The organism is Qipengyuania sp. NPDC077563, from assembly GCF_044901345.1.
In the GTDB taxonomy this organism is placed as follows: domain Bacteria; phylum Pseudomonadota; class Alphaproteobacteria; order Sphingomonadales; family Sphingomonadaceae; genus Qipengyuania; species Qipengyuania aestuarii.
The window spans coordinates 902317-959447 of the sequence record NZ_JBJDPC010000001.1 but is presented as its reverse complement, the minus strand read 5'-3'; the positions used below and the strand labels follow the sequence as shown (position 1 = coordinate 959447).

Below are 57131 nucleotides of genomic sequence, written 5' to 3'. Positions count from 1 at the left end.
GGAACACCATCGCGTGGTCGCGGCTGGTGTGGATGAGGCCGTATTTCGCCCGGCGCGAGAGCTGCGTCACGCTTGCCCCGGTCAGTGCCTGCACCAGATCGGGCGGGAAGGGGCGGCGCATGTCGGGGCGGTTGACCGTCACCTGCGTGATGGTCTCACCCTGCAGGAACCGCGCAAGGCCGCGCACCGTTGTTTCGACTTCGGGAAGCTCTGGCATGAAAACCCCTCTAACACCCTTTGCGCCCCGCTCAATTCCCCCTAAGGCTCCCTCCCATGAGTGACACTGTTTCCTTCGGCTACGAAGACATCGACGCAAGCGAGAAGACCGGCCGCGTGGGCGAGGTGTTTTCCAATGTCGCCGCCAAATACGACGTGATGAACGATGCGATGTCCATGGGCATGCACCGCCTGTGGAAGGATCGCTTCGTGGCTCGCGTGAAACCGCAGCCGGGCGAACAGATCCTCGACATGGCGGGCGGCACGGGCGACATCGCTTTCCGCCTGGCGGACAAGGGCGCAAGCGTCACCGTGTCGGACATCAATCAGGACATGCTCGACGTCGGTATCGAGCGCGCAATGGACCGCGGGATCGACGGGCTGGTGTGGAGCCGCCAGAACGCCGAGGAACTGGCCTTTTCGAGCCGGACCTTCGATGCCTACACCATCGCTTTCGGCATTCGCAACGTGACGCACACGCTCATGGCGCTGAAGGAAGCGCACCGGGTGCTGAAATTCGGCGGGCGGTTTTACTGCCTCGAATTCTCGACCGTCGAATGGCCGGGCTTCAAGGAAGCCTACGACCTGTATTCGCACAAGCTGGTGCCCCAGATCGGCAAGGCAGTTGCCGGGGACGAGGACAGCTATCGCTATCTCATCGAATCGATCCGCCGCTTCCCCGACATGCCCGCCTTCGAGGCGATGATCCGCGAGGCGGGCTTCTCGAACACCCGGGTCGAGCCGATAATGGGCGGGCTCGTGGCGATCCATTCGGGCTGGAAAGTCTAGGGTGGCCAAACCCGCAACGCACATCTGGCGGCTGCTGAAATGGGGCCGCACGCTCGCGCGCCACGGGGCGCTGCGCGGGATCGAGAACGATCCCAACACGCCTGCGCCGGTCAAGCGCCTCGCGCGGATCGCCCGGTTCGGCACGGTCCAGCCGAAGGAGCCCGACTACGCCGGCGCATTCCGCGAAATCGGCCCCGCCGCGATCAAGCTCGGCCAGACGCTGGCGACGCGGCCCGATCTCGTGGGCGAGGATGCGGCGAAGAACCTGCTCAGCCTGCAGGATAATCTGCCGCCCGTGCCGTTCGAGCAGATTCGCCAGAGCATCGAGGGAAGTTTCGAGCAGCCGCTGGAAAATCTCTGGGCTGAATTCGATCCCGAACCGGTGGGCGCAGCCTCCATCGCGCAGGTTCACCGCGCGGTGACGACCGATGGCCGGCAGGTCGCCGTCAAGGTGCTGCGCCCCGGCGTGCGCGAACGGTTCGCCAAGGACATCTCGACTTACGAATGGGCCGCCGCGCATCTGGAAAGCTTCGGCGGCGAAGCGGCGCGGCTGCGGCCCCGGCTGACCATCGCCAATTTCAAGCGCTGGACCTTGCGCGAACTGGACCTGCGGCGCGAAGCCGCCAGCGCGTCGGAGCTGGCCGAGCACATGGTCGGCACCGAGAAATACGAGATCCCCGGCATCGACTGGGACCGAACCAATGGCCGGGTGATGACGGTCGATTGGGTCGACGGGATCAAGATCAGCAATACCGAGGCGCTGATTGCCGCAGGCCACGACATGGACGAACTGGCCAGCCGCCTCGTCCTCGCCTTCCTCAAGCAGGCGATTTCGGCCGGGTTCTTCCACGCCGACATGCATCAGGGCAATCTGTTCGTGAAACCCGACGGCACGATTGCGGCGATCGATTTCGGCATCATGGGCCGGATCGACCGGCAGGCGCGCATGTGGCTGGCGGAAATCCTCTATGGCCTGACCACGGGCAATTACCGCCGCGTCGCCGAAATCCATTTCGAGGCGCAATATGTGCCGAGCTATCACAATGTCGACGAGTTCGCGACCGCGCTACGCGCCGTGGGCGAACCGATGCGCGGCAAGCCGGTGAGCGAGCTGTCGGTGGGCCAGATGCTCGACGGGCTGTTCGCGATCACCCGCGATTTCGACATGCAGACCCAGCCGCATCTGCTGCTGCTGCAGAAAACCATGGTGATGGTCGAAGGCATCGCCACCCAGCTCAATCCCAAGATCAACATGTGGGACGTTTCCGCACCCTTCGTGCGCAGCTGGATTCGCGACGAACTGGGTCCCGAGGCCGCGATTGCCGAACGCATTCGCGAAGATACCGAAACTTTGCTGCGGATCCCTGCGCTCGTGCGCCGGATCGAGGACCGCTTCCCGCCCAAGGGGGGCGCGCCCGAAGCGCCGCCGCTGCCCGAGGTGGAGCTGATCTGGGAACGCCGCGAACGCATGCAGAAGGGCCGCGGCTGGTTTGGCTATCTCGTCGCTGCCGGCGCCGGCGGGATCGGTGTCTGGGCCGCGCTTACGCAGGGCCTGCTGGGCTGACCCGGCCATAGGGCAGCAGCCTGATGGCCAGCACCATCACGACGACATGCAGCGCCTCCACCGCCATCGGCTGCCACCAGCCGTCATAGGTGCCGACCGCGATCAGATTGACCAGCCTGCCGGTGAAGGCGATGGTGAACAGGGCCAGCGCAGGCCACAGCATGTCCGCGCGCCGTTTCCACGCTGTCCAGCCCATGCATAACGCGGCCAGCCAGAAAAAGGCGGTAAAGTCCCCGCGCATCGCCGAAAGCCCTTCCGGCGTGGCGGATTGCAGCCCGAAATCCGCGCCTGCCGTGGCCGGGTCGAGAAAGAAGCTGATCCCCAGCATCAGGTCGAGCAGGGCGCCCAGAGCCAGCAGGATGACGAGAATGAATTGCATGGAAGGTCCTCAGCATTACCGTTTTCTAAACCATACGCTGGCAAGGGTGCGCAGGAATGTCACGCTTTTGCGTGCTGGCAATGACGGACGGGGGGCGCTAGCAAGCGCATCAATGACGCAATGGGATTACACCAGCCGGTTCGCGCCGCTGACGCTGCGCGCCACGAAAACCGCGGATTTGGGCGCATGAGCGGCCCGAAGATTCTGCTCGTGATTGGTGGCGGCATCGCCGCCTACAAGAGCTGCGAACTCGTGCGACTCATCCGCAAGGCGGGCGGCGACGTCACCTGCGTGCTGACCGAAGGCGGGCAGCAGTTCGTCACGCCCATGGCGCTGGCCGCCCTGTCCGAAAACAAGGTCTATACCTCGCTCTTCGATCTGAAGGACGAAGTGGAGATGGGCCACATCCAGCTTTCGCGTCAGGCGGATCTGGTTGTCGTTTGCCCGGCAACTGCTGACCTGCTGGCCAAGATGACCGCCGGCATCGCCGATGATCTTGCCACCACGCTGATTCTCGCGACCGACAAGCCGGTGATCGCCGTGCCCGCGATGAACGTGCGCATGTGGGAACATTCGGCCACCCAGCGCAACGCCAGCTGGCTTCGCCAGGCAGGCGTCACGGTGATGAACCCCGATGAAGGCGCAATGGCCTGCGGCGAATTCGGCCCCGGCCGCTTGCCCGAACCGCCAACCATCCTCAAGGCCATCGCTGACGCCCTCGATCTCGACATCGACCTGCCCGAACTTAACGGGCCCGCCCCGCAGCTCGCGCCGCCTTCGCCCGCCGCCTTTGCCGATGAAGGCGAGGACGAATATGACGAGGAAGAAAGCTCCAGCAGCGGTTCGGGCCTCGGCAGCCTCCTGAACGCGATCATTCCGCGCAGCACCGAAACCCGCGACGCCGATGATGAAGAGCAGGATTTCGACGACGGCGACTTCGACGAAACCGATTTCGACGAGGCGGAGTTCCAGGAAACCGAATTCAAGCCCGACTTCAGCGGTCCGCTGCTGGCCAAGAAGGGCGGCGCCGCTGCCGCTCCGCCGACCGACCGGGAAGCGATCAACCACACCGTGGCCCGGCAGGACGAACGCGCCATGCCGCAGCCCATGCCCGAAGACATCGCCTATGCCGATCACGGTGCGGCGCTGGCGGCCGATCCGCTTTACGGCCAGGCGATCTTCGACGAAAATCCGGAGCATCGCCCGCTCTATGGCAAGCATGTGCTGGTAACCGCCGGACCGACCCGTGAGCCGATCGATCCGGTGCGCTACATCGCAAACCGTTCGAGCGGGAAGCAGGGCTTCGCGATTGCGGCCATGGCCGCGGCTGCCGGGGCCAGGGTCACGTTGATCGCGGGTCCCGTGCATCTGCCGACGCCGGTCGGGGTCGACCGGATCGACGTCGAAACTGCGGAAGACATGGCGGAAGAAGTGCGCAATGCGCTGCCCGCCGATGCGGCCTTCATGGTCGCGGCAGTGGCCGACTGGAAGAGCCGCCATGTCGCGTCCGAAAAAATGAAGAAGCGCGGCAGCGCGCCGCCTGCCCTGATCCTTGCCGAAAACCCCGACATCCTCGCCGCCGTGGCGGCCGGGCGCAAACGTCCGCAGCTGCTGATCGGCTTTGCCGCCGAAACCGAAAACGTAGTCGAAAACGCCAAGTCCAAGCGCAAGCGCAAGGGCGCAGACTGGATCATCGCGAACAATGTTTCGGCGGCGGAAGGCGAAAGCGTGATGGGCGGCGATCTGAACCAGGTGCATATCGTCACCCCCGGCGGGGTCGAGAGCCTGGCGGAAATGCCCAAGGAAGAAGTGGCCCGCGAACTCGTTCGCCGCGCTGCCGAAGCGCTTGTGGGCACGGGTGACGCGGCTGCCGGTTAAGGCGGCCGCTTAAGCTTCTATCAGTTCGTCAACGGGGGCCGGGCGCAATAGCCCGGAGCCTGAATGCTACCGCGTCCGAATAGATGAGCCGGCCCCCTGCCGATCAGAGGGGGCTGGATCTCACCCCGCATCGCGAACCCGCAGCATGGCGAAGGCGGCGATGGTCCAGACCGCGGCACCGAACAGCATCGTCCAGATGGGGTCGCCGGGAAACAGCGCCTTCATGATCGAGCCCATGACCGTGGCCACCAGCAACTGGGGCAACACCACGAAGATGTTGAACAGGCCCATGTAGATGCCGAGCTTCGCCTGCGGGAGGCTGCTGGCAAGAATCGCGTAGGGCATGGCGAGGATCGACGCCCAGGCCACGCCGCGCAAGATTTCGCACAGGATCAGCAGGTTCGGATCGCGCAGGAAGAAATACCCCAAGAACCCGAGCGCGCCCGCCAGCAGGCAGACCATATGCGTCCGCGCCTTGCCCAGCCGTTTGCTCAGCCGGGGCAGCAGCAGCAGGGCGGCCACGGCGGCGACCCCGTTCTGCACGGTATAGATCAGATTCCACCAATTCGCGCCCTCGTTATAGGCGGCAGTGGTGGGATCGGCGCTGCCGTAGAAATATTGCGATACGATCGGGCCGGAATAAATCCACATCACGAACAGTGCGGACCAGCTGAAGAACTGCACCAGCGCCAGCCGCTTCATGGTGGCGGGCATGCCGGCGAAATCGCCCACGATGGTGGACAGCATGTTGGCGGAGCGGCCCCGTTTCGCGAGCGATATCGCAATTGCCGAAAGCACGCCGTAAGTGGCCAGCAGAGCGCCGAGCAGGTAGATTTCCTTTTCCAGGCCGAGCGGGTCGACAATCAGCGCGATGCCGGCGCCCAGCACCAGCCAGACCAGCGCCGAACCATAACTTTTCTCCGCGAGCGCGGAAACGGGCTGGGCGGTGGCGGTTGCGCGTTCCGCTTCGAAAGCCGCCATTTCCTCTGGCGAATATTCGCGCGTGGTCAGCACGGTCCAGCCGATCGCCGCGAACAGGGCGATGCCGCCGGCCCAGAAGCTCCACCGGACCGTATCGGGGATTTCGCCCGCCGGGGCCACATTGCTGACGCCGAGATGGCCGAGCAACCATGGGAATATCGCGGCGAAGACTGCACCGGCACCGATAAAGGCGGTCTGCACGGCATAGCCGGTGGCGTGCTGCGAGCGGTCGAGCATGTCGCCCACGAATGCGCGGAAAGGCTCCATCGCGATGTTGAGGCTGGCGTCGAGCAGCCACAGCAATCCGGCGGCAAAGACCAGCGGCGCGGCGAAAGCGGGCGCGAAGGGCATGAGGAACAGCGCGAGCGCGGCCAGCAGCGCGCCGGTCATGAAATAGGGACGGCGGCGGCCGAACCGGTTCCACGTCCTGTCCGACAGATGGCCCACGATCGGCTGCACGATCAGCCCCGTCAGCGGCGCGGCGACCCAGAGCGCGGGAAGATCGTCGAGCGAGGCGCCCACGGTCTGGAAGATGCGGCTCATATTCGAATTCTGCAGCACGAAGCCGATCTGGATGCCGAAGAAGCCGAAGCTCATGTTCCACAGCCCGCGGAAGCTCTGGCGCGGTTTTTCGGTCAGCGCATGTGTCATGAAATATGTCCTCGTCCGCATCCGGCCCAGGTCTTTACGCCCGCTCGGATGAATTGGGCTCGGCTCGCATGAAGCGGCAGGTGCGGCAAGGCCGCATACGAATGTGGTCTATTCTCCGGCTGCCCCGCTGGAGGCCCGCACCACCAGTTTTCCGGGCAGTTTGCGCGGTGCGGTTTCGCGCCCTTCGATCTGCGCGATCAGGGTTTCCACCAGCGCCGCGCCCGCGCCGGTGATGTCCTGCATCACCGTGGTCAGCGGCGGGGTGGTCAGGCTGGCGGCGGGAATGTCGTCGAAGCCGACCACGGCGATGTCGCCGGGCACGCTGCGGCCCGCTTCGGCCAGTGCGCGCATCGCCCCGATCGCGATCAGGTCGCTGCCCGCGAAGATCGCGTCGAAGTCGCGCCCGCTCTCCATCAGGGCGATGGCGGCGTCATGGCCTGCCTCTTCGGTGGTGATGGCATCGAACTGGAGGCCAGCGTCCGGGGCGATGCTCGCTTCCTCCAGGGCCGCGGTAAGGCCGAGGTAACGGCCATGGAATTCGGGATAATGTTCGTCCGCATGGCCGAGGAAGGCGATCCGGCGGCGCCCGTTTGCGATCAGGTGCCGTCCCGCCAGACGCCCCGCCGCGTGATTGTCCGTGCCCACCGTCACCCCGCTCGCATCGTTCGAGACCGAGCCCCAGCGCGCGAAGCACGTGCCTTGCCGCACCAGCTGTTCGAGCCGCTTGCGGTAGAGCGTGTAATCGCCATAGCCGAGCAGGATCAGCCCGTCGGCGCGGTGGCTGTCCTGATAGCGGACATGCCAGTCGTCTTCCATTTTCTGGAAGGATATCAGGAGGTCGAGCCCACGATCGGCGCAGGCGCGGGTGATCGATCCCAGCATGGCGAGGAAGAAGGGATTGATCATGCTGCGGTCGGGCGTCGGGTCCTCGAAGAACAGCAGCGCGATCGTGTTGGACCGCTGGGACCGCAGCGAGCTGGCGTTCTTGTCGACCGTATAGTTCAGCTCCGCCGCAATCGCCTCGATCTTGGCGCGGGTCTCGGCGCTGACGGACTTTTCGCCGCGCAGCGCCCGGCTCACGGTGGGCTGCGATACCCCCGCGCGATAGGCGATGTCGAAGCTGGTCGGCCGTCCGGTCGGTGCGCGTCCCAAAACCAATCCTCCTGGCCATTTGCAGGCCCTTGTGCGCCCCGTGCGAGGCCGTCTCGCGCTAGGCCGTCGGCGCGCTCTTGGCAATGCGTCCGGCCCCGTCCACGCGGACGTTTCGCCCTCGGTGAGCGGGTCCTGTGCATAGCATAACATACGTATGCTCTCTTCCGAAGTGGCGGAGTTCGGGCCTATCCGGGCGCCAACGGAAGCGGGCCGCCATGCCGGATGTCCCTTCCAAGAACACGTATGGCCGACCCCTTCGGATCGGCAGTGGAGAGGGTATACCGATGGCATTTCGCGACACGCTTCGCAGCGGAAGCAGCATTTCCGCATTCACCGTAACCCTGGCGCTGGCGGGCGGGATGATCCCGGCCCACGCCCTGGCGCAGGGTACCCAGCCCGAAACGCCCGAGCAGGTCGATGCCGGCCAGCCGGTCAGCGATCCCGATGCGGCCGACGATGTCATCGTCGTCACCGGTTTCCGCGCCAGCCTCGAAAGCGCGGTCGCGGAAAAGAAGCTGTCCGAACAGATCGTCGAGTCGATCACGGCCGAAGACATCGGCAAGCTGCCCGACGCATCGATCGGCGAATCGATCGCCCGTCTCCCCGGCCTCACCGCGCAGCGCCTCAACGGCCGCGCCAATGTGGTCGCCATCCGCGGCTTCGGCCCGGACTTCTCGCAAACCCTTCTCAACGGCCGCGAGCAGACGACCACGAGCGACAACCGCTCGGTCGAGCTCGACCAGTATCCGTCCGAGATCGTCAACCAGGTCGTGGTCTATAAATCTCCCACCGCCTCCCTTGTGGGCCAGGGCCTGGTTGGCACCATCGATATCCGCACCATTCGCCCGCTCGAAACCGGCGAGCGTATCCTCGCGGTCGGTGCGCGCGGGTCATGGGCGGATATCGGTGCCCTCAACGCCGGTTCGAACGAGTTCGGCTACCGTGTGAACGGCACCTATGTCGACCAGTTCGCCGACGATACGCTGGGCATCTCGCTCGCCGCATCCTATGTCGACGAGCCGTATCAGCTGCAGGAATTCAACGCCTGGGGCTATGACACGGCAAATGTCGGCGGGCAGGACGCCGCGCTGATCGGCGGATCGAAATCCTACGTCACCTCCACCCAGCTCAAGCGCCTCGGCCTCAACGGCACGATCCAGTACCAGCCGATGCCGCAGCTGACCTTCACGGTCGACGGCTTCTATTCGAATTTCGACGACGACCAGTCCAAGCGCGGCCTCGAGCTGCCGCTGGCCTATGGCGGCGATCTGAACTCCGACTTCGATCCTGCGAGCGCGACGGTCGAGGACGGCCTTGTCACCGCGGGCCGGTTCGACAATGTCCGCGGCGTCATCCGCAACGACATCTTCCAGCGCAAGGCCGATCTCTATTCGGGCGGCTTCAACGCCAATTGGGAAGGCGATGACGGCTGGAGCGCGTTCTTCGACTTCGGCTATTCGCGCACCGACCGCAACGAGCTGAGCCTCGAAAGCTATTCGGGCACCGGCTTCAACGGCCCGGTGACCGGTGACGGCGCAGCAGCTACCATCGACTTCACCTCGGGCGACAAGGGCACGGTCTTCGATTCCTCGCTCGATTACAGCGATCCCTCGCAGATCTTCCTGACCGATCCGCTCGGCTGGGGCGGCGGTACGGTGCCGCAGGCCGGTTATTCGAACAACCGCATCGTCGAAGACGAGCTGTTCCAGTACCGCGTCGAAGTGGAGAAGGAACTCCAGAGCGACAGCTTCCTGCGCAGCGTGCAGTTCGGCATGAACTACACCACCCGCGAAAAGAGCCTGACGCCGGATGAAGCCTTCGTCCGCCTGCCGGGCGGTGCAACCGAAGTGGCGATCCCCTCGCAATATCTGCAGCGTTCGACCGATCTCACCTATCTCGGCCTTGGCCCGATCGTCAGCTACGATGCGCGCGATCTTATTGCCGACGGCATCCTCGTCCTCGAACCGCGCGTTGCGACCGGCCCCGATGCGGCCAACGATGTGCTGAGCAAGAGCTACACCGTCGCCGAAGATCTGATGACCATGTATCTCCAGACCAATCTGGAGCAGCAAGTGGGTGCAGGTGTGATCACCGGCAATGTCGGCGTTCAGGCGATCAACACGGTCCAGAAATCGACCGGTTTCATCTTCCCGGAAACCGGCCCCGAGCGCCGCACGCTGGGCGATGATTACTGGGACGTGCTGCCCAGCGCCAACCTTTCGCTGCGCCTTGACAGCGACTGGGTCTTCCGTGTCGCCGCAGCGCGCGAAATTATGCGCGCCCGGCTCGACGATACGCGCCTGTCGATCGATTACGGTATCGATGCGACCGTGCCCGGCGGCCTCATCCGTGGCAGCGGCGGCAATCCGGCGCTGCGGCCCTACCGGGCCAATGCCGTCGACTTCAACATCGAGAAGTACTTCGGCACCGGCGGCGTCGTGGCGCTCCAGCTGTTCTATAAGGACATCAAGAGCTACGTCTTCAACGACCGCTTCGCCTTCGATTATTCTGCTTTCCCAACGCCCACTGGCGCGGAAGCCTATCCCAATCTGCCGGTCATCGGCACGTTGGAAGCACCGACCAACACCGGCGGCGGCGATCTCTATGGCGCGGAACTGGCTGTGACCCTGCCGTTCTCCACCTTCACCCCGGCGCTGGACGGCTTCGGCATCACCGGCGGCGCCAGCTATACCAAGACCAAGATCGAAGATCCGGACGGCAATGAAACCGAAATTCCCGGCTATTCGAAATGGGTGGTCAACGGCACGGCCTATTTTGAAAAGGCCGGTTTCAACAGCCGCGTCAGCGCACGCTACCGTTCCAGCTTCCTTGGGGATTTCACCGGCTTCGGTGGCTCGCCCACGCGGCGTACTGCGTTGGCGGAAACGATCATCGACGCGCAGATCGGCTATGATTTCCAGTCGGGCAGCGCGCTCGAAGGTCTCTCGCTCTATATCCAGGGCCAGAACCTGACCGACCAGCCCTTCGTCTCGACCGGCGAAAACCGCAATCAGGTGATCGACTACCAGAGCTACGGGCGCCGCTTCCTCGCAGGCTTCACCTACAAGTTCTGATGCATGGGGCGGGGATGGCGGATCATGCACCAGCAACCGCCGTTCCCGCCGCCTGGCTTTCCGATACCGTTGCCCTTGCTGACGCTTGCGCCGGACAAGGGCGCGGGGACCGGATAAGATCATGGCCGTGACGCACACCTCTTCTCCCACCTCAGACGGCAGGCCCGCGCCGCTGCGCGTCGCCATTGCCGGGGGCGGGACCGCCGGATGGATGGCGGCTGCAGCGCTGGCCCGGCTGACCGGCTGCGAAGTGGCGCTTGTCGAATCCGATGGCATCGGCACGGTCGGCGTGGGCGAAGCCACCATCCCGCAGATCCGGCTGTTCAATCGCGGGTTGGGGATCGACGAGGCGGAATTCCTGCGCGAGACCAAGGGCACCTTCAAACTCGGCATTGAATTCTACGGCTGGCGCAAGGCTGGCACCGGCTACATGCACGCCTTCGGCACTGTCGGGCGCGGGGCGGGGCTGCTGCCCTTCCACCAGCTATGGCTGCGCGGGCGCGAACTGGGCATGGCGAAGGATCTGGGCGCCTATTCGCTCAACGAACAGGCCGCGCGTGCCGGCAGAATGCAGATGTGGCCTGCGGGGCAGGGGTCACAGCCCGACATGCCCTGGGCCTATCATTTCGATGCCGCGCTCTACGCCGCCTATTTGCGCCGCTTCGCCGAAGCGCGCGGCGTGGCCCGGATCGAAGGGCGGATCGAGAGTGCCGAGAAAGACGGCGAAAGCGGCGACATCGCTGCGCTCGTCCTCGATGGCGGCCGCCGGATCGAAGCGGATTTCTTCATCGACTGCACCGGCTTTCGCGCGCTGCTGGCGGGCGACATGCCGGGCCAGAGCTTCGCAGACTGGAGCCATTGGCTGCCGTGCGACCGCGCCGTGGCCGTGCCGTGCGAAACCGGAGGCGGTTTCACGCCCTACACGCGCGCGGCGGCCCATGCGGCGGGTTGGCAATGGCGCATCCCGCTGCAACACCAAATCGGCAACGGTATGGTCTATTGCAGCGAATTCCTGTCCGACGACGAGGCCGAGGCCCAGCTGCTGGCCAATCTCGACGGCGCGCCGCTCGGAACCCCCAATCGCCTGCGCTTCACCACCGGCATGCGGGCCGCACCGTGGCGCGGCAATTGCCTTGCGCTGGGGCTGGCCGCCGGGTTTCTCGAACCGCTGGAATCGACCAGCATCCACCTGATCCAGTCGGGCATTGCGCGGTTTCTTTCCATGCTGCCGCGCCCCGGCAGCCCTGCTGGCGAGACCGCGGCCATGGCGGGTGAATTTAACCGACAGTCCGCGTTCGAATGGGCGGCCATCCGCGATTTTCTCATCCTGCACTATGCCGCCAACGATCGCCGCGGCGAACCCTTCTGGGACCGCGCGCGGGCGATGGAGTTGCCGGCGGGATTGGCCGACCGGATCGAACTGTTCCGCAGCACCGGCTATCTCAGCCGCGAGCATGACGAGCTGTTTACCGAGGCCGGGTGGACGCAGGTGTTGCTGGGGCAGGGCGTCATGCCGCGCGCCGCCCATCCCAATGCCGATGCGCTCGATCCCGCCGCCCTCCAACGGCTGCTGGCGGGGATCGAAAGCGACATCGCCGCTACGGTCGGCACCATGCCCGGCCATGCCAACTTCCTGCGCGCCTTCTGCATGCCGCAGCCCGCCAAAAGACCCGCCGCCACCAAGGAGACGGCCCGATGAAATATTGCACCCTATCCCTTGCCGCCATGCTGCTCGCCAGCACGCCCGGCCTCGCCAGAGAGGCGCAGGCGCAGGCAGATACTGCGGCGGAACAGCAGCAGGCGGGCGATTTCCGTCAGCGCGGCGTGGAAGACGAGGTGATCTATTTCGTCCTGCCCGACCGCTTCGCCAATGGCGACACCAGCAATGATCTCGGCGGCTATGCGGACGATCGGCTCATCAGCGGCTTCGATCCTGCGCACAAGGGCTTCTATCACGGCGGCGATCTCAAGGGGCTGACCGAAAAGCTCGATTACATCCAGGGGATGGGCGTCACCGCGATCTGGTTCGCGCCGATCCTCAAGAACAAGCCGGTGCAGGGCGATCCCGGCAATCCGGGCAGCTTCAGTTCGGGCTATCACGGCTATTGGGTGACCGATTTCACCCAGGTCGATCCGCATTTCGGCACCAATGAAGAATTCGCCGCCTTCGTGGCCGCCGCCCATGCGCGCGGGATGAAGGTCTATATGGACATCATCGCCAATCACACTGCCGATGTGATCCGCTTCGCCGAAGACACCTATGACTATCGCAGCAAGGGCGAATATCCTTATTCCACCCGCGGCGGCCCCGATGGACCGCGCATCAACAAGGGCTTCGACCCTTCCGATCCCAGCCCCGAAAACTGGGCCCGGCTGACCGATCCGGCCTATGCCTATACCCCCGTGGTGCCCGAGGCGGAGCGCGATGTGAAAGTGCCCGCCTGGCTCAACGATCCGATCTATTATCACAATCGCGGCGATACCTTCTGGATCGGCGAAAGCGGCGTGGATGGAGACTTCGTCGGGCTGGACGATCTGTTCACCGAGCACCCGCGCGTGGTGGCGGGCATGATCGACATCTTCGGCAACTGGATCGACCAGTACGGGATCGACGGTTTCCGCATCGATACCGCCAAGCATGTGAACCCGGAATTCTGGCGGGCCTTCGTGCCCGCCATGCTCGAACGCGCCGAAGCGCGCGGCATTCCGAATTTCCACATCTTCGGCGAAATCGCTTACGATACGCCCGATGCGATAACCGCCGCGCGGGTAATGACGGAGGCGGAGCTTCCCTATGCGCTCGACATGGGGTTTGCGAAAGCGGCACAGCTGGTCGCCAGCGGCAAGGAAAGCCCCGCCGTGATGGCCGAATTCCTCAGCCAGGATGTGATCTATCCGGGCGGCGCGAAAACCGCGACCGGTCTGCCGACCTTCCTCGGCAATCACGATTTCGGGCGCTTTTCGATGTTCCTGCGCGATTATGCGGAGACGGACGATACCGACGAACTGCTGGCGCGCACCAAGCTCGGCCATGCGATGATGTTTGCGCTGCGCGGGGTGCCGACGGTCTATTACGGTGACGAACAGGGTTTCATCTCCGACGGCAACGACCAGCTGGCGCGCGAGGACATGTTCGAAAGCCGGGTGGCGGAATATAACGACAATGTCCTGCTCGGCAGCGATGCCACCACGGCCGGCGACAATTTCGACACCGCCCATCCGCTCTATCGCCTGATCGGCGAACTGGCCGCGATGCGCACGGCCTCGCCGGCGCTGCGGCGGGGGCTGACCACGATCCGCGCCTTCGATCACGAAGGGCCGGGCGTGCTCGCGGTGGAGCGTTTCGATGATGCAAGCGGTCAGCGTGTTCTGGCCGTATTCAACACCTCGAACACCCCGATCAAGAGGGTGATCGGGACCGAATCCGGAACAAAAAGCCTCGTTTCGCTGGCCGGGAATTGCCCCTCAAAGCCCGCCGCGCCGGGTAGCGTCAGGATTTCCCTGCCGCCGCTCGGATGGGCCATCTGCGAGCTGGTGAACGACTGATGACGGCGCTTGAAATGCCTTCCGAGAACGCAGGAAAAATGCAGGAAAACAACGTTTTGTGGTGGCGCGGTGCGGCGATCTACCAGATCTATCCGCGCAGCTTCATGGACGCCAATGGCGATGGCATCGGGGATCTGCCGGGCATCACCAGCCGCCTCGACCACGTGGCCTCGCTCGGCGTCGATGCCATCTGGATTTCCCCCTTCTTCACCAGCCCGATGAAGGATTTCGGCTACGATGTCGCCGATTATCGCGATGTCGATCCGATCTTCGGGACGCTTGCAGATTTCGATGCGCTGATCGTCCGTGCGCATGATCTCGGCCTCAAGGTGTTGATAGATCAGGTTTATTCGCACACCTCCGACGAGCATGAGTGGTTCGTGGAAAGCCGCGCCAGCCGCGACAATCCCAAAAGCGACTGGTATGTCTGGGCCGACGCCAAACCCGACGGCACGCCGCCTTCGAACTGGCAATCGGTCTTCGGCGGCCCCGCCTGGACCTGGGATGCGCGCCGCGGGCAATATTACCTGCACAATTTCCTGAACTGCCAACCGCAGCTCAACGGCCACAATCCCGATGTGCAGCACGCGTTGCTCGATGTCGCGCGCTTCTGGCTCGATCGCGGCGTCGACGGTTTCCGCATCGATGCGCTGAATTTCGCGATGCACGACCCGCAGCTGCGCGACAATCCGCCCGCCCCGGCCACCGATCGCCAGCGCACCCGGCCGTTCGATTTCCAGCGCAAGATCCATAATATGTCGCACCCGGACATTCCTGGATTTATCGAACGAATCCGAGCGGTTACCGATCAATACGGCGCGATCTTTACGGTCGCGGAAGTCGGCGGTGACGATGCCGAAGCGGAGATGAAAGCGTTCACCCAGGGCGATACGCGGCTCAATTCCGCCTATGGGTTCAACTTCCTCTACGCCGACCGCCTGACGCCGGGCCTCGTGTGCGCGGCACTGGCAGAATGGCCGGACGAGGAGGGGCTGGGCTGGCCGAGCTGGGCCTTTGAAAACCACGATGCGCCGCGCGCCGTCTCGCGCTGGTGTGCGCCCGAAGACCGCGATCTCTTCGCGAGAATGAAGATGCTGCTGCTCGCGAGTCTGCGCGGCAACATCATCCTCTATCAGGGCGAAGAGCTGGGACTGACGCAGGTCGATATCCCGTTCGATCAATTGCAGGATCCCGAAGCCATCGCCAACTGGCCGCTCACCCTGTCACGTGATGGCGCGCGCACGCCGATGCCGTGGGAAAATTCCCCGCAAGGCGGTTTCGGTTCGGATGCGCCATGGCTTCCGTTGGGCGAGGAAAACCTTGCGCGTTCGGTGGCCGATCAGCACGCCGATCCGGCTTCGCTGCTTGCCCTGACCCGCACTGTCATCGCGCTCCGCAAGGCCTCTCCCGCCCTTCGCTGCGGCAGCGTGTCGGCCTGTGTTGCGGATGGGCCGCTGCTGCGCGTGGAACGCGCCTACGAAGGCGGCGGCGTCAGCGAAACCGTCGTCTGCCTGTTCAATCTTTCACCCGAACCCATCGACGACGTCGAAATTCCTCAAGGAGAAACCCTATGCACCGTCAATTCGGTCCTGTCCGCCGGTCTCGGACCCTACGCGGCGCTGTTGGTGCGGGTATGATGCGCCGCGCCTTTGGCTGCTCGCTCGCAGCCCTTCTCGGCACTACCGCCCTCCCGGCCTTGGCCGCTGATGTCGCCTCGCCCGATGGCCGCACCGTCGTCACTCTCGACGTCGATGGAGACGGTGTGCCGTTCTACCGTGTGACTCGCGATGGCGAGGCCTTGATCGCTGAAAGCGATCTGGGTTTCATCTTCACCGATGCAGAACCCATGCGCCGCAATTTCCAGGTCGAAACGGAAACCCGCGCCAGTCATGACGATACGTGGGAGCAGCCCTGGGGCGAACGCCGTTTCGTGCGCGACCACCATAACGAGCTTGCGATAACCTTCCGTGAAGCCCGCGAGACGAGCAAGCGCGCGCTGACTGTCCGCATGCGCGTGTTCGACGACGGAATCGGCTTTCGCTACGAATTCCCTGAAAGCGCCGAAATGCCGGTCGCCAGGATTGCCGAAGAGCTGACCGAATTCGCCATCGCACCCGAAGCTGCGGAAGGTGGAAAGGCCTGGTGGATCCCAGGCGGGGACTTCAACCGCTACGAATATCTCTATAATGAAACGCCCATCACCGGCGTTTCAACTGCGCATACGCCGATGACGGTGCGCCTTCAGGACGGCACCCATCTTGCGTTTCACGAGGCAGCGCTTGTCGATTACTCGGGCATGTGGCTGCGGCGCATGGAAGGCTCGCGCTTCAGGGCCTCGCTCGCCCCGTCGAGTCGCGGGGCCAAGGTCGTTCGCGAAGGTGCCTTCACCACCCCTTGGCGCACGATCCGCATCAGCGATGGACCGGCCGGCCTCGTCGAGAGCGATATCGATCTCAACCTCAACGAACCCAACAAGCTCGGTGATGTGAGCTGGGTGGAGCCGGGCAAATATATCGGCATCTGGTGGGGCATGATCTCCAACAAATGGACCTGGGCGTCGGGCGATCGCCATGGCGCGACGACCAAACGCGCCAAGCAGTATATCGACTTTGCTGCCGAGCACGGCTTTCGCGGCGTGCTGGTGGAAGGCTGGAATATCGGCTGGGATGGAAACTGGTTCGGCAACGGGCGCGATTACAGCTTCACCCAGGCATATCCCGATTTCGACCTCAAGGAAGTCACCGACTATGCCCGCAAGAAAGGCGTCCGCCTGATCGGGCACCATGAAACCGGCGGCAATATCAAGGTTTACGAGGATCAGCTCGCCGATGCCATGAAGCTCTATGGCGAACTCGGGGTCGACTGGGTCAAGACCGGCTATGTGGCTGATGCGGGCGGGGTCATTTCCTGCAATGCAGATATCGCCGATCCCTGCGAAGGCGATACGGAAATCTTCGAATGGCACGATGGCCAGCGGCAGGTGCAGCATCACCTGCGCGTGGTCGAGGAAGCGGCGAAGAACCACGTCGCGGTCAATCCGCACGAACCGGTGAAAGACACGGGTCTGCGCCGTACCTATCCCAACTGGGTTGCCCGCGAGGGTGCGCGGGGACAGGAATACAATGCCTGGGGCGCGTTTTCGAACGGTCCGGACCATGAACCGACCCTGGTCTACACCCGCCTCCTGTCGGGGCCGATGGATTACACTCCCGGCGTGCTCGGTCTGGTGGGTGATCAGAATTATCCGATCGCCAGCACTCTGGCCAAGCAGCTTGGTCTCTACCTCGCGATCTATTCGCCGATCCAGATGGCGGCAGATTTCGTCGAGAGCCTTGCTGCGCATCCCAAGGAGCTCGAATTTATCAAGGCAGTGCCCGCCGACTGGTCCGAAAGTCATCTGATCGACGGCGCGGTGGGTGATTATGCCATCTTTGCCCGCAAGGATCGCAACAGCCAGGACTGGTATGTCGGCGGCGTCAACGATGCGACCGAGCGTACGCTGGAGCTGCATTTCGACTTCCTCGAAGAGGGTCAGGCTTACACGGCCAAGGTTTGGAAAGATGGCCCGGAGGCGACCTATCTGACTGAAAAGCGTCACGATATCGCTTACGATACCGTGACGGTGCGCAAGGGTGACAATTACACCGTCAGGCTCGCACCGGGTGGCGGACTCGCGATCCAGCTTCAGCCCAATTGAACCTCAGGCCGCCCCTGCCTTCGCCGGCGGGGGCGGCACTTGAGAGTGCATCTGCGCTTGCTCCCGACCGGCAGGATGGGGCACAGGGCTCCCTTGAAAATCAGGGGGGCCAGCAGTCTTATCTTATGAAAAAACTAGAGCTGAAAATTCTCGACGAGCGGCTGCACGAATGGGGCCTCCCGCAATATCAGACCGACATGTCTGCTGGGATCGACATGTATGCGTGTATTCCCGAACCGCTCGAGATCCAACCGCAGGCACAGCCGATCCTGATACCCTCGGGCATCGCCATCCTCATGAACGACCCGCATATGGTGGCTTTCCTGCTGGCGCGGTCCGGTCTGGGGCACAAGAAGGGGCTGGTGCTGGGGCAGTCAGTGGGGACGATCGATGCGGACTATGCCAATGAGATCTTCATCAGCGCCTGGCTGCGCAATCCGCCGGGGAGCGACAGCCTGGTCATCAACCCCGGGGACCGCATCGCGCAGCTGGTTTTCCTGCCGATCCTGAGGCCGGAGCTGGAGGTCGTCGAGGAGTTTTCGGCGACGACGGAGCGCGGCATGGGCGGGTTCGGGTCGACCGGCGTTTGAGCCGTAAATCGCTGATCTGAAAAGCTATTCCCGGCCAGCGGACAGGCGGAAGAGTGCCGCGGGGGGCAGCCAAAGGCCGGCCGCGAAAAGGACCGGGAGCCAGTCCGCCTGGCCGGTCACTTGCGCCGCGAGGCCGGTGGCAAGCTCCGCCGAGATCACCCCGCAGCAGAGCCAGAACGTGGCCCCGGGGCGGAAGCGGGCGAGCGCTGCGAGCACCAGAAATGTTCCGATTATTGCCCCGAACACCATGTTGATCGGGCCGTCACCGACGAAACCTACGGCTGCGTTGGCCCAGAGCGTCACAAATGCGGCCAAAGCGGTCAGAACGAGGGCGAAAGTGTGCGCACCGTTCCGCCCGACCTTCACGGCAAGCTCGATTCCCGCCCCCAGCGCGCCGAGCAATATGGCGGCGAAGACGAAGTCGCTCGCGGTCCAGTCGACTTCGCCGGTCAGCTGCATGGCGATGGCTGGCAGCGCGAGCAGCGCCAGCAGCGTGCCCCATCCGGCCACGCGCCAGCCATTGAGGTCGGGCTTCTTTTCATGGGCAGAGGGCGTTTCGTAAATGCGGGTCATGGGCGTGTCCTTCCTTGGAGTGCTGAACGATCCCGGACCTGCCCGATCGCGGGCGCCGCGCCATGAGCAATTCGTGAGCAATCGCTGAAACCCTTTCTCAGGCCGGGATCATCGCTTACGCCGGGGGGCAATGGATCAGGGGCCAGGCCTTCTTGCGTTCGGCGCGTTCACGCTCGACACTGCGAACCGCCAGCTGCGGCGCGGCGGAGAGGCGATCGAGCTGGGCAGCCGCTATTTCGATGCGCTGGTCCTGCTCGCCCGCCATCCGGGGGAGCTGGTTTCCAAGGACCGCTTCATGGAGGAGGTCTGGGCCGGTATCCCGGTCACCGACGAAGCGCTGACCCAGTGTATCCGCAGCCTGCGCCGCACGCTGGGCGATGCCGCGCAGTCGCCCCGCTTCATCGAGACGGTGCCCAAGCACGGCTACCGCTTCGTGGCGCAGGTCGAGGAGGTGGCCGCGCCGCCCCGCGCCTCTGCCACGAAGGCAGGACCGGCATCGCCTGCCGCGCAGATCGCGGGAGCGACGACACTGGGCGGGCTGGGCGCCGGGCTGATCGGGGGCGTGTTCTACGGTTTGGCGGCGACCGGCGGCGATGTGGCCGCGGTGCTGACCGTGATCCTGCTGACGACGGCGCTGGCTGTGCTGGGGGCCGCCGGGATCGGCACCGGCATGGCGCTGGCGAGCCTGTGGCGCGGGGAAGGGCACTGGTCGCTGATCTTCGGCGGGGCGGCGGGCGGGCTGGTGGTCGGCGCGCTCGGTTCGGCGCTGGCGAGCCATGGGCTGCAATCGCTGACCGGCGTCTTTCCCGGCCGGGTGATGGGGCTTTACGAAGGCATGGCTCTGGGCGCGGCCACGGGGCTGGCTGTCATGCTGGGCGTAAGGGCGGGGGGTGGACGGTTTTCCGCCGCCCTGCTCGCCATGGTGTCGGGCGGCGCTTTCGCCGCCGTCGCGGCGCTGGCGGGCGGCACCTTCTATGCCGCCACGCTGGCGCTGCTGGCGCGGCAGTTTCCCGCCTCCAGCCTGAACCTTTCACCTCTGGCGCGCCTCTTCGGCGAAAGCGGCATGGGCGCATTTACCCTTCTCGGCACCGCCATCCTCGAAGGCGCGGTGTTTACCGCCTGCCTTGCTCTCTCCAATGGGCTGGCAAAGAGCCGGGCCGCAAGGAGAGGCAGAGGGCGGGCAGAAGCCCGGCGAAGCGTCTAGCCACTCCCGCCAGCAGGTTCCTGTCGCGCCCCCTTGGCATAGGGCAGGTCGAGCACCGTCGTCGCATCCGATCCGCGATCCTCGATCGTCAGGCGTAGTTGATCGGCCTGCGTCTCGAACCGGATCCGCGCGGTCCGCGTGATGACGAGCCCGCGATCGGCGGTCCCGGCATCGACGCAGAACGCGCCCGCGACATCCGCGCAAGCAGGCGCAGCGGTGGAGGGGGCAACTGCGGCGGGTTCGGGCGCAGGCGGCGCTGCCCCGATCAGCAGCGCCGCGCCAGCGATGAGGAGCCTATTTCTCATCGCGCGTTTCCCCGCCGTTCTGCACGATAGAATAGCCGCCGCCGCCTTCGCTCGGCCCCGAATAGGAGATGCGGAAGGAGTTGTTATTGCCCTTCTGCTCCACGCTGATGTCATAGCCGCTGCCGGTCTGGGTGATGTCCATCACATTGCTGTCCCCGTCCTGCGCCAGCACGGCGCTGATCGCGCTGCCTTTTTGCTCCAGGGTCATTTCGTTCTCGTCACCCCCCTGCTGAAGCTCTGCCGAGACCGCGCCGCCGCTTTGCGCATTCTGGATCAGCCGCACGCTGTTGCGCTTGCCGCCGGTCTGGACGGTGGCGGTGATCTCGTTGCCGGGGCCCGACTGGTCGATCCGCCCTTCGTTCTCGCGCCCCGATTGGGACAGCGTGGCGCTGCGCACGGTGCCTGCCCCCGATTGCCGGATGATGGCGTTGTTCTGCACATCCGACCCCTGATCGATATCGGCCTCTACCGTGCCTTGCGACGGGGAAGGGTTGGTCTGTTCGATCGTCGCGCCATTGTTGGGCGAGGTCTGGTCGATCGAGGCGATCACCCCGCCGGTGTTCTGCTTGATCTCGGCGGCGTTATTGTCGGTCCCGCTGCCGGTCTTGATCGAAGCTTCGGCCGCGCCGCCCGATCCGCGCTGGCGGATGGTGCTTTCATTGGCATTGCCGTTCTGGCCGATCTGGCCCTTGAGCGACGGGCCATCCTGTTCCACCGTGGCCACGCCGCGCACGCCGCGCACGCCGCGCACGCCGGGCTGGGTGATGCTGACATTGCTCCCCGTCCCGCCATCGCTGCGGCGCTGGGTGGCCTTGGCGCGATTAGCGCTGCCCCCCTGATCGATATCGACCGTGTCGGTGCCCGATTGCGCATCCACGGTCTGTTCGATGGTCGCTTCGTTTTCATCGGTGCCGTCGGTCGACTGGTCGATGCCGGCAACGCTGCCGCCGCCGCTGCCGCTCTGGCGGATGATCGCGCTATGGGTCTTGCCGGTCTGGTCGATATCGGCTTCGTTCTGCCCGCCCGAACCGGTCTGCCGGATGGAGCCTTCGAGACTGCGGGAGCCTGCGCCTTCCTGGTCGATCTGCGCCTTGTTGGCAGGCGATTGCTGCTGCAGGATCGTGGCCGATCCTTCGGTGCCGTTCTGATTGACCGAAGACACATTCCCGGATGCCCCGTCCTGGACGACTTGCACCTTGGACTGTTCGCCCGTTTGTGAAACGGATCCTTCCTGCCTGCCACTGTCCGAGCGCTGGGTGATCTGGGTTTCGTTGCCGGCCCCGTCGATGTCGATATCGGCAGTGTTGCCGCGGCCATTGCCGCCTTGCACGACCTTGCCCTGGCTGCCCGATCCGTTCTTGATCGCGATCGAGGCTTTCGATCCGGCCTGCGACTGCTGCACCAGCCCGGTGCTGTTGTTGCCCTGCGACAGCGTCACGTCGGCCGTGGCGGCTTCGGCGGCCTGGATGATCTCGCTGCGGTGCTCGTTGCCCGCCAGCGTATGGGTCTGCTCCGCGCCCGTCCCGCTGCCGTCCAGATTGGCATTCTGGCGCCCGAAGGCGACATTGGAATCGCCCTGTAAGTTGACGCTGACGACCCCCTTGTCGCCGCGCTGGTCGATATAGGCGGTGCTGTTGTTGGCCAGCTTGCTGTCATTGCCGAGCGAGATGGTGGCCGACGATCCGTCCGCCCCGTCGCCCACATCGTCGCTCTGGCGGATGGCGGCGGCATTGCCGGTGCCCGACGACACGATGCGGGCGGTGGAGCCGCGGCCCTTCTGGTAGATGCCTTTCGCGGGATCGGGCTGAATCGTGCCGCCGGTGAACAGTTCCACGTTGCCCACCTCCTGCAGCGCCCCGGTATCGGAGGATTCGCGGACGATTTCCGCCGTGCTCGTCTCGCGCGTCACTTCGCTGTCCTGCCGGATCAGGGGATCATCCTGCGCGGTGCTGGTGCCGGGCCCCTGGCTGCTGCCCTGGCTGCCGCCGGACGATTGTTCGGCCGAGCTGGGCTGCCCGCAGGCCGCCAGGCTGAGCGCCAGGGCGAAGCTGAGGGAATGGATGGTCTGTTTCTGCGGACGGTTCATGGCTTTCTCCTTTTTCGATCGAAAAGCTTGTCGGTGTGTCAGTCCTCGGTCTTGTCTTCCTTCTTCTCGTCTTCTTCGGTGTCTTCGTTCGTCTCTTCGCCGGATTGCGATTTGCGTTCGTTCTCGCCGCCGTCGTCGACGAAGAGCTGGGCGTTGATGGGCTGGCGGATCTGGGTCTCCCAGAAGTCGAGGCAGAATTCCTCGAACCGGCGGCCAAGGGCGAGATGGTCGCGTTCCTTGTCCCAGCCCTGCTTGCGGCCGAACAGATCCTCGACCCGGTCGAACTTCTCCAGCCGTTCGCGGCATTTGGCGGCCTGTTCGCGGGCCAGCGCCACGACATCGGCAGGGCCGACGATGCCGGCGAAATAGAGGCGCAGCAGGCCCGGATCGTTCGCCGGTTCGCGCAGCCAGGTCCGCAGCGCGGCCTCGCCCGCCGGGGTGACGATGAAGGAATGGCGCGGCCGCCCGACGGTGCGTTCCTCTTCCTCGTACAGCAGGCCGGCAGCCGCCAGGCGCGCCATCTCGCTGTAGAAGGGATCGCGGTCGCGGTCGGCATAGGCGCGCTTGTCGTGCCGCCGGACGGTGACCACCAGATAGGCCAGCAGCACGAAGATGCAGGCGATGATCAGGATGATGATGAGCATGGCGATCAGTCCCCCTTCTTGTCGGCTTGGGCTTTTTCCGCTTCGGTTTCGGCCGAATGTTCGGCGGCGACATCGTCCCAGAACTGGAGGCAGGCGCGTTCGAAGCGGATGCCCAGCCGGCTGGCGGCGAGCGCGTATCGCCACTCGGGCCGGTTCACGAGCAATTGCTCCAGCCGTTCGTATTCGGCCTTGCGGGCGCGGTGGATCGGCTGCCTGTTCTGGGCCATTTTGCACGGTTCGTGCTGCTCCACGATCCCGGCGTAATTGAGCATCAGGAAGCCGGGATCGTTGCCCGGTTCGCGCAGCCAGGCGCGCAGGCCCGCCTCGCCCGCCGGAGTGACGGTGTAGGTGTGCTGTTCCTTGGTCTCGTAATCCTTCTGGGAATACAGCAGCCCGCCTTCGACCAGCCGGTCGGGTTCGGCGTAGAAGGGCTGGCGATCCTGGTCGAAATAATTGTTGCTGTCGTGCCGGCGCAGCGCCGCCACCACGAGGCTGGCGAGGATGACCACGATGGCCAGGATGAGGACGACGGTTAGCATGATGGGGCACCTTTCCGACTAGCTTTCGCTGGTCTGTTCCTGTTCGGCGGCTTCGGTCGGCCCGGGGACGGATGGTTCCTCTTCCGCGAAGAGGGCGGCCACCGCCTGTTTCAGCGTCGGGCGCATGAGCACGCGGTCACCGAAGACGATCACGACCTGTTTGAGTTCGGGGATGCTGGCGAGCTGGGCGCCGAGCAGTTCGGACACGCTCGACTTGTCGGCCTGCACGAACAGCGGCTGAACATAGATCACCGCATTATCCAGCGGCACCGCCAGCAGGCGGCCGCGCGACACGCGCGATCCCGATTGCATGCGCAGCGTCATCCAGGCCGAAATCCGCTCGTCCTGGTCGATCCGCGCCTGCGCCTGCGAGGGGCCGATCACGGTATCGTCGGGCGGGAAGCTGTAGGATGTGAGCTTGCCCAGCCGGTCCTGGTCGCTGCCGCCGACGAGATAGCCCGACAGCACGTTGCGGTTTTCCGGGCTGAAGGGCTGGACGATGGCGAATTCGGGTTCGCCGTGGCCGGGAAAGCGGGTGCGCAGCCAGTAGGGTTTCAGATCGACATTGCGCTCTTCATGTTCGGGCCGCGCCCGTTCGCGCCGCAGCGAGATGAAGTCCGCATCGTGCGGGATGCGCCATGCGCCCTCGCGGGTGTAATAGGCGTCGCTGGCGCGCATGTGGTAATCGGCCCAGATCACCGACTGGATCTGGAACAGGTCCTGCGGATAGCGGAAATGCGCCCGGACCTGCGCGCTGGCTTCCTCCACCGGGCGGAACAGCTCGGGAAAGGCGCTGCGCCAGGCCTGCAGGACGCGGTCGCTGTCGTCGGTGATGTAGAAGGTGATCCGGCCGTCATAGGCATCGACCACCGCCTTGACGCTGCCGCGCACGTAATTGGCGCGGTTGCTGCGGCGTTCGAGCAAGCGGATGAACTCTTCCGGGATGATCCCCGTCTCTTCCTGCTTGCCCTGGAAGATCTGCGAGAAATCGCCCAGATTGATGCGCTTGGAATAGGGCATCATGTCGCTGGCCGTGTAGCAGTCGATCACCCATTTGATGCGTCCGTCGGCGGCGATGGGATAGGGATCGGCATCGACCTCGAGGAAGGGCGCCACGCGCTGCACCCGCTCGCGCACATTGCGGTGGTAAAGAACCCGGCTGTCGTCCGACAGCAGAGTGGTCAGCGCCAGGCGCAGGTCCCAGAACCGGATCGCGAACAGCAGGCGCGAGAACAGCCCGTCGATCGCCACCCCGGTGCCGCCGGTGAAATCGTGCTTGGCGAAGCTGCGCCCCTCGCGCGGGCGGTCGAGCTCCACCGTCTCGCTGTTGACGATCGAGAATTCGGGCGAGCTTTCGCCGAAATAGATGCGCGGATTGCGCACCGAGGTCGGTCCGCTGCCCGTGGTCGGGATGTCCGAGGTAAGGAAGACCGGCAGCCCCGCCTCGCTCGCATCGGCCACGGCGGCCGAAACGAGGCCGTAACCATGCGTGTAGATAAGCCGTTCCGACTGCCAGCGGCGCGAGCGTTCGGGCAGCTGCTCGGTATCCACTTCGCGCGCGGCGATCATCACCGGCTGCAGTTCGCCGTCGATCATGTAGCGGTCGACGTCGATATCGACGAAATCGTAATAGGCGCGGAAGGCCTGCAATTCGCGGAAATTGATCAGCAGCGTGGCCGGGTCCCACAGGCGCAGCGTTTCGAGCAGCGGCCGGTCGGCGCGGATGGCCTCGATGTCGCCGGTCTGGGTGACGCCCGCCGTGCGCCGCTCGACATGGTCGAGCCCGAAGCCGTAGCGGGTGAACTGGAGATGGTCCTCGATATAGGGCCGCTCGCGCTCCAGCTCCTGCGGTTCGACGATGATCAGCTGGAAGAGGTTGGGGTAGAACCGCACGATCGAGAGGCCGATCAGGATCAGCCAGACCATGACGATGGTCGGAATGATCCACCCGGGGCGCCGGATGTTGACCTGGAACATTACGAAGCCCGCCACCACCGCCGCGGCGACGAACTTGTAGGCCAGCAGGCTGGCGTTGGAATCGGTGAAGCCTAGTCCCGTCACTACCCCGCGTTCGGAATAGCTGAGCAGGTGCAGTTCCAGCAGCATGCCCCACCCGATCAGCGCCATCAGCGCGAAAACCAGCGCGGAAATGTGCAGATTGACCTGGAACGGCAGCATGGAATGCGGCGCCTGCGGACGGATGCCGCCGAAGATGTAGCTGGTGACCAGCGTCAGGATCAGCGTGACCAGCACGCAGACGAATAGCCAGTGATTGATGAGCACATGCAGCGAAAGCTCGAACATGAAATAGCTGAGATCGCGGCCGAACTGCGGATCGTTGCGGCCCCAGTCCACGCGGTTCGCCCACAGCATGTAGGTTTGCCAGCGGGGATAGGTCTGCAGGCCGACCAAAAGGCCGCAGATCAGCGAGACGGTCATCACGATGGGGCGGAAATAGGGTTCGAAGGACCGCCGCCAGGCATCCACCCGCCGCTCGTCCGCGGAAATCACACGGTCCGCCCGCGCCAGCTTGTAGGCCAGCGACATGTTCAGCGCCACGAAGCCGGACATGGCGAGGAAGGGCACCAGACCCATCCAGATCTTGGTCTTCACCACGGTGAGATAGACGTCGAGATAGCCGATCTCGTCGAACCACAGCACGTCGGTATAGAACTGCGCCGAGAAGATGACGGCAAGGAGGAAGGTGCACATTCCCAGCACCCAGTAGAACAGCGTGCTGGTCACTCCGCCGATCAGGAAGAAGGTCGCCGCGCGGACCATGGTTGCGGGGCGCCAGCTCATGACAGCCTCGGCGGTTTGCCCGACAGGGCGATTTCCACCGCGCGCGCCGCCCGCTGGATCTTGCCAAGGTCTTCTTCCTCGCGCACGGCCCGGTCCACCGCCCGCTGCACCAGTTCCATATGATGCGCGACGGCATCGCCCTCTTGGTCGCTCTCCACCGCCGCGCGGCCGACATCGGCCAGCATCTCGGACAGGCGCAGCATGACCGCCATGTCGCTGGGGCACGTCCGACGCAGCGGAGTGACGACCATGTCGAGATAGGCTTCGAACGACCGGCGCGGCACGGCGACGCGGACATTCCCGTCATCGTCTTCCAGCAGGAGATTGCCGAGCCGGTGCTGGCAAAGTTGCACCAGGACGATTTCGGCCGACCGGATCGATGCGCAGGCAGTCGTCGGATCGTTGATCGCGGTGGACACGGCGCGCAGCGCGATGTCGACCAGCTGGGTCAGCCCGAAGGCGACATCGGCCTGCACGCTGCGTTCGCGGCCGATCTGCATCGATTTGGCGATTTTCGCCCGCAAATCGTCTTCGTCATCTGGCAGTTGCCCATCGGGATCCGCCGGCCACACCCAAGCCAGCGCGGTGTCCTTCACCGCCTGATCGCCCAGCATGTAGACATAGTGGATGACGAGATCGTTCTTTGTCGCATAATCCAGCAGGAGATCGGCGTTGATGCGCTGGATGATGCCGGATGACGTGGCCCTCACCGGGACCGCCCGATCGGGAATTTCGGGCAGGTCGGGCTTGGGATCGCCTTCTTCGCGGCGTTCGTAATTGGCGGTCAGCGCCCAGACCGTGCGTTTCTCGACATGGCGCAGGATTTCTTCGATCCGGATCGCGTGCACGATATGGTGGATGAAATAGACGAAGGCGGCCACGCTGATCAGCGCGAAGATGAAGGCCAGCGTCACTGCCAACTGCGGGACGACCACCGTGTCTTCACGGATCGAACGCAGCACCGCCAGGCAATAGACGAAGGTGAAGATGAACACCGCCAGCGTCAGCTGGGTCGCCCGGTCGCGGATGAACTGGCGCGGCACCCGCGGCGAATATTGCGCGGCCGCAACCTGCAGCGCCACGATGGTGACCGAAAAGGCGATCGTGACGACGGTCAGCGAGGTCGACGCCACGGTTTCCACCAGATTGCGCGCACCGACCGGCCCCCCGGTGGTCAGCAATCCGCCGAGGCTGGCCGAAGTCGTGACGTTGAGCCGGGTGACGAAGGTCGCCGTCAGGATCCCGGCGAAGATGGCGATCATCGGGAAGATCCAGAATGCCTGATGGATTAGCATTCTCAACCTGCCCAGCAGGGCCGAAGTGTTGACCAGCATCTTCATGCGTTCGACCGCTTGAAGAGCAGGCGCTGCGGCCCCTGCTTCGGCCCCCGGCTGAGCGCGCCGAGGAGATAGGAGGAACGGCGCGGACGCAGGTCTTCCACATAGCCCAGGTCGTGCGCGATCGTGGCGACGAAAGCCTGTGTCTTGCGGTCCGCCGGAAGCCATTCGAGATAGTTGCGATAGGCGTCGGACGTGTCGAAGGACTGGTCGACGATCGTTTCGAGGCAGCGACAGTTGGAAAGGAACCGCTGGACCGAAAGGCTGGCTGCCCAGTCCTGGCCGGAAAACGCTTCCTGAAATTCGGTGTAGGAAACCGGCGGGCTGTGATCCGCTTCCTCCACCGGTACATAGGCTTCGCCGAGGTCCCTCACGAGGTCCTGCATGCCCGCTTTGAGTGCCTGCAAATCGGGCAAATGCTGCGCGAGGCCGGGGTGGCAGTGCGTCAGCGTATCGGCCAGCGTACCGAGAACGTGGATGGTGCGCGGAAGGCTGCGCTCTTCGGCACGGGGCCGGTAGAAATAGACGATGGGATAGCGGCTGAGCCCCTGATGAAGGCCAATGACCCCGTCATGCAGGCGGCTGAGCAGGCTCTTGAGTTCCGACAGATCGCTGCGGCTGAGATGCTTCGATACGCTTTCCATCGGATCGCCGCTGCGGCCGAGGCGGTGGTGCAAATCGGCCACGAGCCGGTCGTATTTCAGGATGCTGCGGTGGACGCTGAGGAAGTAGGTAATGGAGAAGGTGAGGATCACCGTGCCCAGCAGCGCTTCCAGTGCCACCGCGATGGAATACATCATGTTCGACGGGCTGATTTCCACGAAGCCGATGGTGGAAAGCGTGACCCAGCTCAGACGGAAGGCGGCCGGGAGGCTGGGCTGCGATCCGCCGCCGGTGATGAAATCGCCGAACGACATGCCGCCGTAGAAGATGAGCGCAAATCCGGTGACGATGCCGCCGATCCACAGGGAGATCATCAGGCCGATCATCAGTGGGGCGGCGAGACTGAGCGCGCCCTGCGCCACGCGATATGGAAGCAGCTTCGCCAGGTGGCGCCAGGTCCACCAGAACAGACGATAGGCTTTTGTAGAAAAAAGGCTGCGTCCGCTGGCGTCTAGGATGGTGAGAAGCGCGTCAAGAATCGTGACCGCGAGTATCAATATGCCAATAGCTGATAATAGCATTTGCACTCATCCCGAAAATATTATTTCATAAACAAGATCGTTTATTTTCTTTATTCAGAAACATTATCAGAACGGGAATAGGGCAAATAGTGAACCTATGCGTAACTACGCGTAGGTCACATTAACTATTTACAAAGAGCAAAACTGGGGAAGACAGCGTCTTAAGTTACAAATCTGTAAAGTTGCTTTTTTGTTATTTTCATGTCGGGTCGACATATTTTTAAGATCAAATTTAGCGGGAATAGATCAATCCACTGGTTGCCCTCCGGCTTGTACCCAAGCGGCGGTTTGGAAGGCGCGGGGCAGATAAATTGCAGTAAACCGATGTTAACCGCCCGCCCCCGAAATGGGTGCGCACTACGATACCTTGTTGCTGCTGCGAAAACGCCGACAGGAACGGGCCGACGCAAAATATTCGCGGACACGAAAAAGGGCGGCCCGATCAAGGCCGCCCTTCGTCATTTCCCGTCCTTGGGAGGAGTTGTCAGTCGAGCCGGCGGATCGAATTCTCGTCTTCCGGCTTGACCGTGATGCGGACCGTTTCGCCCGAACGCCCGGGGAAGTCGGTGAACATCGCTTCGACCAGATTGGGCACCAGATAGCCGAGCCGGTCTGAGCGCGAGAGTGCCTGGGCCTTGCCCTCGAACAGCCGTTCGCCGGTAGCCTGACGGTCGATCTTCATGTCGATGCCGCTGGTATAGACCGTGTAGCTCGTCACTTCCGGCCCGCCGAACCACGGATCGTAGAAACCGTAGCCCCAGCGGCCGCCGGCATAACCCGAGCGGATCAGGCGCCCGTCACGGGTGCGGTAATAGCGCGGGCGATAGAACGGCGACCGGTAACCGAAGCTGGAGCGATAGCCGTACCACGGAGAGTAGAAGGGATCGCTGAAGCCGGTCGAGCGGATCCGCTCGCGGCCATTGTCGACGCCGTAGTCGAAGCGAACGAGCAAGGTGGCGTCTTCGGGCGAAGCAGCCTGGGCATAGCCGAGTCGCGCCATCTGGGCTTCGACCAGATCGGCATATTGCGCGAATTCGAGGCCGCCGGCCAGTGCCGGATCGTCGGCTACCACGGCAAAGCTTTCGCCCTGCGGGGCGGGCAACTGGGTCTGGAAGCGCGAGACATCGGCGTTGAAGCCGGTCGCGCAGGCAGACAGGCCTGCGAGGATCATGGGAATGGAGGCCAGCTTCAAGGTGCGCCCCCAACCCTTGTTACGGGTAGTCATAGCTTGGGTCCTTTCAGATCGCGCATGTCCGGATTGCTGCACGCATCCCCTCGATACACGAATAGTTTTCATGTGTCGCTGCGTGCCATTTCCCCAAGGCATTCTGCCAGCGAATGATCACGCTTCTAGAGGGCGCGCCATTAACGCCCTTTGAATATGCCGATTCACAAATGATGTACATCGCGCGAGACTTGTCGGCAGGGGCGCGAAGGGGCTAAGGGTCGCCGCGATTCCAAACAACCAGCGGCAAGCGAGACTCATGGCAGGCCATTCCAAGTTCAAGAACATTATGCACCGCAAGGGTGCGCAGGACAAAAAGCGTTCCAATCTCTTTTCCAAGCTGAGCCGCGAAATCACCGTGGCCGCGAAGATGGGCATGCCCGATCCGGACATGAACCCGCGCCTGCGCCTGGCGGTCAATGCCGCCAAGAGCCAGTCGATGCCCAAGGACAATATCCAGCGCGCGATCGACAAGGCTTCGGCAGCCGATGGCGAGAATTACGAAGAAGTGCGCTATGAAGGCTATGGCCCGGGCGGCAGCGCGATCATCGTCGAAGCGCTGACCGACAACCGCAACCGCACCGCCACCGCCGTGCGCACCGCCTTTTCGAAGAACGGCGGCAATCTCGGCACCGAAGGCAGCGTGCAGCATGGCTTCGAACGGCTTGGCCTGATCGAATATCCGGCCAGCGCGGGCGACGAGGAAAAGGTCCTCGAAGCCGCGATGGAAGCGGGCGCGGAAGACATCGAAAGCAGCGAGGACGGCCACACCATCTGGACCGCCGCCGACGATCTTCACGGCGTTGCGACCGAGCTGGAAAAATCGCTCGGCGAGGCAGAAACGGTCAAGCTGGCGTGGAAGCCCAACCTCACCGTCGACATGGACGAAAAGACCGCCGGCACGCTGATCAAGCTGATCGACGCGCTGGAAGACGATGACGATGTCCAGACCGTGTGGGGTAATTACGAGATCTCCGACGAGGTGATGGACAAGGTTTCGGCCTGAGGTCCGCGGGCCGGTGAAATGGCGCGAGGCGGCGATCCTGATCCTTCTGGGCGGCGCCTTGCTGCTCGCCATGCTGTGGCGCTTCGGTTTCCGTATCGGGCTGTGACCGCCGCTTACCTGCCAGGCCCCACCGGCCGGTGATCATCCTCGGCCTCGACCCGTCGCTCAGCTGCACCGGCTGGGGCGTCATCCGGGCCGAAGGCTCGCGCCTCGCGCATATCGCCAACGGGCAGGTGCCGACCCCGGCCAAGGCGCCTATGGCAGAGCGGCTGGCGATGCTGCAGGCCGCGCTGGCCGAAGTCATCGCGGCGCACCGGCCGTTGCGTGCGGCGGCGGAAGAAGTCTTCGTCAACAAGAACCCTCAGTCGACGCTCAAGCTCGCCCAGGCCCGCGGCGCCGTGCTGGCGGCCTGCGGCGCGGCCGGACTGCCGGTCAATGAACATGCGGCGCGGCTGGTGAAGAAAGCCGTGGTCGGCACCGGTGCGGCGGACAAGGCGCAGGTCCAGGCCATGCTGAAAGTGCTGCTGCCCGGCGCGGCAATCGCGGGAGCCGACGCCGCTGATGCGCTGGCCGTGGCGATTGCCGATGCGCATCTTTCCTACACGCCGCTGCCGCGCTAACCCTTGCGCACCGGCCCTCGTTCCGCTTCACAAACCGGCGGAAAAGGTCCGTTTCATCCCACGGCGTTTGTTCCGCCTGGACCGTGCTCCATCCTGTAGGATTGCATCATGACCATCCAGCTTTACGGCATCCCCAACTGCGACACCATCAAGAAGGCGCGGCGCTGGCTGGATGCGCAGGGCGCCGACTACGCCTTTCACGATTACAGGAAGGAAGGGGCGGATGCGGGCCGGCTTGCCTCGTGGAGCGATGCGGTGGGCTTCGAAGCCCTGCTCAACAAGCGCGGCACCACGTTCCGCAAACTGCCCGATGCGGACAAGGAAGATATCGACCGCGCGAAGGCGATAGACTTGATGGTGCAACATCCAAGCCTGATCAAACGCCCCGTCGTCGAATATGACGGCGGCATCCTGGTGGGGTTTGCTGAGGATGAGTGGGCGCAGGCGCTGGCCTAGGCCCCCTGCGTCGCCCACTGAACAGATGCCGTCCCAAGGAAGAAGGCTTGTGAATATGGTCCCGCAATTAGCCCGTATGCTCCCCTCATTGCTGATGCCCCTGCTGGCGCTGGCGGCAGCGCCCACGGTGCAGGCCGAAGATATGCTGGTGATCGCTCACCGCGGTGCGAGCGGGGAACGGCCCGAACACACGCTGGCGGCCTATGAACGCGCGATCGATCAGGGGGCGGATTACATCGAGCCCGATCTGGTGGTGACCAAGGATCTCGTCCTCGTCTCGCGCCATGAGAACGAGCTGTCCGACACCACAGACGTCGCCGCGCGCGAGGAATTCGCCGATCTCAAGCGCACCAAGACGATCGATGGCCGCCAGATTTCGGGCTGGTTCGCGGAAGATTTCACGCTGGCCGAACTGCGCAGCCTGCGCGCTACGGAACGCCTGCCCGGCCTGCGCCCGGCCAATGCGCGCTTCGACGGGCTCTATCCGGTGCCGACCTTTGCCGAGATCGTGCAGCTGGTCCGCGCCAAGGAAGCCGAGACGGGGCGTACCATCGGCCTTTATCCCGAATTGAAGCACCCGACTTTCCTGTTGCAGGAATCGGGCATCGACAGCGTCGACCTGCTGGTAACTGCGTTGCGCGAGGCCGATCTCGACGATGCCGACGATGCGATCTTCGTGCAGAGCTTCGAAGTCGGCCCGCTGCGGCGGCTGGACCAGCTCATCGATGTGAAGCTCGTGCAGCTGGCCATCACCGGCGCGGGCCCTGCCGACGAACCCGCCTATAGCTATGAAGACATGATGGCCCCGGCCGGTCTCGCCGAAATCGCGACCTATGCCGATGCCATCGGAGTGGACATGCGTCTGCTTGCCGGACCGGACGGTTCGCCGACGACGCTGGTCGCAGATGCCAAGGCTGCCGGTTTGCAGGTCCACGCCTGGACGCTGCGCAAGGAAAACGCTTTCCTTCCGCCAAGCCTGCGCCGTAGCGGCGGTGATGGCGCGCGCGGCGATGTGGCAGGGCTCGTCGCCCTGCTCTCCGCGCAGGGGGTCGACGGCGTGTTCACCGATGATCCGGGGCTGGTCAACGCAGCGCTTTCCGGCGCGAACTGAGGCGGGAAAGGAAGCTGCCTGCCTTCGTTGTTGGGGCATGCGACACGAAGACGAACACTGGATGCGCCAGGCGCATGATCATGCGGTGGCCGAAAAGGGCAGCGATCCCGCCAACACGCCGATCGCCGCGCTCCTGGTGCTCGATGGCAAGGAAGTGGCGCGCGGCGTCAACCGCACCGAAGAATGCTGCGATGCGACCGCCCATGCCGAAATCGTGACTTTGCGAAGCGGCGGGCAGGCGCATGGGGACATGCGCATCGAGGGCGCGACTCTTTATTCCACGCTCCAGCCCTGCGGCATGTGTACCTTCGCCAGCATCTGGGCCGGAGTCAGCCGCATCGTCTATGCGGCGGGGCGCGACGACGTGCATGAAATGTATTTCGAGGACCGCCATCTCTCCACGCTCGATTATGTGGCCGATGCCTATAAGGACGATCTGGAACTGGTCGGGGGCGTGCTGGCACAGGAATGCGCCCAGCTCTATTTCCGCCCCGGGGACGAAGTGCCCGAAGAGGATCAGGCGAATGAATAGGCAGGCCTGGGATTAGGCAGGCTAGCGATCAGGCTGCGCGGTGCGCGGTGACGATATAGTTGAGCGACAGGTCTTCCGAGAGGTGAAGGCCCTTCATCGGCGAAAAGGCGATGCCCTTGGGATCGCCCATGGAGAGACCGGCCTCTGCCAGAATGTCGGCCAGTTCTTCCGGCGTGACGAAATCGTCCCAGTGATGCGTGCCGCGCGGGATCAAGCCGAAGCCTTCCGCTGCGCCGATCATCAGCGTCCGCGAGCGCAAGGTCCGGTTGGGCGTGGACAGCACCATCAGCCCGCCGGGCGCCAGACGGGCAGCGAGTTCGCGGGCAAAGGCCTGCTTGTCGGCCACATGCTCGATCACCTCCATCGCGGTGACCAGATCGAAAGTGCCGATGTCCTGCGCCGCCAGCTCGCCCGCCATATAGCGGATGTCGAGGCCCGAGCGATCGGCATGGACCGCAGCGGCAGCGGTGTTTTCAGGAGCTGCATCGACGCCGGTCACATCCGCGCCGAGCCGCGCCAGCGGTTCGCACAGCAACCCTGCGCCGCAGCCGACATCGAGCGCGCTCTTGCCTGCCAGCGGCTTCGGATCGCGAATGTCGCCCGCCCAGTGCAGATCGATGGCTTCGCGAATGAAGGCCAGGCGCACGGGATTGAGCTTGTGGAGCATGGCGGACGATCCCTTGGGATCCCACCAATCCTTGGCCAGCTTGCCGAAATGGGCGGCCTCATCCGGGCGGATCGTTTGACCTGCTGAAGTATTGCTTGGACGGCTCGTGGTTGCATCGCTCATGCCGCATGGCTAGCAGCCTCGTTCGAACCATTCCAGCACGGAGAATTCCTCGCTTGGCCCGTATCGTGATGAAATTCGGCGGCACCTCCATGGCGGGGACGGAACGCATCAGGCGTGTGGCGAATATTGTGCGCAAGCAGCAGGCGGGCGGCAACGAGGTTGCCGTGGTGGTCAGCGCGATGGCGGGCGAGACCGATCGCCTGGTCAATTTCTGCCGCGAGGCGAACGCGCTTTATGATCCTGCCGAATACGATGTGGTCGTGGCGAGCGGGGAACAGGTCACGTCAGGCCTGCTCGCGCTGACGCTGCAGTCGGTCGGCTGCAAGGCGCGCAGCTGGCTTGGCTGGCAGCTACCGGTGCGCACCATCGAAGCCCATGCCAAGGCGCGCATTTCGGATATCGATGCCGATGCGCTGACCGCCTCCATGGCGGCGGGCGAGATCGCAGTCATTCCGGGCTTCCAAGGATTGTCGGACGATGGCCGCATCACCACGCTGGGGCGCGGCGGATCGGACACCTCGGCAGTGGCCGTGGCCGCCGCGGTCAAGGCCGACCGCTGCGACATCTATACCGATGTGGACGGGGTCTACACGACCGACCCGCGCATCGTCGCGAAGGCGCGCAAGCTGAAGGCGGTGACTTACGAGGAAATGCTCGAACTGGCGAGCGTCGGGGCCAAGGTGCTGCAGACCCGCAGCGTCGGCCTCGCGATGAAAGAGGGCGTGCGCGTGCAGGTCCTTTCCAGCTTCGTGGGCGACGATGCCGTCCCCGCAGACGAACTTCCGGGGACGATGATCGTCTCGGAAGAAGAAATGCTCGAATTGGTGGAGAAGGGCGAAGTGGAACGCCAGCACGTAACCGGCATTGCGCACGACAAGAACGAAGCCAAGGTCATCCTCACCCGCGTGCCCGACAAGCCGGGCGCGGTGGCCCACATCTTCGAACCGCTGGCCCAAGCCAGCATCAATGTCGACATGATCATCCAGAACGTCGGCCGCGACAAGGGCGAGACCGACGTGACCTTCACCGTGCCCCAGACCGACCTTGCCCGGGCGCAGGCCCTGCTCGAGGACAAGCGCGACGACATCGGTTACAACCGGCTGATCACCGACAGCAAGATCGCCAAGATTTCCGTCGTCGGTGTCGGCATGAAGAGCCACGCGGGTGTCGCGGCGACGATGTTTAAATCGCTCGCCGATCGCGGGATCAACATCCAGGCGATCACGACGTCTGAAATCAAGGTCAGCGTGATGATCGACGAGGACGAAACCGAACTGGCGGTGCGCGTCCTGCACACGGCCTATGGGCTCGATGCGGTGGACGAGGCTGCCTGAGGCCTTTCAGAGCCGGGCTATGTGACAGCGGTTGCGACCGTCCTTCTTGGCCCGGTAAAGCGCACCATCGGCCCTTGCGGTCCACTCGTCGGGACTGGTGATCCCCGTCTCGTAAGCAGAGATGCCGAAGCTGGCCGTCACATTGAGGCCGGTGTCGCCAATCGTGGTCTGCCCGATTGTCCGGCAGAGCTTCTCGACCAGCTGCATGCCTGACGCGCCGTCCGTATCGGGCAGGAGGATGGCGAATTCTTCGCCTCCGATTCTGGCCAGCACGTCCCAGTCCCGCAGCTCATCCTGACAGATGCGGACGAGGCCCTTGAGGACCCTGTCGCCGACGGGATGACCATGGGTGTCGTTGATCGCCTTGAAATGGTCGATATCGAAGATCGCGAGGACTGCCGGGCTACCGCTGCTGCGGCAACGCGCGATTTCCCGCTCGATCTGGTCGAGGAATGTCCGTCTTGCCATGGCCCCTGTGAGAAAGTCGGTCTGCGCCATCCGCCGCATCTCGAGCCAGTCCACGACAAGGAGAGCGAACTCGCTGAGAATTTCGATCTGTTCGCCGGTAAATTCGCGCGGCGTCCGGTCCATCGCGCACAGAGCGCCGAGAGCGTGGCGATCGGAGCTGACGAGGGGAATGCCGAGATAGGCCTGGATGGGTTCCGGCCCATTCACGCAGGGAAGGTCGGCGAACCGGGGATCTTCAGCGAGGTCGGGGATGACCAGCGGGCTGAGGTTGGAGATGGTGTGGGTGCATATCGAATCGTCACGCGGCGTTTCGGTATAGGAGAGACCGAGGCGCGCCTTGAACCACTGGCGATCCCTGTCGACAAGGGTCACGGTGGCCATCGGCACGCCGATCATTTTCCGCACGAGCTGCACGATCCGCTCGAAGGGCTTCTCAGGGGCCGTGTCGAGTACATCGAGTCGATGGAGTGCGGCGAGGCGGGCTTCCTCGTCGCGGATAAGGTCTTGCCACATTTCAGCGTTTCCAAAGGCTGGTTTGGCGCGCCGTAACAGATTGCCTTTTGCCCGCTAGGGTGAAACGGCTTGGCATGAGCGCCTGCGTCTGCAATCGCTGCCGTTCTGGGAGGACGAGGAAGACAGTCGATGAGCTATACCGCACGTATTCTTTTGTTGGGATCAGGCGAGCTCGGGCGCGAATTCGTTATATCCGCCAAGCGCTTGGGCGCGTGGGTGGTGGCCTGCGATGCGTATGAGAACGCCCCGGCCATGCAGCTGGCCGACGAGCGGGAAGTGTTTTCCATGCTCGATGGCGAAAAGCTCCGCGCCGCGGTCGAGAAGCATCGGCCAGATTATATCGTTCCGGAAATCGAGGCGATTCGCACATCGGTGCTGATGGAGATGGAGGACGAGGGCTTTACCGTGGTGCCATCGGCGCGCGCTGCCCAGCTCACCATGAACCGCGATGCCATTCGCGATCTGGCCGCCCATGATCTGGGGCTGGTCACGTCCAAATATCGCTATGCCAAAAATCTGGAAGAAGTGCAGGCGGCCGCGGCCCACACCGGCTTTCCCTGCGTTATCAAGCCGGTCATGTCATCTTCCGGCAAGGGGCAGAGCACGGTTCGCGGCGAAACCCGGCTGGAGGAAGCCTGGGATTACGCCTGCGCCAACATGCGCGGGGATCGCCAGCGGGTGATCGTCGAGCAATTCGTCGATTTCGATTACGAGATCACCTTGCTGACGGTGCGCCATGCGGGCGGGATCACCTTCTGTCCGCCGATCGGCCACAGGCAGGAACGGGGCGATTATCAGGAGAGCTGGCAGCCGACCCCGATGTCCGACGCAGCTATCCTGAAAGCGCAGGAGATGGCGAAGAAGGTCGTCGACGATCTGGGCGGCTTCGGGCTGTTCGGCGTGGAGTTTTTCGTGAAGGGCGACGAGGTCATCTTCTCCGAGCTCTCACCCCGGCCGCATGATACCGGAATGGTGACGCTGATCAGCCAGAACCTGACCGAATTCGACCTGCACGCCCGCGCAATCATGGGGCTGCCGATTCCTACCGATTTGCGGGCGCGGCCTTCCGCCAGCGCTGTGATCCTCGCCGAACGCGACAGCGATAGCCTGGCCTATTCCGGGCTTGCCGAAGCGCTTGGAGAGCCGGGCACCGACCTCAGGATCTTCGCCAAGCCGGACAGCCGCCCCTATCGCCGGATGGGCGTGGCGCTGGCCGCCGCCGGGACGGTCGAGGAGGCGAGGCGCAAGGCGCATGACGCTGCGCACAAGGTGATTATCTCCTACGACCCTCAGCCGAAATAGGTGTCGATCGCGATGCAGGTGGCGATGCCGACGACGATGTTCATGGGCACGCCGATCTTAAGGAAATCCGCAAACCGGTAATTGGCTGCTCCGTAAACGAGCGTGTTGGTCTGGTAACCGATCGGCGTGGCGAAGCTGGCGCTGGCGCCGAACATGACGGCAACCACCATTTCGCGCGGATCGGCCCCGGTCACCTGTGCCAGCCCGATGGCGATCGGCGTCAGGATCACGGCGACGGCATTGTTGGTCACGCTTTCGGTGAGCACGCTGGCCAGAGCATATACCGCTAGCAGCATTATCAGCGGTGTCGCGGAAGCGAAGAAGGGGCGGGCCCAACTCACGATCAGCTCGACCGTACCGGCGTTCTCCAAGCCCACTCCGAAAGCCAGCATGCCGAAGATGAGCACTAGCGTATTGCCGTCGATCGCGCTCCAGGCTTCCTCGGGTTCGAGGCAGCGGGTCAGCAGGACGACGCCTGCCCCCAGCAGCGCCAGCGCCTGAATGGGTAGATCGAAGACGGCGGCCAGAACGACCACCCCGATCAGGGTGGCAATCGCGATCGGGGCGCGCTTGCGGCGAAAGGCGCGGGTCGGAGCCTCGCTCACCGTCCCGAGACCGACATTGCCGCTCAGCGCCTGTGCCGCGTCGGCGCCCCCGGCGATCAGCAGGCGGTCGCCTGCGCGCACGCGTACCTCCGCCAGCTCCGGTCCGGCGATATGGCGCGGACGCGACAGGCCCAGCACGCGAACCTTGAGCTTGGACAGCATGGGAATGTCGGCGAGACGGCGGCCGATGATCGGATGCGAGGACGAGACGACCGCTTCCACCAGGGCGAGATCGCGTGGACGGTCAGGCCCGGCAGTGGACACGCCGCCGCCCACGCCCGTGAGGCCGGTCCGAAAATCGAAAGCTTCGGCCAGCGAGGCGAGTTCGGCTGGACTGGCGGTGACCACCAATTGATCGCCCGCGGACAGCTCGTGTTTGAAAATATCGTTTCTGGCGATGGTCCCGCCGCGTTTGACGCCGAGGATTTTTACCCCGGGCCGCCGGGCGAGCGGAATACGTCCAACCTTCTGGCCGATAAGGGCGCTGCCCTGCATGACCACGAGATGGGAAAGATAGGCATCGCTTTCGGTCTCGTCTTCATCCAGCGCGCGGGCCGGGCGGTCGGGGAGCAGCCTGGAGCCGAAGAGCGCCAGGAAGAGCGCCCCGGTCCCGGCTGCGGCGAAACCGACGGTGGTGATTTCGAACATACCGAAAGGCGCCAGCCCCTGTTCCTGCGCCACGCCGTCGACGAGCAGGTTTGTCGACGTCCCGATCAGAGTCAGCGTGCCGCCTAGGATGGTCAAATAAGACAGCGGGATCAGCAGCCGCGTGGCAGCTACGCCGAGCGCTTTCGACAGCCGTTTGACGATCGGGATCATCACCAGCACGACGGGCGTGTTGTTCATGAACGCGGAAGCCGCCAGCGTTCCGAAGCCGATCTCCGCCACGGCGCGGCGCGGTTTGCGGCGGGTGCGGCGAATGATCCATCCCGATACCTCTTCCAGCGTGCCGGTCCTCAGCAGCGCGCCCGACAGGACGAACATGGCGGCAATGGTGATCGGCGCGGAATTGGAAAAGACGCCGAGCAATTCCTCTGTCGTGAGGAAGCCCAGAACAAACATCGTCAACCCGCCTGCCGCGGCCAGAACCACAGGTGGCAGGCGTTCCAGCACGAAGCCGATGAACAGAATTACGAGAAGCGCCAACCCGATATGCGGGTGAAAAGCGGCGAGCGAATCGGGCAGCAAGGCTGGCATGTGAGGCGACAGCTATCTGAAAAAAGTTGCATGCATAGACAAATTCGATTTCAGATTTCATTGCGGCGCGGCTAACTGCAAGATACCCGCTTGTAATGAACGATTTTTCCAAGACCGACCGCCTGATGGAACGCGGCTCCGCCTTTCTCGGCTCGCGCTACGCAATTTTGTGCGGCGCTATGAGCTGGGTGTCCGAACGCAATCTGGTTTCCGCTATCTCCAATGCCGGTGGTTTCGGCGTGATCGCATGCGGCGCGATGACTCCCGAACTGCTCGAAACTGAAATTGCCGCGACGCAGGAGCTGACCGACAAGCCCTTCGGCGTGAACCTCATCACCATGCACCCCCAGCTCTTCGATCTTATCGAAGTATGCGACAAGGCCGGGGTCAGCCATGTTGTTCTGGCCGGGGGGATCCCGCCCAAGGGAAGTGTCGAGGCGATCAAGGGCGGCCAGAATCCCGCCAAGGTGATCTGCTTCGCGCCCACACTCGCCCTGGCCAAGAAGCTGCTGCGTTCGGGGTCGGATGCGCTCGTGATCGAAGGCATGGAGGCCGGTGGCCATATCGGCCCTGTATCCACCAGCGTGCTGGCGCAGGAGATGCTGCCTGAACTGAGCCAAGACCACGTCATCTTCGTTGCCGGCGGCATTGGCCGGGGCAATGCGATGGCAGGTTATCTCGAGATGGGTGCTGCCGGCGTGCAGCTGGGCACGCGTTTCGCCTGCGCAAAGGAAAGCATTGCGCATGAAAACTTCAAGAAGGCCTTTTTCCGGGCCAATGCCCGCGATGCGGTCGCCAGCGTGCAGGTAGACGCCCGCCTTCCGGTCATCCCGGTGCGTGCCCTGAAGAACAAGGGCACCGAAGAGTTCACCCAAAAGCAGAGGGAAGTTGCCGGAGTACTCGATCGCAACGAAATCGCGATGGAAGAGGCGCAGCTTCAGATCGAACATTACTGGGCAGGCGCCCTGCGCCGTGCGGTCATTGACGGCGACGTTGAAAACGGCAGCCTGATGGCCGGGCAGTCGGTCGGCATGGTCAAGGAAGAAGAGCCCGCTGCGGACATCATCGCCAAGCTCATGACCCAGAGCGAGGACGCCCTTACGCGGCGCTGACATGCTCATCCACCGCCTCGATCTCGACGTCGCGATCTACCGCAACCGGGTGCAGCTGACGCATCTGCCGACCCACACATTCGTAGACCAGCGGGCGGAATATGCTTTTTCGACCGACGATTCGCTCGTCGCCCACGGCCGTTTCCTGGAGGATACGATGGTTCGCGCCATCCGCCAGATCGTGGCGACGGGCGGCTTCTCGCTGCGCGATCCCATCGCCCATGTGGTTCGGTGCGATGGGGAACTTACCGACGAGGAACGCGCGATGATAGAAAGCGCGCTGCGTGAAACCGGCATGAAGAATGTGGTTTTCGAGCTGGGCGACTGACAATCCCAAATTGGTGCTGCCCAAGGCCTTCACGCTTGCCTGGGCGCGGATGGCCTACGCATTAGTCAGGCATGCATGAACCCCTCGTCCTCAGCCTTTCCTGCGCGGACCGGCCCGGAATAACCGCTCGCGTCACCTCATTCCTGTTCGACCGCGGCGGAAACATACTCGAAGCGCAACAATTCAACGATCGCGCGTCTGGCTCCTTCTTCATGCGGGTCGAATTCGATCCGGGCGGGGCGGGGCGCGAACAGCTGAGGGAAGATTTTCGGGCTCTCGCCGCAGAGCTGCGGATGAAATGGAAGCTTAGTCTGCGCGCTCGGCCCCGGCGCGTGCTGATCATGGTCAGCAAGTTCGATCATTGTCTGGCGGACCTCCTCTACCGCTGGCGGATCGGGGATCTGCCGATGGCGCCTGCTGCGATCGTGTCGAATCATCCGCGAGAAGCGATCGAGCATACCCATCTGGGCGATATTCCCTTCCATCACCTGCCGGTGACGGCCGCGACCAAGTCGGCTCAGGAGAAAGAAGTCCGTGAGCTGGCCGAAAATTGCGGGGCAGAACTCGTCATTCTTGCCCGATACATGCAGATTCTATCCGACGAGCAGGCCGCCCATTTCGCCGGTCGCTGCATCAACATCCATCATTCCTTCCTGCCCGGCTTCAAGGGGGCCAAACCCTACCACCAGGCTTACGAGCGCGGGGTGAAGATGATCGGGGCAAGCGCCCATTACGTGACCGCCGATCTCGACGAGGGGCCGATCATTCATCAGGCCGCCGAACCAATCACCCACGCAGACAGCCCCGAAGAGTTGGTGCGCAAAGGGCGTGACATCGAAAGCAGAGTTCTGGCCGAAGCCGTGCGCATGCATCTTGAGGAACGCGTTTTGTTGAACGGTCAGTGAACCGTGGTGTTTCGTAACTGACGCCGTCTTGCACTGCGCCTGCGCACTGCTAGGTTCGGCAGCGGATGGAGGAGTGGAGAGACCTTTATGTGCGATCAGGAACAGCTTGCCCGCTGGGCGAAACAATCGCTCAATCGCCGGACCTTTGGCGCAGGCGCGATGGCCGGTGCAGCGGCAGCCTGCGCTCCGATGGGAATGGAGAGCGGGGCTGCCGGGTCATCAGTTGTCGGCCGCAAGGTAAGCTTTCGCACAGCTGCCGGAACGATGGACGCAGAATTCTTTCACCCCGAAACGGGTACGCACCCGGGAGTGATCTTCTGGCCCGACATCGCGGGCATTCGCGAAGCGAAGCGGCAGATGGCACGCCGACTTGCGGCGAGTGGCTATGCGGTGCTGCTGGTCAATCCCTATTACCGCGACGTGAGCGGTGAACAGTTCGTCGATTTTGCCACCTTCGCTGCTAACAAGGGCTTCGAAACCGTGAAACCTTGGCGCGGCAAGCTGGATGCGGAAGCGATCCAGATGGACGGGCGCGCCGCAGTAGGATGGCTGCGGTCCCAGAATGCCGTACACAAGGCGGCGCGGATTGGCACGCAGGGCTATTGCATGGGCGGCCCCTTCACCATCTGGACGGCGGCCGCCGCGCCCGATGTCGGCGCAGCCTGCAGCTTCCATGGGGGCGGGCTGGTGCGCGAGGGTGAAAACAGTCCGCACCGCATGCTGAATGCGGACGATCATTACCTTATCGCCATCGCCCAGAACGACGACGCCGAACAGCCGCAAGCGAAGACCGCATTGCGCAATGCGGCCAGCGCTGTTGGTGCTGCAGCCGAGATCGAAGTCTATCCTGCCGACCACGGCTGGTGCGTGCCCGACAGTCCCGCCTATGACCGGGAAGCGGCAGAACGCGCATGGTCTCGGCTCCTGGCTACTTACGCGGAGGCCCTTTGATGAACCGTTTCTGGCTGGTGATGGCGGCGGTTGCCCCGCTGTTCTTGCCCACTCAATCCTGGGCGCAGGAGTTCGAGCCTGACTGCGAGCGGATCGCATCCTTTCTCGACGCCGCAACCGAAGAGGCGCGTGTCGCCGGTGCATCGGCACTGGTGTGGAAGGATGGTTCGGAGCGGTGCTTTACCGCCGCTGGCGAGGCGGATCGCGAGGCGTCCCGCCCCTTCGCCCGCGATACGCTGGTCCAGTTCTTTTCCATGACCAAGCCTGTCACCGGGGTCGCGCTGATGACGCTGTGGGAAGATGGCAAATTCGGGCTGGACGATCCGCTCTATTGGCATTTGCCCGAATATGAGGGCATCGAAGTGCTGACCGGCGAAACCGCCGACGGCAAGCCCATCACCCGCAAGCCCACCAGGCCCATTACCATCCGGGATGTCCTGCGCCACACTGCAGGATTTACCTATGGCGCGAACGGCGACCCGCAGAACGCTGCGGACCGGGTGTGGGAAGATCTCCAGCCTCTGGATCCCGCCAACACGCTGGCCGAATTTTCACAGAAAATGGCGCAGGTCCCCCTGCTTTTCGATCCCGGAACGCATTGGCATTACAGCGCCGGTGTCGATGTGCAGGCGCGGCTGGTAGAAGTTCTTTCGGGAAAGCCTCATGCCGAATATGTGCGCGAGACCATTTTCGAGCCGCTGGGAATGAACGACACCCGCTGGGCACGGTCGGATGAGGATCTGGCGCGGCTTGCCCGGATTTATACCGTGGAGGACGGCAGTTTCGAACCGCTGGCCGAGGACATCTGGCTACAGAACAATTTCAAGGGCAATCCATTGACCATGGGGGGATCGGGTCTCGTCGGAACGGTCGACGATTACCTGCGCTTTGCGCGTATGCTGCTGAACGAGGGGTCGCTTGGCGATGCGCGGATCCTTGACCCTGCGACCATCCGCCTGATGGCCACCGATCATCTCGATCCCCGCATAAGTGATGAAGACCGGTCATGGCTGGTCGGCAAGGGAAGCGGCGGCTTCGGGTTCGATTTTTTCGTGCGAACCGCTCCGCCCGCGACACCCGAGGAGAACCGCGGCACTGTTGGCGAATTCTACTGGGACGGCTGGCCGTCGATGCTGTTCTGGGTCGATCCGCGGCAGGATATGGTCGTGATCTTCGCGACGCAGAAACTGCCGTTCGATAATCAGCTACACCACGATTTTCGCGATGCAGTCTATGGTGACGCCTATTCCGGAGAATAGGCGTTCCAGAATTGCCTGTGGCGCGGTTTCAGGCGCTCAGGCGTTCGGCAAAGCGGCCATGCTTGCGAAAGCGTGTCATCCACTTGTCCAGAAATAGCCCGAGCGGCTTGGGTTCGATCCCGAATTTCTCGAAACCGGGCGCCTTGCTGCCGGCGACATTCCCTTCCTTGAGCAGGTTCCACTGGTCGCTGCCCATGGGCGTACCCGGAAGCGCCGCGAAGGCGGCAGAAACGCCATCGGGCAGCGGCAGGAAGGTGCGCTTGCGGCGCTGGGCGTCGGCAATGCGCTGATTAATTTCCATCATGGTGAGCTTTTCGGGACCGCCGAGTTCATAGGCCATGCCGCCATGCTTGCCCGGTTGTTCGAGGCTCTGTGCGATCGCTTCGGCCACGTCGTCAACATAGACGATCTGCAGCTGGGAATCGGGTCCGAAGACCGGCAGGATCGGCAGCTTCGAAATGAGCTCTCCGAACATGTTGAGAAAGTTGTCGTCCTTGCCGAAGATGATCGAAGGCCGGATGATCGTTGCGTTCGAATAAGCCTCTTTTACCAGCTGCTCGCCAAGATGCTTGGCGCTCGCATATTCGTTTTCCGTGTCCTCATCGGGCATCTGCGCGATGGCGCTGACGTGGACGAATGCCTCCGCACCGGCCTTTTGCGCCGCTTCGGCCATCCATCCGGGCGCCACGCCCATCAGTTTCTTCAGATTGCCTTCGAAGCTGCCCACAAGATTGACGACGGCGTCCGCACCCTCGATGCACCGTTCCACGCTCTGCCTGTCGGTCGCGTCCATGCGGGCGAACTGCATCTGGCCCAGATTGGCAAGCGGCTTCAGCTTGAACGCCGCTTCCGGATGGCGGCTGCAAATCCGCAGCCGTGCCCCGCGCGAAAGCAGCGCTTGGGCCACGTAATTGCCCAGAAAGCCGGTGCCGCCCATCAGCACCACCATCTTGCCATTCAATGCACCGCTCTTGGCCATGTTCACTTCTCTAACAGATTGTTCAAATTGCCTGCTGCCGCCCTAGCCACAACCGGTGAACACCTGCAAGCGTTCCGCGCTACACGGCGGAACTGAAGCGCCGCTTGTCGGGAGTGCGATGCACATCGAAGATCGCAGCGATGCTGCGCGCATAGGGTAGGCCATCGGGCAGTATTGTCAGCCATTGACGGTCGATGGCTGCAAGTCCGCGGTCGATAAATGGATATAGCGATGTGCGGGCTTCCCGCATCAGGCATGCTCCTAGCTGCGCGCGTCCCTGGCAGAGCAGCTGTTCGATGACAGCCCCACGGTACCGCGCGTCGGCGGACCGCAATATGCCTCGGTTGGCAGTAAGCGCGTTCTGCGAAGTCAGCATGCGATAGCGGCCGCTATTCTTTTCGTTCTGGGCGAGGAGGTGCGAGAAGCTGCTGACCGACGACGCGCCGAGCCCGACAAGAACCTCGCTCTGATCGTCGGTGAAGCCCTGAAAATTTCTGCGAAGCGTTCCCGCCATCGCCGCTTTGGCAACCGGATCGCCGCCGGGCTTGGCAAAATGGTCGAAGCCGATCGGGGCGTAGCCGTGGGTCACAAAATACGCGTATCCCATCGCTGCCATTGCAAAACGCTGTTCCTGACCGGGCAGCGCCCTGGCATCGATGACTCTTTGCCTCGCAATGATCTGCGGGACATGAGCATAGCCGAACAGGGCCACCCGGTCGGCACCCAGAACGCGGGTGCGCTGCAAGCTGTCTTCCAGATCCCCAAGCGACTGGCCTGGCAAGCCGTACATGAGATCGAAATTGAGCGATGACACGCCCGCTTCGCGCAGCCAGTCTACGGATTGCACGATACAATCTTCCGTTTGCACACGGCCGATCGCTTCCTGACAATGCGCCGAGAATGTCTGCACTCCCAGGCTGGCGCGTTCTATTCCGATCCTGCCTATCACCTCGGCCCATTCTTGCGTCATTGTGCGCGGATCGAGCTCGATCGAGATGGTGGGATCGGGGCAGGCGAAGTTGAAGAATAAACTGTCTACCAGTTCCTGGAATTGGTCCGGGTGGAGCGCGTTCGGGCTTCCGCCGCCAAAGGCGATCCGGCGAACACGCACCGTCTGCGAAAGTTGAGAGGCGACCAATCCGATTTCGCTGTACAGGGCGCGGAGATAGGATTCCAGCCGCTGCTTGCGGCCTGCCGCTGCGGTGTTGCAGCCGCAGTAGAAACAGATTTTCTCGCAGAACGGGATATGGATATAGAGAGAGATGTCACCATCAGTCTGGCCCAGCGCCTCCCGGTGGAGGCCGGGGTCGATACCGTCGAATTCGGCAGCGGTCGGATAGCTCGTGTAGCGGGGGACGGGCTTGGCGAGAAGGTCGGGGTAGTAGGTCCACATGCCATCTTCGATGGACCGGTGAGACTCCCTCGTCATTGAGCCAGATCAAATTTCCTGCGGCAGCTGCCGGCATGACAAGCCTTGCCGGGGCATGAGGGTGTGGGTGTTTTCTTCCGTTTGATGGGTATTTCGATCGCGGCGCCACTGCACAGTTTCGCCGTGATGCTGTCGCCGGAAGATGCGGGAGCCGCCGGGCTCAATGCAAGCGGCACGAGCGCCAGCAGCGCGGCATAGAACGGGCCGCTCATTTATCGTCTTCCTCGTCGTTGATAAGAATTCGCTGGGCAGCGCCGTCCAGATCTTCGAATTGGCCTTTCCGCATCGCCCAGAAGAAAGCGGCGAGGCCGAGCAGGCCGAGGCCCAGCGCTACCGGGATGAGCAGGGCAAGACCGGTCATCGTGCAATTCTCGCTAGACGCAGCGAATTGCCGACCACGACAAGAGAGCTCAGCGACATGGCCACCGCCGCTATCAGCGGAGTGACCAGTCCGGCCAACGCGAGAGGAATGGCCAAAATATTGTAGACGATGGCGAAACCGAAATTCTGCCTTATGATCCGCATGGTTCTCCGGGCTATGGTCACTGCCAGAGCAACCGGCATCAGATCGTTGCCGAGAAAGACCGCATCGGCAGCTTGCTGGCTGATGTCACTTGCACATGCCGGGGCGATAGAGGCGTGGGCGGCCGCAAGCGCGGGACTGTCGTTTATGCCATCCCCGATCATTAGCGGGCGCCTGCCGCTTGCCTTCCACCGGTTGAGCAGGGACAATTTTTCTTCCGGCAGCAATGCGGCTTCGAAATCGGTGCCAAGGATGCGCGCCACGGGGGCGACCGACGCCGCTCGATCGCCGGACACGATATGACTATCCAGCCCTTCGGTTTTAAGACGCGCGATGACCTCGGCGCAGTCGGAGCGCAGAGGATCGGCGAAGGTGATGACGGTGGTGTTGTCGCCGACACGCAGGCTGGTCGCCAGCGCTCCGTATTCGCCAGATGGCCGTTCAAGCGCAACCGGCACCGGGCCCAGTCGCCCAGATACCCCTAGGCCCCCGCGTTCGCTGATGTCGGCGACCGGTGCGGGGATGACCCCTCCCGCTGCCAAAACGCGCGCGAGCCCCTTGCTCAAGGGATGGCGGCTGGTCTGTGCGAGCGCCAGTGCGATGGCTGCTTCTTCAGGTGAAAGCTCGCCGATGCGCGGCACGGGTTCGCCCAAGGTCAACGTGCCGGTCTTGTCGAACAAGGCCATATCGACTTCCGCCAGCCGTTCGAGTGCACTGCCGTCCTTCACCAGCAGCCCGCGTCTGGCGAGCGCACCAGAGGCTACGACTTGTGCAGCCGGAACCGCAAGTCCCATGGCGCAGGGGCAAGTAATGATCAGTACGGCGATCGCGATCACCAGCGATTGATACCAACCGGCGCCCGCTACCATCCATCCCGCGAAAGCGAGCAGGGCAAGCGAATGCACGGCAGGCGCATAAATCCGCGATGCGCGGTCGGCTATGCGAACATAGCTGCTGCGTGATTGGCCTGCTTCATCCATCAGGCGGGTGATTTCGGCGAGCACGGTCTGGGAGGCGGCCGCGGTGATGCGAATGCGCACGGCACCGCCCAGATTGATGGCGCCGGCATGGGCGAGGTCACCAACCCCCGCAGGTACGGGCTGGCTTTCTCCGGTCAGCATCGAATTGTCGAAACTTGTGAGGCCTTTTTCCACCACACCGTCCGCGGCGAGCGCCTCGCCCGGAGCGACCAGCATCAGCATGCCCTGTTCGAGATTCTCCGCCGCGATTGACGTGGAGCTTCCGTTTTGCTGCAGGACGGTTGCGCTGCGACCCATTTTCGACAGCAGGGCCCCTATCCCAGCGCGGGCCTTGTTTCGCATCGCGGAATCCAGGGCCCTGCCTGCGAGCAGGAAGAAGAGCAGCATGACTGCCCCGTCGAAATAGGCATGCGCGCCGCCGGTCAGCGTTTCATAGAGGCTCAGGCCCGTGGCCAAGAGAACGCCGATACTGATCGGCACGTCCATATTGGTCCGCGCATTTTTCAGAGCCATGGCAGCGCTTGAGAAAAAGGGACGTCCGGAATAGACAACCACGGGGAGGGCGATGAGCGCGGACAGCCAGTGGAACAGTTCGCGCGTGACACCGCCAGCGCCCGACCAGATGCTGACGGAAAGAAGCATGACGTTCATCATGCCGAAGCCGGCGACCGCCAGGGCGCGGAAGAGGGATTTGGCTTCGAGATCGTCCTGCGCCAGCGGATTATCCGAGGCAAGCTGTGCCTCGAACCCGATGCGGGCGATGGCTTCGACCAGATCCGCTTCGCTGAGATTGTGCTGGTGGCGGATGGTGACTTTCTTGGCGGAGAGGTTGACCCGCGCGGTTTCGACCCCCTCCAGCTCGCCCAGTCCGCGCTCGATCTTCGCAATGCACCCGGCACAGCGCATTCCCGGCACGGTGAAACGACTGTCGGCGAGCTGCTGGACAAGGAGGTCTTCGTGGCGGGGAGGAGCGTTCACTGTACTTCCAGCTCATCGATCCAGTGGTCCACGCCCTTGTCGATCACTATGCGGGCGATCCAGCGACCTGCAGGCAGCGGTCTGTCGGTGACATAGCGCCCATCGCCCTCCGGTTTCAGCTCCAGCGTCAGGGTCTCCGGCTTGCCAAGGGGCCGCCTCAATTGCGCGGAAACCTGCGCGTGATCGGGTGCATGGGCGACGTCGGCAAGCAGGTGATCGTCGGGGCCCCGCTTTAGCGCAACCGAATAGCCTAGCCGCTTCGTTTCACGTGCGCGTTCGAGCCAGCCATTGTATTTCTGGCTGGCGACATAGGAGTTTTCGACCACCACGCCGCCAAAGCCGCCGATGGCCACCGATGCCATGTAGAAATTGACGACGACCACTACGGCAAACCCGCAGACCAGTATGATTGCCATGTCCTTGCCGGTGAATATGCGTTTCATCATTCTGTCTCCGGTGCATCGAAGCGGGTTTCCACCGCATCGGTCTCGCGCTGCTGGTCGAGGGAGGTGACGCGGAAGGTCAGGGTTTGCGGGACCGTTCCGGCTGGCGCGGACACATAGGCGCGCACCTGGCGCACGAGATCTGCGGGCACGGTGACCGTCTGCACCGCTGCTGCGTCCCGATAGGCAATGGTGTCCGTCCACATCGCGGCATCCGGCACGCCCTCGATGGCGATTTCCATGTCCCGCGGCCTGCTTTCCATATTGCGCAGCTTGAGCGTGTAGGAATTGCGGATGGACCCATCCGACAAGAGCATGAACGGCGGATTGCGATCAGGCGCCACGGTGAGCTCGGTATGGCTCCGCACGCCGAGGGCGAACAGCAATGCCCCGCCAATGCCGCTCCAGATCATGAAATAGGCGATCGTGCGGGGGCGGAACAAGGTCCGCCAAGGGGACCTGGGTGCGCCTCCCGCTGCCTCGCGCTCGCAATCCTCGAGCGTGGCATAATCGATCAATCCGCGCGGCCGCCCGATGTCGTTCATCACGCGATCGCAGGCATCGATACACAGCGCGCAGGTGATGCAGCCGACCTGCGGTCCCTCGCGAATATCTATTCCGGTGGGGCAGACCTGCACGCATTGCTGGCAGTCGATGCAATCTCCGAACTGGCCGGGATTTCTCTGCGCTTTCTTCACGCTTCCGCGAGGCTCGCCCCGCCAGTCCTTGTAAGTGACCAACAGCGATTTTTCGTCCAGCATCGCAGTCTGGATGCGCGGCCATGGGCACATGTAAATGCACACCTGCTCGCGCATGAAGCCGCCGAGAACCACCGTCGTCATCGTCAGCACGGCTACGGTAACATAGGCGACCGGCGCGGCCTCTCCGCGCCAGAAATCATGCACCAAAGTGGGCGCATCGGCGAAATACATGATCCACGCGCCGCCCGTCCAGAAGCCGATGATAAGGTAGATAGTCCACTTGATGCCGCGCCGGGCGACCTTGCCCCAGGTCCACGGCGCGGCATCGAGCCGCATGCGCGCATTCCGATCGCCGTCGATGAAACGATCGACATGCTGGAAAAGGTCGGTCCACACGGTTTGCGGACAGGCGTAACCGCACCAGGCCCTGCCGACCGCGCTGGTGATCAGGAACAGGCCGATTCCGGCCATGATCAGCAGGCCGGCGACAAAATAGAATTCATGCGGCCAGATTTCGATACCGAACATGTAGAAACGGCGATTGGCCAGATCGACGAGGACTGCCTGATCTGGCGCATAGGGCCCGCGGTCCCATCGCAGCCACGGCGTGACGTAATAGATGCTTAGCGTCACCAGCATCATGAGCCATTTGAAGCGCCGGAAAGGTCCGTCCACGCGCTTGTTATGCACTTGCCTGCGCGGCTCATAGAGCTTTTGTGGGAGGTTCTCCCGCGCAGGTTCATGTTGCTCGTGGCGGCGGGTGGCCGCTTCCGGCCCGGCCACCGCGCTGGAGACCGGGCGGTTGGTCTTGGCGACGCCGCTTTCGACGATTACCGACCAGTCGCGCCGGTCTCCGGATGGATCGTCAGGGCTGGTCATCGACTTTCACCTCGGGATCCGCGGCGACCTCCAAGAAGTCTTCGCCTCCCCCGAGCGAATGGACATAGGCGGCCAGCATCTTGAGGGTCACCGGATCCAGCCTTCCCTCCCATTTGGGCATCATGCCCATGCGCGGATCGAGAATCTGGTGCTTGATCGCATCGCGGCTATTGCCTCGCAGCCAGATCGCATCGCTGAGATCGGGCGCGCCTATTTCGCGGTTGCCAGTGCCCTTGCTGCCGTGACAGGCGGCGCAATTGTCGGCGAAGAGCTGGGCGCCCGCCTGGCTGGCATCGGCCTTGCCGCTCAGTGAAAGAACGTGGTCCACCAGATCATCGAGCTGGCTGCTGTCGAACGCACCGGCAAACGATGGCATCTGGCTGGTTCGGGTCTCGTCATCGCCCGGCTGCCGGATACCATGTGTCAGGGTATAATGGATCGCCTTGAGATCGCCGCCCCACAGCCAGTCGTCGTCATTCAGGTTGGGATAGCCCAGTTCCTGATTGCCGCCCGCTCCCGATCCGTGACACTGTACGCAATTGACGCGGAAGGCTGCGGCACCGCCGGCCACCGCCTGTTGCATCAGTTCGCTGTCTTCCTCCAGCCGTTCGATCGGCACGCGTGCCAGACGTTCGCGCATGGTGGCGCGGGCCTGTTCGGCAGCGCTCATTTCCTCGGCAAGCTGGCCGCGGCTCGACCAGCCGAGGACGCCTTCGGTCGCCTTGTCGATCATGGGCCACGCCGGATAAGCGATCACGTAGCCGATCGCGAAAACGATCGTCAGATAGAAAGTCCAGAGCCACCAGCGGGGAAGCGGGGTATCGAGTTCCTCGATCCCGTCCCATTCATGCCCGACAGTCGGAACGCCGGTCGGTTCGTCGATCCGCTTATTCGCCATCGTCTTCCCCCTCGAATATCAGCGTTGCGGCGGCCTGGTTGCGCTTGCTGGCGCCGGGCCTGAAGGGCCAGGCACACAAACCCACGAACAGGGCGAGCATGACGACGAGCGCATAGCTGTCGGCGAAATGACGCAGGGTTTCGTAAAAGCTCATCGCCCTTTCTCCTCGGCCAGTTCTTCAAGGGGCGCGGCGCTGTCGAAATCGACCAGCGTGCCGAGCATCTGTAGATAGGCGATCAGCGCATCCATTTCGGTCAGTTTGTCAGGATTGCCGTCGAAGTCGCGGATCTGCGCCTTGGGATAACGTGCGGCCAAATCGCCGGGATCGGCATCGGGGTCGGCTTGGGCCAGCATGTCTGCCTCGGCGTTCTCGAGATCGTCCTTGGAATAGGGGACGCCAACCCGCATCAGTGCGGTGATGGTGGCCTCGGGGTCGCCGATGGCGAGCGGAGTTTCCTTTAGGAAGCCATATTGCGGCATGACGCTTTCCGGCACCACGCTCTGCGGATCGGTCAGATGCTGGACGTGCCATTCGTCGGAATAGCGCCCACCGACGCGCGCCAGGTCCGGCCCGGTGCGCTTGGACCCCCATTGGAAGGGGTGGTCGTACATGCTTTCCGCAGCGAGGCTGTAATGGCCATAGCGTTCCACTTCGTCGCGGAACGGGCGGATCATCTGGCTGTGACAAACATAACAGCCTTCGCGGATGTATATGTCGCGCCCGGCCTGCTCCAGGGGCGTGTAGGGCCGTACTCCCTCCACTTCCTCGATCGTATTCTCGAGATAGAACAGCGGAGTGATCTGGACGAGGCCGCCGATCACCACGGTCACGAAAGTGCCGATGGCAAGCAGCGTGATGTTGCGTTCGAGCCGTTTATGGCCCTTGACGGTTTCGTCGACGACGGGATCGGTCATAATCTTATGATCCTATTCGGCCGGAACGGCGCTGGGCTGATTGACGATGGGGCGATCTGCTTGCGGATCGTAAGCCGCGTCGCGCAGGGGCATTTCCTCGCGCAGCTTTCCGGCAAGCGTCATCCAGATGTTGTAGGTCATGATGATGGCCCCGCCGAGGTACATCAGCCCACCGACCGTGCGCATGACATACATGGGGAACATGGCGGCGACGCTGTCCGCGAAGGACCAGACGAGATAGCCGTCGGGTCCGTATTCGCGCCACATCAACCCTTGCTGGATCCCCGCGACCCACATGCTGGCCGCGTAGAAAACGATGCCGAGGGCAGCGAGCCAGAAGTGCCAATTGATCATGCGCAGCGAATACATCCGCTGACGCTTCCACAGGCGCGGCACGAGGAAATACATGCAGGCGAAGGTGATCATGCCGTTCCATCCCAGCGCGCCAGAATGCACGTGGCCGATGGTCCAGTCGGTGTAATGGCTGAGGCTGTTGACGCTCTTGATCGACAGCATCGGGCCTTCGAAGGTGCTCATGCCGTAAAAGGCCAGCGCCATAACCATCATGCGGATGATCGGGTCTGTGCGGACCTTGTCCCACGCGCCGTTGAGCGTCATCAGGCCGTTGATCATGCCGCCCCAGCTGGGCATCCACAGCATGATCGAGAACACCATGCCCAGGGTCTGCGCCCAGTCGGGCAGGGCCGTGTAATGAAGATGGTGCGGTCCGGCCCAGATGTAGAGGAAGATCAGCGACCAGAAGTGGATGATCGATAGGCGGTAGCTGTAGACCGGGCGCTCCGCCTGCTTGGGGACGAAGTAATACATCATCGCCAGAAAGCCTGCGGTGAGGAAGAAGCCGACAGCGTTGTGGCCGTACCACCACTGCGTCAGCGCATCCTGCACCCCGGCAAAGGCGCTATAGCTTTTCGCGCCCAGAAAGCTGACCGGCACGGCCAGATTGTTGACGATGTGGAGCATCGCGATGGTGATGATGAAAGCGAGATAGAACCAGTTCGCCACATAAATGTGCGGTTCTTTCCGCTTGGCGAGCGTGCCGACGAAGACCACGAAATAGGCCACCCAGACGATCGTCAGCCACAGGTCGACATACCATTCGGGCTCAGCATATTCTTTAGATTGCGTGACGCCGAGAAGGTAACCGGTCGCCGCCAGGACGATGAAGAGCTGATACCCCCAGAAGACGAAGCGGGCGAGGCCCGGGAACGCCAGCTGCGTACGGCAGGTGCGTTGCACCACGTAGAAACTGGTCGCCAGCAAGGCGTTGCCGCCGAAGGCGAAGATGACCGCGCTCGTATGCAGGGGGCGCAGCCGCCCGAAATTGAGATAGGGTTCGATATTGAGCCAGGGAAACGCCAGCTGCGAAGCGATGAAGACACCGGCAAGCAAGCCTGCCAGGCCCCAGAACATGGTCGCGATCACGCCCCAGCGGATCGGGTCGTCATCGTAGCGCGAGGGTCCTTCGGGCATCTGGAAAAAGCCTTGGGCCTTGCCCACCGGATCGAAGCGGGATGCGCTCATCCAGATCATGACGAAAGCGACGAGGGCGATGATGGTGGCGTGCGCCGCAAACCCGCTGTCGGCGGCTCCGACGGCGGCAGCCAGCGCCGCGAGCATGATCAGGAACCACAGGCCCACTCGGCCAAGTGCCGTTTCCGCTTGCATAGAATACTCCCTATTTGCGGCGCGGGTTAAGCGCGGGGGCCGCGGGTCGCATTGACCCAGATCAAATTCGCAAAAGAAATCATGCCGCCTCACACAGGAAACCGGCCCGGCCATGCAGGGCCGCCAGATCGTTCAGGATGATGCCCGATCGCCCCACGGTTTCGATCGCGCCTTCGGCCCGAAGCGCGCTGAGGCGGCGGCTGACGGTCTCGATCGTCAGGCCCAGGCTCTCGGCAATGTCGCGCCGGGACATCGGCAGGTCGAGCAGGATTCGGCCTTCCTGCACATTGCCGATGCGGTCGGCCATGCCGATCAGGAAGATGGCGATGCGTTCGGATGCGGTCTTGCGCCCCAGCGCGATGGCTTTCTCGCGGCACCGCTGCAGCGACATGGTCGCTCTATCGAGCAGGCAGCCCATCACTGTCGCGTCGTCCGCCGCAAGCTCCAGAAAATCCGCAGTGGGAAAGCTCACGATCCGGCATTGCCGAAGCGCGCAGACGGAATAGGCATAATGGTCGCGCCGCGGCACGCTCAGCATTTCGCCGCCAAAGTGAAATGCGACGATCTGGTCGCGCGATCGGGAGGCGTGCGCGACCAGCTTGATCGCCCCTCTCGCGAGGAACAGGATATGCGGCCCGGTATCGCTGAAGTCGAGCGACTGATCGCACTCCAGCTTCTCGTATCGGGCGAGCGACTGGAAGCGGAGGTGCGCCGCATCGGACAAGCCGGCGGGCAATATGCGCATGGCGAAATGATCGAAGGCATCGGGCAGCGAGTTCATGGCGCTTCGTGTCGCCGTGATTGCGTGCCGGTTCCTTGATCTGGATCAAGGAAGGCCGGAAAATCCCGCCCTATTGCGCCCTCAGCCGCTGCAACCACCCTGAGCCGCGCGGTGCGGCTACTGCGGCGCTAGAGGTGAATTCAGATGAAAAGGTATCTCGCACTTGCCCTCGCCGGAGCAGCCATCGCCGCCGCCCCGGCTCACGCGCAGGACAGCGATGGCAAGGTGCAGGTCAAACTGCTCGGCAGCTATGTCATTCCCGACGGCAAGATCACCGCGGTGAACGAGGACATCGTGGGGCTACCCGACACGCTGCAGACCGAGGCGAATGAAAATTTCGTCCCCACTTTGGCAGTCGAATATTTCGTCAGCCCGAATTTCTCGGTCGAGACGATCTGCTGCATGACCCAGCACGATGTCGATGCCGTATCGGGCCTCCCGAATGCCGAACTCGTGTCTGATGCCAAGCTCATTCCCGCCACGCTGACGGCCAAATACCATCTCGATGCCGGCGCTGTGAAGCCATATGTCGGCGCAGGCGCGACCTATTTCTGGTGGGTCGATGTGGAGCCGGGCGCCGATACCATCCCGCTCGGCGTCACGCGCACGACGCTGTCGGACGAGCTGGGGCTGGTCCTTCAGGCCGGCACCGACATTGCGATCGGCGATCAGGGCCTCGGCCTGACGATCGACGCCAAACGCTATTTCGTCGACACTACGGCGCGCTGGTATGCGGGCGACACGCTGGCCATCGAAACCGAGCACAAGCTCGATCCCTGGGTCCTGAGCGCAGGTGTGAGCTATCGCTTCTGACCGAAGAGGCCGTCGACCCGTCATAACTGAGCGCGGCTTGTGCAAGGCCCCGGGATGCCACGTCCCGGGGGTTTTTGTATGCGCCTGCCGGATTCGAAGTTGCGCTGGCGAAGTTTATGCCGGATCGCTGCCGTGGAACCCGCCTGCGATACCGCCTCCCATCAAGAGGCAGTATGGACGCAAGGCTCGAACGAAAAGGTCCGGCGCGACAGTGATCAGCT

At 63.4% G+C, this 57131-nt stretch carries 52 protein-coding genes (2 of these 52 only partly in view); 24 read left to right on the top strand and 28 right to left on the bottom strand.

Going from position 1 to position 57131, the window contains the following annotated elements:
• Positions 1-217, bottom strand: the beginning of a protein-coding gene (mutM, locus tag ACI2I1_RS04630; RefSeq protein WP_404678103.1) for a bifunctional DNA-formamidopyrimidine glycosylase/DNA-(apurinic or apyrimidinic site) lyase. The gene continues 599 nt to the left of window position 1, outside the view; only the first 217 of its 816 coding nucleotides appear in the window; the start codon lies at positions 215-217; its stop codon lies off the left edge, out of view.
• A gap of 56 nt (positions 218-273) precedes the next feature.
• On the opposite strand from mutM, the gene ACI2I1_RS04625 reads away from it, so the two are divergent.
• Together ACI2I1_RS04625 and ubiB are read left to right on the top strand one after the other, a co-directional pair.
• Entirely contained in the window at positions 274-1005 is a 732-nt protein-coding gene (locus ACI2I1_RS04625; RefSeq protein ID WP_404678102.1) for a class I SAM-dependent methyltransferase, read from the top strand.
• Position 1006: 1 nt separating this feature from the next.
• Positions 1007-2569: a 2-polyprenylphenol 6-hydroxylase gene (gene ubiB, locus ACI2I1_RS04620; protein ID WP_404678101.1), complete on the top strand. Its 1563-nt coding sequence runs from the start codon at positions 1007-1009 to the stop codon at positions 2567-2569.
• Here the strand turns inward: ubiB and ACI2I1_RS04615 are convergent.
• Positions 2547-2948, bottom strand: a complete 402-nt coding sequence (locus tag ACI2I1_RS04615; RefSeq protein ID WP_221542566.1) for a hypothetical protein — start codon at positions 2946-2948, stop codon at positions 2547-2549. The genes ubiB and ACI2I1_RS04615 overlap by 23 nt on opposite strands.
• Positions 2949-3134: 186 nt before the next feature.
• On the opposite strand from ACI2I1_RS04615, the gene ACI2I1_RS04610 reads away from it, so the two are divergent.
• Complete coding sequence (locus tag ACI2I1_RS04610) at positions 3135-4826, top strand: bifunctional phosphopantothenoylcysteine decarboxylase/phosphopantothenate synthase (RefSeq protein WP_404678100.1); 1692 nt, start codon at positions 3135-3137, stop codon at positions 4824-4826.
• Positions 4827-4946: 120 nt separating this feature from the next.
• Here the strand turns inward: ACI2I1_RS04610 and ACI2I1_RS04605 are convergent, their stop codons facing one another.
• Both ACI2I1_RS04605 and ACI2I1_RS04600 read right to left on the bottom strand, forming a co-directional pair.
• A complete protein-coding gene (locus tag ACI2I1_RS04605; protein ID WP_404678099.1) occupies positions 4947-6458 on the bottom strand; it encodes an MFS transporter in 1512 nt (503 codons plus the stop codon).
• Between the two features lie 108 nt (positions 6459-6566).
• Entirely contained in the window at positions 6567-7610 is a 1044-nt protein-coding gene (locus ACI2I1_RS04600; RefSeq protein WP_404678098.1) for a LacI family DNA-binding transcriptional regulator, read from the bottom strand.
• A gap of 284 nt (positions 7611-7894) precedes the next feature.
• Here ACI2I1_RS04600 and ACI2I1_RS04595 point away from each other — a divergent pair, with 284 nt between their 5' ends.
• The 6 genes from ACI2I1_RS04595 to dut all read left to right on the top strand — a co-directional run bounded on the left by ACI2I1_RS04595 (position 7895) and on the right by dut (position 18517).
• Complete coding sequence (locus ACI2I1_RS04595) at positions 7895-10684, top strand: TonB-dependent receptor (RefSeq protein ID WP_404678097.1); 2790 nt, start codon at positions 7895-7897, stop codon at positions 10682-10684.
• Between the two features lie 121 nt (positions 10685-10805).
• Entirely contained in the window at positions 10806-12383 is a 1578-nt protein-coding gene (locus tag ACI2I1_RS04590; RefSeq protein ID WP_404678096.1) for a tryptophan halogenase family protein, read from the top strand.
• Positions 12380-14230: an alpha-amylase family glycosyl hydrolase gene (locus ACI2I1_RS04585; RefSeq protein ID WP_404678095.1), complete on the top strand. Its 1851-nt coding sequence runs from the start codon at positions 12380-12382 to the stop codon at positions 14228-14230. Before ACI2I1_RS04590 ends, ACI2I1_RS04585 begins: the two co-directional genes overlap by 4 nt.
• Positions 14230-15867 carry an alpha-amylase family glycosyl hydrolase gene (locus tag ACI2I1_RS04580; RefSeq protein ID WP_404678094.1) on the top strand — a complete coding sequence of 546 codons (1638 nt, stop codon included), beginning with the start codon at positions 14230-14232 and terminating at the stop codon, positions 15865-15867. Before ACI2I1_RS04585 ends, ACI2I1_RS04580 begins: the two co-directional genes overlap by 1 nt.
• Positions 15867-17927 carry a glycoside hydrolase family 97 protein gene (locus tag ACI2I1_RS04575; protein WP_404678340.1) on the top strand — a complete coding sequence of 687 codons (2061 nt, stop codon included), beginning with the start codon at positions 15867-15869 and terminating at the stop codon, positions 17925-17927. The genes ACI2I1_RS04580 and ACI2I1_RS04575 overlap by 1 nt, the downstream gene beginning before the upstream one ends.
• 125 nt (positions 17928-18052) lie before the next feature.
• Positions 18053-18517, top strand: a complete 465-nt coding sequence (dut, locus tag ACI2I1_RS04570; RefSeq protein ID WP_404678093.1) for a dUTP diphosphatase — start codon at positions 18053-18055, stop codon at positions 18515-18517.
• 24 nt (positions 18518-18541) lie between these two features.
• On the opposite strand, the gene ACI2I1_RS04565 is transcribed toward dut, so the two are convergent.
• Entirely contained in the window at positions 18542-19090 is a 549-nt protein-coding gene (locus tag ACI2I1_RS04565) for a hypothetical protein (RefSeq protein ID WP_404678092.1), read from the bottom strand.
• A 130-nt stretch (positions 19091-19220) separates the two neighbouring features.
• Between ACI2I1_RS04565 and ACI2I1_RS04560 the strand changes: the two genes are divergently transcribed.
• A complete protein-coding gene (locus ACI2I1_RS04560) occupies positions 19221-20294 on the top strand; it encodes a transcriptional regulator (protein ID WP_404678091.1) in 1074 nt (357 codons plus the stop codon).
• Here ACI2I1_RS04560 and ACI2I1_RS04555 read toward each other — a convergent pair.
• From ACI2I1_RS04555 to ACI2I1_RS04520, 8 genes are all read right to left on the bottom strand, one after another.
• Positions 20291-20599 (bottom strand): hypothetical protein, encoded by a 309-nt coding sequence (locus ACI2I1_RS04555; RefSeq protein WP_404678090.1) that lies wholly within the window; start codon positions 20597-20599, stop codon positions 20291-20293. The two genes, ACI2I1_RS04560 and ACI2I1_RS04555, sit on opposite strands and share 4 nt — an antisense overlap.
• On the bottom strand, positions 20589-22685 hold the full coding sequence (locus tag ACI2I1_RS04550; protein ID WP_404678089.1) for a hypothetical protein: 2097 nt from the start codon (positions 22683-22685) through the stop codon (positions 20589-20591). The genes ACI2I1_RS04555 and ACI2I1_RS04550 overlap by 11 nt, the downstream gene beginning before the upstream one ends.
• Before the next feature lie 38 nt (positions 22686-22723).
• Positions 22724-23329 (bottom strand): PadR family transcriptional regulator, encoded by a 606-nt coding sequence (locus tag ACI2I1_RS04545; RefSeq protein ID WP_221542577.1) that lies wholly within the window; start codon positions 23327-23329, stop codon positions 22724-22726.
• Between the two features lie 5 nt (positions 23330-23334).
• Positions 23335-23868, bottom strand: a complete 534-nt coding sequence (locus tag ACI2I1_RS04540) for a hypothetical protein (RefSeq protein ID WP_404678088.1) — start codon at positions 23866-23868, stop codon at positions 23335-23337.
• 18 nt (positions 23869-23886) lie between these two features.
• Positions 23887-26670, bottom strand: coding sequence for a UPF0182 family protein (locus ACI2I1_RS04535; protein ID WP_404678087.1), 2784 nt, complete (start codon positions 26668-26670; stop codon positions 23887-23889).
• Complete coding sequence (locus ACI2I1_RS04530; RefSeq protein WP_404678086.1) at positions 26667-28010, bottom strand: DUF2254 domain-containing protein; 1344 nt, start codon at positions 28008-28010, stop codon at positions 26667-26669. Before ACI2I1_RS04530 ends, ACI2I1_RS04535 begins: the two co-directional genes overlap by 4 nt.
• Positions 28007-29191 (bottom strand): hypothetical protein, encoded by a 1185-nt coding sequence (locus ACI2I1_RS04525; RefSeq protein ID WP_404678085.1) that lies wholly within the window; start codon positions 29189-29191, stop codon positions 28007-28009. The genes ACI2I1_RS04530 and ACI2I1_RS04525 overlap by 4 nt, the downstream gene beginning before the upstream one ends.
• A gap of 484 nt (positions 29192-29675) precedes the next feature.
• The gene (locus ACI2I1_RS04520) at positions 29676-30416 is read right to left on the bottom strand and encodes a DUF4136 domain-containing protein (protein ID WP_224812473.1); all 741 of its coding nucleotides are present in this window, start codon (positions 30414-30416) and stop codon (positions 29676-29678) included.
• Between the two features lie 259 nt (positions 30417-30675).
• Here ACI2I1_RS04520 and ACI2I1_RS04515 point away from each other — a divergent pair, with 259 nt between their 5' ends.
• From ACI2I1_RS04515 to ACI2I1_RS04495, 5 genes are all read left to right on the top strand, one after another.
• On the top strand, positions 30676-31422 hold the full coding sequence (locus tag ACI2I1_RS04515) for a YebC/PmpR family DNA-binding transcriptional regulator (RefSeq protein ID WP_221542582.1): 747 nt from the start codon (positions 30676-30678) through the stop codon (positions 31420-31422).
• 137 nt (positions 31423-31559) lie between these two features.
• Positions 31560-32042, top strand: a complete 483-nt coding sequence (ruvC, locus tag ACI2I1_RS04510; protein WP_404678084.1) for a crossover junction endodeoxyribonuclease RuvC — start codon at positions 31560-31562, stop codon at positions 32040-32042.
• A gap of 108 nt (positions 32043-32150) precedes the next feature.
• Complete coding sequence (locus tag ACI2I1_RS04505) at positions 32151-32498, top strand: ArsC family reductase (protein WP_404678083.1); 348 nt, start codon at positions 32151-32153, stop codon at positions 32496-32498.
• Positions 32499-32553: 55 nt separating this feature from the next.
• Positions 32554-33609, top strand: coding sequence for a glycerophosphodiester phosphodiesterase family protein (locus ACI2I1_RS04500; RefSeq protein ID WP_404678082.1), 1056 nt, complete (start codon positions 32554-32556; stop codon positions 33607-33609).
• Positions 33610-33646: 37 nt separating this feature from the next.
• The gene (locus ACI2I1_RS04495; RefSeq protein WP_221542585.1) at positions 33647-34141 is read left to right on the top strand and encodes a nucleoside deaminase; all 495 of its coding nucleotides are present in this window, start codon (positions 33647-33649) and stop codon (positions 34139-34141) included.
• 28 nt (positions 34142-34169) lie between these two features.
• On the opposite strand, the gene ubiG is transcribed toward ACI2I1_RS04495, so the two are convergent.
• Complete coding sequence (ubiG, locus tag ACI2I1_RS04490) at positions 34170-34931, bottom strand: bifunctional 2-polyprenyl-6-hydroxyphenol methylase/3-demethylubiquinol 3-O-methyltransferase UbiG (RefSeq protein ID WP_404678081.1); 762 nt, start codon at positions 34929-34931, stop codon at positions 34170-34172.
• A 53-nt stretch (positions 34932-34984) separates the two neighbouring features.
• On the opposite strand from ubiG, the gene ACI2I1_RS04485 reads away from it, so the two are divergent.
• Positions 34985-36265 (top strand): aspartate kinase, encoded by a 1281-nt coding sequence (locus tag ACI2I1_RS04485; protein ID WP_224812467.1) that lies wholly within the window; start codon positions 34985-34987, stop codon positions 36263-36265.
• A 6-nt stretch (positions 36266-36271) separates the two neighbouring features.
• On the opposite strand, the gene ACI2I1_RS04480 is transcribed toward ACI2I1_RS04485, so the two are convergent.
• A complete protein-coding gene (locus tag ACI2I1_RS04480; RefSeq protein ID WP_224812466.1) occupies positions 36272-37246 on the bottom strand; it encodes a sensor domain-containing diguanylate cyclase in 975 nt (324 codons plus the stop codon).
• Between the two features lie 129 nt (positions 37247-37375).
• Between ACI2I1_RS04480 and purT the strand changes: the two genes are divergently transcribed.
• Positions 37376-38548 (top strand): formate-dependent phosphoribosylglycinamide formyltransferase, encoded by a 1173-nt coding sequence (gene purT / locus ACI2I1_RS04475; protein ID WP_404678080.1) that lies wholly within the window; start codon positions 37376-37378, stop codon positions 38546-38548.
• Here the strand turns inward: purT and ACI2I1_RS04470 are convergent.
• Positions 38536-40350, bottom strand: coding sequence for an SLC13 family permease (locus tag ACI2I1_RS04470; protein WP_404678079.1), 1815 nt, complete (start codon positions 40348-40350; stop codon positions 38536-38538). The two genes, purT and ACI2I1_RS04470, sit on opposite strands and share 13 nt — an antisense overlap.
• Positions 40351-40445: 95 nt before the next feature.
• On the opposite strand from ACI2I1_RS04470, the gene ACI2I1_RS04465 reads away from it, so the two are divergent.
• The 5 genes from ACI2I1_RS04465 to ACI2I1_RS04445 all read left to right on the top strand — a co-directional run bounded on the left by ACI2I1_RS04465 (position 40446) and on the right by ACI2I1_RS04445 (position 44905).
• A complete protein-coding gene (locus ACI2I1_RS04465) occupies positions 40446-41462 on the top strand; it encodes an NAD(P)H-dependent flavin oxidoreductase (protein ID WP_404678078.1) in 1017 nt (338 codons plus the stop codon).
• Position 41463: 1 nt separating this feature from the next.
• A complete protein-coding gene (locus tag ACI2I1_RS04460) occupies positions 41464-41790 on the top strand; it encodes a hypothetical protein (RefSeq protein ID WP_404678077.1) in 327 nt (108 codons plus the stop codon).
• Positions 41791-41861: 71 nt separating this feature from the next.
• On the top strand, positions 41862-42695 hold the full coding sequence (gene purU, locus ACI2I1_RS04455) for a formyltetrahydrofolate deformylase (protein ID WP_404678076.1): 834 nt from the start codon (positions 41862-41864) through the stop codon (positions 42693-42695).
• An 87-nt stretch (positions 42696-42782) separates the two neighbouring features.
• Positions 42783-43646 carry a dienelactone hydrolase family protein gene (locus tag ACI2I1_RS04450; protein WP_404678075.1) on the top strand — a complete coding sequence of 288 codons (864 nt, stop codon included), beginning with the start codon at positions 42783-42785 and terminating at the stop codon, positions 43644-43646.
• On the top strand, positions 43646-44905 hold the full coding sequence (locus ACI2I1_RS04445; protein ID WP_404678074.1) for a serine hydrolase domain-containing protein: 1260 nt from the start codon (positions 43646-43648) through the stop codon (positions 44903-44905). The genes ACI2I1_RS04450 and ACI2I1_RS04445 overlap by 1 nt, the downstream gene beginning before the upstream one ends.
• Before the next feature lie 28 nt (positions 44906-44933).
• On the opposite strand, the gene ACI2I1_RS04440 is transcribed toward ACI2I1_RS04445, so the two are convergent.
• The 12 genes from ACI2I1_RS04440 to ACI2I1_RS04385 form a co-directional block, all read right to left on the bottom strand.
• Complete coding sequence (locus ACI2I1_RS04440) at positions 44934-45884, bottom strand: complex I NDUFA9 subunit family protein (protein WP_404678073.1); 951 nt, start codon at positions 45882-45884, stop codon at positions 44934-44936.
• A 79-nt stretch (positions 45885-45963) separates the two neighbouring features.
• Positions 45964-47277 (bottom strand): radical SAM protein, encoded by a 1314-nt coding sequence (locus ACI2I1_RS04435; protein WP_404678339.1) that lies wholly within the window; start codon positions 47275-47277, stop codon positions 45964-45966.
• Between the two features lie 32 nt (positions 47278-47309).
• Positions 47310-47525 (bottom strand): hypothetical protein, encoded by a 216-nt coding sequence (locus tag ACI2I1_RS04430; protein ID WP_404678072.1) that lies wholly within the window; start codon positions 47523-47525, stop codon positions 47310-47312.
• The gene (gene ccoS, locus ACI2I1_RS04425; protein WP_404678071.1) at positions 47522-47674 is read right to left on the bottom strand and encodes a cbb3-type cytochrome oxidase assembly protein CcoS; all 153 of its coding nucleotides are present in this window, start codon (positions 47672-47674) and stop codon (positions 47522-47524) included. The genes ACI2I1_RS04430 and ccoS overlap by 4 nt, the downstream gene beginning before the upstream one ends.
• Entirely contained in the window at positions 47671-49794 is a 2124-nt protein-coding gene (locus ACI2I1_RS04420) for a heavy metal translocating P-type ATPase (RefSeq protein ID WP_404678070.1), read from the bottom strand. Before ACI2I1_RS04420 ends, ccoS begins: the two co-directional genes overlap by 4 nt.
• The gene (locus ACI2I1_RS04415; protein ID WP_404678069.1) at positions 49791-50240 is read right to left on the bottom strand and encodes a FixH family protein; all 450 of its coding nucleotides are present in this window, start codon (positions 50238-50240) and stop codon (positions 49791-49793) included. The genes ACI2I1_RS04420 and ACI2I1_RS04415 overlap by 4 nt, the downstream gene beginning before the upstream one ends.
• Positions 50237-51817 carry a cytochrome c oxidase accessory protein CcoG gene (gene ccoG, locus ACI2I1_RS04410; protein ID WP_404678068.1) on the bottom strand — a complete coding sequence of 527 codons (1581 nt, stop codon included), beginning with the start codon at positions 51815-51817 and terminating at the stop codon, positions 50237-50239. Before ccoG ends, ACI2I1_RS04415 begins: the two co-directional genes overlap by 4 nt.
• On the bottom strand, positions 51804-52715 hold the full coding sequence (gene ccoP, locus ACI2I1_RS04405) for a cytochrome-c oxidase, cbb3-type subunit III (protein WP_404678067.1): 912 nt from the start codon (positions 52713-52715) through the stop codon (positions 51804-51806). Before ccoP ends, ccoG begins: the two co-directional genes overlap by 14 nt.
• Entirely contained in the window at positions 52705-52869 is a 165-nt protein-coding gene (locus ACI2I1_RS04400; protein WP_404678066.1) for a cbb3-type cytochrome oxidase subunit 3, read from the bottom strand. The genes ccoP and ACI2I1_RS04400 overlap by 11 nt, the downstream gene beginning before the upstream one ends.
• Positions 52866-53630, bottom strand: a complete 765-nt coding sequence (ccoO, locus tag ACI2I1_RS04395) for a cytochrome-c oxidase, cbb3-type subunit II (RefSeq protein ID WP_404678065.1) — start codon at positions 53628-53630, stop codon at positions 52866-52868. Before ccoO ends, ACI2I1_RS04400 begins: the two co-directional genes overlap by 4 nt.
• A 12-nt stretch (positions 53631-53642) precedes the next feature.
• Positions 53643-55316 carry a cytochrome-c oxidase, cbb3-type subunit I gene (ccoN, locus tag ACI2I1_RS04390; protein ID WP_404678064.1) on the bottom strand — a complete coding sequence of 558 codons (1674 nt, stop codon included), beginning with the start codon at positions 55314-55316 and terminating at the stop codon, positions 53643-53645.
• Between the two features lie 79 nt (positions 55317-55395).
• On the bottom strand, positions 55396-56097 hold the full coding sequence (locus ACI2I1_RS04385; protein ID WP_404678063.1) for a helix-turn-helix domain-containing protein: 702 nt from the start codon (positions 56095-56097) through the stop codon (positions 55396-55398).
• 144 nt (positions 56098-56241) lie between these two features.
• Between ACI2I1_RS04385 and ACI2I1_RS04380 the strand changes: the two genes are divergently transcribed.
• Positions 56242-56910 carry an OmpW family protein gene (locus ACI2I1_RS04380; RefSeq protein ID WP_404678062.1) on the top strand — a complete coding sequence of 223 codons (669 nt, stop codon included), beginning with the start codon at positions 56242-56244 and terminating at the stop codon, positions 56908-56910.
• 211 nt (positions 56911-57121) lie between these two features.
• Positions 57122-57131, top strand: the 5' end (the start) of a protein-coding gene (locus tag ACI2I1_RS04375; RefSeq protein ID WP_404678061.1) for a molybdopterin molybdotransferase MoeA. It continues 1175 nt past the right edge of the window; the window shows 10 of its 1185 coding nt (coding positions 1-10); the start codon lies at positions 57122-57124; the stop codon falls past the right edge of the window.

Coding starts and splice junctions, on each gene's coding strand:
- ACI2I1_RS04540 (WP_404678088.1), bottom strand. CDS start 23,868: ATGCTAACCGTCGTCCTCATCCTGGCCATCGTGGTCATCCTCGCCAGC.
- ACI2I1_RS04465 (WP_404678078.1), top strand. CDS start 40,446: ATGAACGATTTTTCCAAGACCGACCGCCTGATGGAACGCGGCTCCGCC.
- ACI2I1_RS04575 (WP_404678340.1), top strand. CDS start 15,867: ATGCGCCGCGCCTTTGGCTGCTCGCTCGCAGCCCTTCTCGGCACTACC.
- ACI2I1_RS04580 (WP_404678094.1), top strand. CDS start 14,230: ATGACGGCGCTTGAAATGCCTTCCGAGAACGCAGGAAAAATGCAGGAA.
- ACI2I1_RS04525 (WP_404678085.1), bottom strand. CDS start 29,191: ATGCTATTATCAGCTATTGGCATATTGATACTCGCGGTCACGATTCTT.
- ccoN (WP_404678064.1), bottom strand. CDS start 55,316: ATGCAAGCGGAAACGGCACTTGGCCGAGTGGGCCTGTGGTTCCTGATC.
- ccoO (WP_404678065.1), bottom strand. CDS start 53,630: ATGACCGATCCCGTCGTCGACGAAACCGTCAAGGGCCATAAACGGCTC.
- ACI2I1_RS04415 (WP_404678069.1), bottom strand. CDS start 50,240: ATGATGAAACGCATATTCACCGGCAAGGACATGGCAATCATACTGGTC.
- ACI2I1_RS04595 (WP_404678097.1), top strand. CDS start 7,895: ATGGCATTTCGCGACACGCTTCGCAGCGGAAGCAGCATTTCCGCATTC.
- ACI2I1_RS04615 (WP_221542566.1), bottom strand. CDS start 2,948: ATGCAATTCATTCTCGTCATCCTGCTGGCTCTGGGCGCCCTGCTCGAC.
- ACI2I1_RS04440 (WP_404678073.1), bottom strand. CDS start 45,884: ATGGCCAAGAGCGGTGCATTGAATGGCAAGATGGTGGTGCTGATGGGC.
- ACI2I1_RS04385 (WP_404678063.1), bottom strand. CDS start 56,097: ATGAACTCGCTGCCCGATGCCTTCGATCATTTCGCCATGCGCATATTG.
- ACI2I1_RS04560 (WP_404678091.1), top strand. CDS start 19,221: ATGGATCAGGGGCCAGGCCTTCTTGCGTTCGGCGCGTTCACGCTCGAC.
- purT (WP_404678080.1), top strand. CDS start 37,376: ATGAGCTATACCGCACGTATTCTTTTGTTGGGATCAGGCGAGCTCGGG.
- ACI2I1_RS04500 (WP_404678082.1), top strand. CDS start 32,554: ATGGTCCCGCAATTAGCCCGTATGCTCCCCTCATTGCTGATGCCCCTG.
- ACI2I1_RS04565 (WP_404678092.1), bottom strand. CDS start 19,090: ATGACCCGCATTTACGAAACGCCCTCTGCCCATGAAAAGAAGCCCGAC.
- ACI2I1_RS04520 (WP_224812473.1), bottom strand. CDS start 30,416: ATGACTACCCGTAACAAGGGTTGGGGGCGCACCTTGAAGCTGGCCTCC.
- ccoG (WP_404678068.1), bottom strand. CDS start 51,817: ATGACCAGCCCTGACGATCCATCCGGAGACCGGCGCGACTGGTCGGTA.
- ACI2I1_RS04550 (WP_404678089.1), bottom strand. CDS start 22,685: ATGAACCGTCCGCAGAAACAGACCATCCATTCCCTCAGCTTCGCCCTG.
- ACI2I1_RS04555 (WP_404678090.1), bottom strand. CDS start 20,599: ATGAGAAATAGGCTCCTCATCGCTGGCGCGGCGCTGCTGATCGGGGCA.
- ccoP (WP_404678067.1), bottom strand. CDS start 52,715: ATGGCGAATAAGCGGATCGACGAACCGACCGGCGTTCCGACTGTCGGG.
- ACI2I1_RS04450 (WP_404678075.1), top strand. CDS start 42,783: ATGTGCGATCAGGAACAGCTTGCCCGCTGGGCGAAACAATCGCTCAAT.
- ACI2I1_RS04605 (WP_404678099.1), bottom strand. CDS start 6,458: ATGACACATGCGCTGACCGAAAAACCGCGCCAGAGCTTCCGCGGGCTG.
- ACI2I1_RS04480 (WP_224812466.1), bottom strand. CDS start 37,246: ATGTGGCAAGACCTTATCCGCGACGAGGAAGCCCGCCTCGCCGCACTC.
- ACI2I1_RS04545 (WP_221542577.1), bottom strand. CDS start 23,329: ATGCTCATCATCATCCTGATCATCGCCTGCATCTTCGTGCTGCTGGCC.
- ACI2I1_RS04380 (WP_404678062.1), top strand. CDS start 56,242: ATGAAAAGGTATCTCGCACTTGCCCTCGCCGGAGCAGCCATCGCCGCC.
- ACI2I1_RS04585 (WP_404678095.1), top strand. CDS start 12,380: ATGAAATATTGCACCCTATCCCTTGCCGCCATGCTGCTCGCCAGCACG.
- ACI2I1_RS04435 (WP_404678339.1), bottom strand. CDS start 47,277: ATGTGGACCTACTACCCCGACCTTCTCGCCAAGCCCGTCCCCCGCTAC.
- ACI2I1_RS04535 (WP_404678087.1), bottom strand. CDS start 26,670: ATGAGCTGGCGCCCCGCAACCATGGTCCGCGCGGCGACCTTCTTCCTG.
- ACI2I1_RS04430 (WP_404678072.1), bottom strand. CDS start 47,525: ATGAGCGGCCCGTTCTATGCCGCGCTGCTGGCGCTCGTGCCGCTTGCA.
- ACI2I1_RS04460 (WP_404678077.1), top strand. CDS start 41,464: ATGCTCATCCACCGCCTCGATCTCGACGTCGCGATCTACCGCAACCGG.
- purU (WP_404678076.1), top strand. CDS start 41,862: ATGCATGAACCCCTCGTCCTCAGCCTTTCCTGCGCGGACCGGCCCGGA.
- dut (WP_404678093.1), top strand. CDS start 18,053: ATGAAAAAACTAGAGCTGAAAATTCTCGACGAGCGGCTGCACGAATGG.
- ACI2I1_RS04505 (WP_404678083.1), top strand. CDS start 32,151: ATGACCATCCAGCTTTACGGCATCCCCAACTGCGACACCATCAAGAAG.
- ACI2I1_RS04495 (WP_221542585.1), top strand. CDS start 33,647: ATGCGACACGAAGACGAACACTGGATGCGCCAGGCGCATGATCATGCG.
- ACI2I1_RS04515 (WP_221542582.1), top strand. CDS start 30,676: ATGGCAGGCCATTCCAAGTTCAAGAACATTATGCACCGCAAGGGTGCG.
- ACI2I1_RS04610 (WP_404678100.1), top strand. CDS start 3,135: ATGAGCGGCCCGAAGATTCTGCTCGTGATTGGTGGCGGCATCGCCGCC.
- ccoS (WP_404678071.1), bottom strand. CDS start 47,674: ATGACCGGTCTTGCCCTGCTCATCCCGGTAGCGCTGGGCCTCGGCCTG.
- ACI2I1_RS04445 (WP_404678074.1), top strand. CDS start 43,646: ATGAACCGTTTCTGGCTGGTGATGGCGGCGGTTGCCCCGCTGTTCTTG.
- ACI2I1_RS04625 (WP_404678102.1), top strand. CDS start 274: ATGAGTGACACTGTTTCCTTCGGCTACGAAGACATCGACGCAAGCGAG.
- ACI2I1_RS04530 (WP_404678086.1), bottom strand. CDS start 28,010: ATGAAGATGCTGGTCAACACTTCGGCCCTGCTGGGCAGGTTGAGAATG.
- ACI2I1_RS04470 (WP_404678079.1), bottom strand. CDS start 40,350: ATGCCAGCCTTGCTGCCCGATTCGCTCGCCGCTTTTCACCCGCATATC.
- ACI2I1_RS04400 (WP_404678066.1), bottom strand. CDS start 52,869: ATGAGCTTTTACGAAACCCTGCGTCATTTCGCCGACAGCTATGCGCTC.
- ACI2I1_RS04590 (WP_404678096.1), top strand. CDS start 10,806: ATGGCCGTGACGCACACCTCTTCTCCCACCTCAGACGGCAGGCCCGCG.
- ubiG (WP_404678081.1), bottom strand. CDS start 34,931: ATGAGCGATGCAACCACGAGCCGTCCAAGCAATACTTCAGCAGGTCAA.